43 protein-coding genes, 1 tRNA gene and 1 pseudogene (1 of these 45 running past the window's edge) are annotated in these 43,868 nt (G+C 39.6%); 19 read left to right on the forward strand and 26 right to left on the reverse strand.

What is annotated here, in order from left to right; translation table 11 throughout:
- The 3 genes in view from F3G76_RS03575 to F3G76_RS03585 are tightly spaced (at most 48 nt apart) and all read left to right on the forward strand, a layout consistent with a single transcriptional unit that may run on beyond the window.
- Positions 1-85, forward strand: partial view of a copper resistance protein NlpE gene (locus F3G76_RS03575; RefSeq protein ID WP_087581100.1) — the 3' end only. 344 nt of this gene lie to the left of the window's left edge; the window shows 85 of its 429 coding nt (coding positions 345-429); its start codon lies off the left edge, out of view; its stop codon occupies positions 83-85.
- A gap of 48 nt (positions 86-133) precedes the next feature.
- Positions 134-1,339: a copper resistance protein NlpE gene (locus F3G76_RS03580; RefSeq protein WP_103567666.1), complete on the forward strand. Its 1,206-nt coding sequence runs from the start codon at positions 134-136 to the stop codon at positions 1,337-1,339.
- 1 nt (position 1,340) lies between these two features.
- Complete coding sequence (locus F3G76_RS03585; RefSeq protein WP_149705944.1) at positions 1,341-2,537, forward strand: MFS transporter; 1,197 nt, start codon at positions 1,341-1,343, stop codon at positions 2,535-2,537.
- 40 nt (positions 2,538-2,577) lie between these two features.
- Here F3G76_RS03585 and F3G76_RS11090 read toward each other — a convergent pair whose 3' ends face one another.
- The 3 genes and pseudogenes from F3G76_RS11090 to argH all read right to left on the reverse strand — a co-directional run bounded on the left by F3G76_RS11090 (position 2,578) and on the right by argH (position 5,106).
- Positions 2,578-2,886 carry a CZB domain-containing protein gene (locus tag F3G76_RS11090; protein WP_223227402.1) on the reverse strand — a complete coding sequence of 103 codons (309 nt, stop codon included), beginning with the start codon at positions 2,884-2,886 and terminating at the stop codon, positions 2,578-2,580.
- Between the two features lie 62 nt (positions 2,887-2,948).
- A pseudogene (locus F3G76_RS11095) lies at positions 2,949-3,248 on the reverse strand (methyl-accepting chemotaxis protein); the annotation flags it as partial.
- A gap of 457 nt (positions 3,249-3,705) precedes the next feature.
- Positions 3,706-5,106 carry an argininosuccinate lyase gene (gene argH, locus F3G76_RS03595; protein ID WP_149705945.1) on the reverse strand — a complete coding sequence of 467 codons (1,401 nt, stop codon included), beginning with the start codon at positions 5,104-5,106 and terminating at the stop codon, positions 3,706-3,708.
- Positions 5,107-5,376: 270 nt separating this feature from the next.
- Between argH and F3G76_RS03600 the strand changes: the two genes are divergently transcribed.
- Complete coding sequence (locus tag F3G76_RS03600) at positions 5,377-5,766, forward strand: hypothetical protein (RefSeq protein ID WP_149705946.1); 390 nt, start codon at positions 5,377-5,379, stop codon at positions 5,764-5,766.
- Positions 5,767-5,768: 2 nt separating this feature from the next.
- Here F3G76_RS03600 and F3G76_RS03605 read toward each other — a convergent pair whose 3' ends face one another.
- From F3G76_RS03605 to F3G76_RS03620, 4 genes are read right to left on the reverse strand one after another with little or no spacing between them, the layout of a single operon-like run.
- Positions 5,769-6,308, reverse strand: a complete 540-nt coding sequence (locus F3G76_RS03605) for an oxidoreductase (RefSeq protein ID WP_149705947.1) — start codon at positions 6,306-6,308, stop codon at positions 5,769-5,771.
- A 2-nt stretch (positions 6,309-6,310) separates the two neighbouring features.
- Positions 6,311-8,488 (reverse strand): heavy metal translocating P-type ATPase, encoded by a 2,178-nt coding sequence (locus F3G76_RS03610; protein ID WP_149705948.1) that lies wholly within the window; start codon positions 8,486-8,488, stop codon positions 6,311-6,313.
- 1 nt (position 8,489) lies between these two features.
- The gene (locus F3G76_RS03615) at positions 8,490-8,693 is read right to left on the reverse strand and encodes a heavy-metal-associated domain-containing protein (protein ID WP_004317198.1); all 204 of its coding nucleotides are present in this window, start codon (positions 8,691-8,693) and stop codon (positions 8,490-8,492) included.
- The gene (locus F3G76_RS03620) at positions 8,690-9,244 is read right to left on the reverse strand and encodes a GNAT family N-acetyltransferase (protein WP_149705949.1); all 555 of its coding nucleotides are present in this window, start codon (positions 9,242-9,244) and stop codon (positions 8,690-8,692) included. Before F3G76_RS03620 ends, F3G76_RS03615 begins: the two co-directional genes overlap by 4 nt.
- A gap of 151 nt (positions 9,245-9,395) precedes the next feature.
- On the opposite strand from F3G76_RS03620, the gene F3G76_RS03625 reads away from it, so the two are divergent.
- The 4 genes from F3G76_RS03625 (at position 9,396) to cuyB (ending at position 12,834) form a co-directional block, all read left to right on the forward strand.
- Positions 9,396-10,103, forward strand: a complete 708-nt coding sequence (locus tag F3G76_RS03625) for a YebC/PmpR family DNA-binding transcriptional regulator (RefSeq protein ID WP_012001371.1) — start codon at positions 9,396-9,398, stop codon at positions 10,101-10,103.
- Positions 10,104-10,114: 11 nt separating this feature from the next.
- Positions 10,115-10,609: a peptidylprolyl isomerase gene (locus F3G76_RS03630; RefSeq protein WP_012001370.1), complete on the forward strand. Its 495-nt coding sequence runs from the start codon at positions 10,115-10,117 to the stop codon at positions 10,607-10,609.
- A gap of 11 nt (positions 10,610-10,620) precedes the next feature.
- Positions 10,621-11,976: a cation:dicarboxylate symporter family transporter gene (locus F3G76_RS03635; RefSeq protein WP_149705950.1), complete on the forward strand. Its 1,356-nt coding sequence runs from the start codon at positions 10,621-10,623 to the stop codon at positions 11,974-11,976.
- Between the two features lie 165 nt (positions 11,977-12,141).
- Entirely contained in the window at positions 12,142-12,834 is a 693-nt protein-coding gene (gene cuyB, locus F3G76_RS03640; RefSeq protein WP_012001368.1) for a cysteate racemase, read from the forward strand.
- 446 nt (positions 12,835-13,280) lie between these two features.
- On the opposite strand, the gene pckA is transcribed toward cuyB, so the two are convergent.
- The 7 genes from pckA to F3G76_RS03675 all read right to left on the reverse strand — a co-directional run bounded on the left by pckA (position 13,281) and on the right by F3G76_RS03675 (position 22,807).
- Entirely contained in the window at positions 13,281-14,855 is a 1,575-nt protein-coding gene (gene pckA, locus F3G76_RS03645) for a phosphoenolpyruvate carboxykinase (ATP) (RefSeq protein ID WP_188116300.1), read from the reverse strand.
- Positions 14,856-14,960: 105 nt separating this feature from the next.
- On the reverse strand, positions 14,961-16,763 hold the full coding sequence (locus tag F3G76_RS03650) for a biotin/lipoyl-containing protein (RefSeq protein ID WP_149705952.1): 1,803 nt from the start codon (positions 16,761-16,763) through the stop codon (positions 14,961-14,963).
- A 122-nt stretch (positions 16,764-16,885) separates the two neighbouring features.
- Entirely contained in the window at positions 16,886-18,274 is a 1,389-nt protein-coding gene (locus F3G76_RS03655) for a TRAP transporter large permease (protein WP_149705953.1), read from the reverse strand.
- A complete protein-coding gene (locus F3G76_RS03660) occupies positions 18,262-18,783 on the reverse strand; it encodes a TRAP transporter small permease subunit (RefSeq protein ID WP_103632533.1) in 522 nt (173 codons plus the stop codon). Before F3G76_RS03660 ends, F3G76_RS03655 begins: the two co-directional genes overlap by 13 nt.
- Positions 18,776-20,128, reverse strand: coding sequence for a sodium-dependent transporter (locus F3G76_RS03665; RefSeq protein ID WP_021089637.1), 1,353 nt, complete (start codon positions 20,126-20,128; stop codon positions 18,776-18,778). Before F3G76_RS03665 ends, F3G76_RS03660 begins: the two co-directional genes overlap by 8 nt.
- Before the next feature lies 1 nt (position 20,129).
- The gene (locus F3G76_RS03670; RefSeq protein ID WP_149705954.1) at positions 20,130-21,461 is read right to left on the reverse strand and encodes a sodium-dependent transporter; all 1,332 of its coding nucleotides are present in this window, start codon (positions 21,459-21,461) and stop codon (positions 20,130-20,132) included.
- Positions 21,461-22,807: a sodium-dependent transporter gene (locus F3G76_RS03675; RefSeq protein WP_149705955.1), complete on the reverse strand. Its 1,347-nt coding sequence runs from the start codon at positions 22,805-22,807 to the stop codon at positions 21,461-21,463. The genes F3G76_RS03670 and F3G76_RS03675 overlap by 1 nt, the downstream gene beginning before the upstream one ends.
- A gap of 206 nt (positions 22,808-23,013) precedes the next feature.
- On the opposite strand from F3G76_RS03675, the gene F3G76_RS03680 reads away from it, so the two are divergent.
- From F3G76_RS03680 to F3G76_RS03690, 3 genes are all read left to right on the forward strand, one after another.
- Entirely contained in the window at positions 23,014-23,316 is a 303-nt protein-coding gene (locus F3G76_RS03680) for a F0F1 ATP synthase subunit C (RefSeq protein ID WP_004317263.1), read from the forward strand.
- Positions 23,317-23,362: 46 nt separating this feature from the next.
- A tRNA-Leu gene (locus tag F3G76_RS03685) sits at positions 23,363-23,447 on the forward strand.
- 61 nt (positions 23,448-23,508) lie between these two features.
- Entirely contained in the window at positions 23,509-24,372 is an 864-nt protein-coding gene (locus tag F3G76_RS03690) for a VIT1/CCC1 transporter family protein (protein WP_103607570.1), read from the forward strand.
- Here F3G76_RS03690 and ribD read toward each other — a convergent pair.
- The 11 genes from ribD to F3G76_RS03745 form a co-directional block, all read right to left on the reverse strand.
- Positions 24,369-25,430: a bifunctional diaminohydroxyphosphoribosylaminopyrimidine deaminase/5-amino-6-(5-phosphoribosylamino)uracil reductase RibD gene (gene ribD, locus F3G76_RS03695; RefSeq protein ID WP_103609157.1), complete on the reverse strand. Its 1,062-nt coding sequence runs from the start codon at positions 25,428-25,430 to the stop codon at positions 24,369-24,371. The genes F3G76_RS03690 and ribD overlap by 4 nt on opposite strands.
- Before the next feature lie 51 nt (positions 25,431-25,481).
- Positions 25,482-27,131, reverse strand: a complete 1,650-nt coding sequence (locus F3G76_RS03700) for a formate--tetrahydrofolate ligase (RefSeq protein WP_149705956.1) — start codon at positions 27,129-27,131, stop codon at positions 25,482-25,484.
- A 1-nt stretch (position 27,132) separates the two neighbouring features.
- A complete protein-coding gene (rimP, locus tag F3G76_RS03705) occupies positions 27,133-27,549 on the reverse strand; it encodes a ribosome maturation factor RimP (protein WP_149705957.1) in 417 nt (138 codons plus the stop codon).
- Positions 27,542-27,907: a 30S ribosome-binding factor RbfA gene (rbfA, locus tag F3G76_RS03710; RefSeq protein ID WP_004317240.1), complete on the reverse strand. Its 366-nt coding sequence runs from the start codon at positions 27,905-27,907 to the stop codon at positions 27,542-27,544. The genes rimP and rbfA overlap by 8 nt, the downstream gene beginning before the upstream one ends.
- Positions 27,904-30,561 carry a translation initiation factor IF-2 gene (gene infB, locus F3G76_RS03715; protein WP_149705958.1) on the reverse strand — a complete coding sequence of 886 codons (2,658 nt, stop codon included), beginning with the start codon at positions 30,559-30,561 and terminating at the stop codon, positions 27,904-27,906. Before infB ends, rbfA begins: the two co-directional genes overlap by 4 nt.
- Positions 30,548-30,802 carry a YlxR family protein gene (locus F3G76_RS03720; RefSeq protein WP_021085774.1) on the reverse strand — a complete coding sequence of 85 codons (255 nt, stop codon included), beginning with the start codon at positions 30,800-30,802 and terminating at the stop codon, positions 30,548-30,550. The genes infB and F3G76_RS03720 overlap by 14 nt, the downstream gene beginning before the upstream one ends.
- A gap of 21 nt (positions 30,803-30,823) precedes the next feature.
- Entirely contained in the window at positions 30,824-31,708 is an 885-nt protein-coding gene (thrB, locus tag F3G76_RS03725) for a homoserine kinase (RefSeq protein ID WP_148823872.1), read from the reverse strand.
- An 8-nt stretch (positions 31,709-31,716) separates the two neighbouring features.
- The gene (locus F3G76_RS03730; RefSeq protein WP_087582679.1) at positions 31,717-32,079 is read right to left on the reverse strand and encodes a glycoprotease; all 363 of its coding nucleotides are present in this window, start codon (positions 32,077-32,079) and stop codon (positions 31,717-31,719) included.
- Positions 32,080-32,159: 80 nt separating this feature from the next.
- Positions 32,160-33,044: a UDP-3-O-acyl-N-acetylglucosamine deacetylase gene (lpxC, locus tag F3G76_RS03735; protein ID WP_103636471.1), complete on the reverse strand. Its 885-nt coding sequence runs from the start codon at positions 33,042-33,044 to the stop codon at positions 32,160-32,162.
- A gap of 60 nt (positions 33,045-33,104) precedes the next feature.
- Positions 33,105-34,475, reverse strand: a complete 1,371-nt coding sequence (gene pgp6 / locus F3G76_RS03740; protein ID WP_103567586.1) for a peptidoglycan metallopeptidase Pgp6 — start codon at positions 34,473-34,475, stop codon at positions 33,105-33,107.
- 61 nt (positions 34,476-34,536) lie between these two features.
- The gene (locus tag F3G76_RS03745) at positions 34,537-35,367 is read right to left on the reverse strand and encodes a prephenate dehydrogenase (RefSeq protein ID WP_149705959.1); all 831 of its coding nucleotides are present in this window, start codon (positions 35,365-35,367) and stop codon (positions 34,537-34,539) included.
- Positions 35,368-35,456: 89 nt separating this feature from the next.
- Between F3G76_RS03745 and bamA the strand changes: the two genes are divergently transcribed.
- From bamA to recO, 7 genes are all read left to right on the forward strand, one after another.
- Positions 35,457-37,712, forward strand: coding sequence for an outer membrane protein assembly factor BamA (gene bamA, locus F3G76_RS03750; RefSeq protein ID WP_103636470.1), 2,256 nt, complete (start codon positions 35,457-35,459; stop codon positions 37,710-37,712).
- Between the two features lie 129 nt (positions 37,713-37,841).
- Entirely contained in the window at positions 37,842-38,759 is a 918-nt protein-coding gene (gene accD / locus F3G76_RS03755) for an acetyl-CoA carboxylase, carboxyltransferase subunit beta (RefSeq protein ID WP_149705960.1), read from the forward strand.
- A 2-nt stretch (positions 38,760-38,761) separates the two neighbouring features.
- Entirely contained in the window at positions 38,762-39,217 is a 456-nt protein-coding gene (locus tag F3G76_RS03760; RefSeq protein ID WP_009294328.1) for a 23S rRNA (pseudouridine(1915)-N(3))-methyltransferase RlmH, read from the forward strand.
- A gap of 11 nt (positions 39,218-39,228) precedes the next feature.
- Positions 39,229-39,585 (forward strand): RNA polymerase-binding protein DksA, encoded by a 357-nt coding sequence (dksA, locus tag F3G76_RS03765; RefSeq protein WP_009294329.1) that lies wholly within the window; start codon positions 39,229-39,231, stop codon positions 39,583-39,585.
- 9 nt (positions 39,586-39,594) lie between these two features.
- Positions 39,595-40,593 (forward strand): uroporphyrinogen III synthase HEM4, encoded by a 999-nt coding sequence (locus F3G76_RS03770; protein ID WP_149705347.1) that lies wholly within the window; start codon positions 39,595-39,597, stop codon positions 40,591-40,593.
- Positions 40,590-41,513 carry a tRNA dihydrouridine synthase gene (locus F3G76_RS03775; protein WP_149705961.1) on the forward strand — a complete coding sequence of 308 codons (924 nt, stop codon included), beginning with the start codon at positions 40,590-40,592 and terminating at the stop codon, positions 41,511-41,513. Before F3G76_RS03770 ends, F3G76_RS03775 begins: the two co-directional genes overlap by 4 nt.
- On the forward strand, positions 41,514-42,128 hold the full coding sequence (gene recO / locus F3G76_RS03780) for a recombination protein RecO (RefSeq protein ID WP_021085792.1): 615 nt from the start codon (positions 41,514-41,516) through the stop codon (positions 42,126-42,128).
- On the opposite strand, the gene F3G76_RS03785 is transcribed toward recO, so the two are convergent.
- Positions 42,125-43,273 (reverse strand): Cj0814 family flagellar-dependent secreted protein, encoded by a 1,149-nt coding sequence (locus F3G76_RS03785; protein ID WP_149705962.1) that lies wholly within the window; start codon positions 43,271-43,273, stop codon positions 42,125-42,127. The genes recO and F3G76_RS03785 overlap by 4 nt on opposite strands.
- A gap of 201 nt (positions 43,274-43,474) precedes the next feature.
- Here F3G76_RS03785 and F3G76_RS03790 point away from each other — a divergent pair.
- A partial coding sequence (locus F3G76_RS03790; protein ID WP_188116562.1) for a hypothetical protein occupies positions 43,475-43,868 on the forward strand: 394 nt, incomplete at its 3' end.

The following is a 43,868-nucleotide window of genomic DNA, read 5'->3' on the forward strand; positions in this document are numbered from 1 at the left end:
AGAGAGCCTAAAGATGCTTGACATGGATCAAAAAGAGGTCACTGGCGAGCTAAAAGACAAATACATCTTCAAACGCGTAAAATAAATTTTAAAGGCAAAATGATATAATTTTGCAATTTTTAAGGAGTTGCAAATGAAATATCTTTTTGCCATACTTATCTCATTTTTCATCATTGGCTGCGCGAAAAATGAAAATTTAAAGCCACAAAACCAAGAGCAAACACAAAAATCAAAAGAAGAAAAACCACTTCTTAGAGACGAAAAACCCAAAAAACCAGAAAAACTAATACTTTCAAACTCTATCTACACGAGCTACTACACGACCTTGCCATGCTCAAACTGCGAGGGCGTGAAGACTATCTTAACTCTAAATAAAGACAAAACCTACACAAAAACTATGCTTACGATGGATAAGGCTGCTACCTTGGTAGAAAAAGGCGGCACTTTCGATGTCGATGAGAGCGCTATCGTGCTAAAAGATGAAAGTGGCGCACTAAGCTACTTTGTGCCAAACAAAAACTCACTTCTTCAGCTTGATGATAAGAAAAATAAGCGAGTTGGCGTGCTAGCTCAAATTTATAACTACGAGCCAGTAAATAAGGCTTATAAAGATAGTTTTTTTGCTAGATTTTCTAAATTTAAAGACAAAAATGGCTTTTTAGAGCTTGTGCTTGTGCCTAGCAAAAACGGCGCAAAGATAAGCTTTTACTCATCGCTAAAAGATGGCTCACCACTTTGTAAATTTAACTCAGAGCTGCTTTACGACAAGGGCATTTTTTACCTTTTGGACGAAAAAGGCGTGGCTTTAAGCGTGCATAAAACTGCTAACGACATCTTCGTAATCGCAAACGATAAAATTTGCAAAAACGCTCACATAAGCGGACACTACAAAAGAGAAAAAGGCAGATCTAGCCTCTTTGGCAAGGGCTTTTTTGCAAAACTTACAAACGAGTCAGCAAATGCTGATGTGATGAAATTTTACGGCGCAAAAAACATAAAAAGAGACAATACTAAAAAAGAAAATAGCTACATCGTCACGAGTAAAAACGAGAGAATTTTTGAATACACCTTACTAAATGGCATCATTACAAGCATCGAAATTTACTCAAATGAGTTTAAAACTCCAGAAAACATCAGCCTAAAGTCAAATTTTAAAGATATAAAAAACGCACTTGTTATCTCTAAATTTCAAAGCGACGCAAACAATATCTATCTAAAAATAGACAGCCACGACATGCTCATAAAGCTTAAAAATCCGCTCGCACAAGAGATAACAAACTTAAGCCAGATACCAGACGAGGCGCAAATAGAGCAGATAACTCTGATGTGGAACCAGTAGTTTGAAAGAGTATCTTAAGCTTTTAAAGGATGAGAGAAATTTCCGCCTTTTAAGCACCATCCAGCTCATGTGCTACTTTGGTGTGTGGTTCTCGCACACAGGCATCTTTACGTTACTTATCTCGCTTGACGCTCCTGTTTGGGCGCTCACGCTAAGTGCGGCGATGGCATTTATCCCAGGTGTTGTCATCGCTCCATTTAGTGGCATTTTGGTGGATAAATTTAGCCCAAAACCTATGCTTGTGATCATGATGGCGGTTGAGACAGTAAGTGTTTTTATGCTGCTTTTTATAAATTCGCTTGAATATTTATGGCTGCTTTTGCTCATAATTTTTATTAGAAACGGCGTTGGCGGGATGTATTTTCAAGTTGAAATGAGCGTGCTGCCAAAAATTTTAAGCAAAGAGAACCTAAAGCTTGCAAACGAGATCCACTCTATCATCTGGGCAGTCTCATACACCGCTGGCATGGGGCTTGCAGGCGTCTATATACACTTTTTTGGCATCAAAAGCGCCTTTTTGCTCGACGGAGCTCTTTATCTTTGCAGTTTTGGCTTTTTATATCTTTTAAAGCTAGACGAACTAAAGCCAGAATTTATAGAAAAACCTCTAAAAATGCTAAAAAATGGGCTTAAATATCTAAAAGAAAATAGGCTCATCGTGCATCTTATATTTTTGCACGCCTTTGTTGGTATCACAGCTTATGACGCACTGATCGCGCTTTTGGCCGACTATAAATACGCAAATTTACTCTCAACCTCGCTAGTTATTGGGCTATTAAACGCCTCAAGGTCGATCTCGCTTATGTTTGCGCCAGCATTGCTTAGTAAATTTATGAATAAAAAAACGCTCATCTACATCTATATCGGTCAAGGAGTTGGCATCATCATCTGGGCGCTCTCTTTGCAAAATTTTTATCTCTCGCTAATTGGTATCATCTTTGCTGGATTTTGCACGTCAAGCCTTTGGAGCTACACCTACACGCTACTTCAGCAAAACTGCCAAAAAGAGTTTTACGGCAGAGTGATCGCGTATAATGATATGGTTTTTCTTGGATTTAGCGCGCTTATCTCATTTGCGATCGGCTTTTTATACGAGCTTGGACTAAGCGTGGAGATGATCGCAGCCTTTATGGGAAGCCTCTTTTTCATTGGAGCCTTTTACTACCACGTAGTTTCAAAAAGGTATGAGATAAGGTAGTTGCGTCTAAATGGCTAGAAATCCAGCCATTTATATTTGTTTATTTCCTAGCAGCTTTTACCGCTTCAAGTAGCTCTTCAAAGCCTGCTTTGCTTGAGTACTCAACATCTTTTAGTATCTCGACACCTGCTAAATGTCCCTTATCTTTGTCAGCAAAAATCGCCATAGCCTTATCTAGTCCGTGATGGACATTTTCATGGTGCGCAGCTATGCTTGAGAGGGTTCTTGGATCTTTGATGATGGTATTTTTCACATCCTTTTCATACCACTTGCCAAATCTACACTCATGCACGTCTTGAATTTTATTTATCTCGCCAAGAAGCACGCCTCGGTAGCCATTTAGCTTCATGTTGATGTGATCTATCTTGCCGTTACTTACATTTACTTCGTTTGTGACGTTTAGGGCTTGATTTAGATGTTTTGTGTGTTGGCATTTACGCTTGAGATGTTGCCCTCAAAACCGCCTAAAATTTGCATCGCATTTGCTGAAATTTTAGAGAAATTCTCGCTCATTTCGATCATTGTGTTTGCACTTTGCTTAAGGCCATTTATATTTACTTCAACCTCAAGTGTAGCCTTTTGCGTGCGCTCAGCAAGCTTTCTAACCTCATCAGCCACAACAGCAAAGCCTCGTCCATGCTCGCCAGCACGAGCTGCCTCGATAGCAGCATTTAGCGCTAGCAAATTTGTCTGATCTGAGATATCTTTTATGAGATTTATGATCTCAACGATAAAATTTACGCTTCCATCAAGCGAAGAGGCGTCATTTGAGAGATCGCCGCTCATCTGGCTTACTTGCTCGATCGAGCTTAAAATTTCAGCCGTTTGAGACTTTAGCTCGCCTGTTTCTTTGAAGGTTTTTTCATTTAAATGGTTTATATTTTCAAGCATTTTTAGGTTTTCTTCGATGGTTGATTGTAAGAAATTCATACCATCTTGATAGCTAGTAAGCAGCAAATTTACAGCCTCTTGCTTATCCTTAGCTTGCTCTTTTGGCTCGCAAGTTTTGGCATTTTTTAGCTCATTTTTAAGTGCTAAAATCTCAGCCTTTAAAGCTTCATTTTCTCTTTCTAAAGCTTCATTTTTACTACCAAGCTCTTTGCTTTTGCTGTCAAAAAACATTTTTCATCCTTTAAAATTTGTAAATTTTACGTAATTATAACTCTTTTTACTTAAGCCAGTCGTCTAAAATTTGAATTTGCTCTTCAACACTTCTATTTGCCGTGCCGCCTTTTGAAGTGCGAGCCTCTTTTGAAGCGTGCAGATCTAGAAATTTAATGGCATTTTCATCTAAATTTTCATCGACACTTTTTAGCTGCTCTTTATTAAGCTCGCTTAGATCAAGTCCCAAACTTTCAGCCTTAGCCACAGCTTTGCCAGTGATAAAATGTGCCGTTCTAAATGGGATATTTTTCTCACGCACTAGATAGTCCGCTAGATCAGTGGCACTTAGATGCCCTGTTTTTGTCGCTTTTAGCATATTTTTTTCATTAAATTTAGCCGTTTTTATCATCTCATTTAGGATAGTAGCCGAGCTTAAAATGGTCGCAACGCTATCAAAAACACCCTCTTTATCTTCTTGCATATCTTTATTGTAAGCAAGCGGCAAGCCCTTCATCGTAGTTAGCAGCGCTACTAAATTTCCATTTACACGCCCAGTTTTGCCGCGTATGAGCTCAGCGACGTCTGGATTTTTCTTTTGTGGCATGATGGAGCTACCCGTGCTGTAAGCGTCACTAATGCTTACAAAACCAAATTCTTGCGAGCTCCAGAGTATGAGCTCCTCGCAAAGCCTAGAAGCGTGCGTCATAAAAACACTAATGTTAAATAAAATCTCCAGCGCATAGTCACGGTCGCTCACGCTATCCATCGCATTTTGCGTGCAGCCTGCAAAGCCAAGCTCGCTAGCCACTATACTCCTATCTATCTTATGAGGCGTGCCTGCAAGGGCTGCTGAGCCAAGCGGACTTAGGTTGTTTCGCTCATACGAGCTAACAAATCGCTCAAAATCCCTCTTAAACATAAAAGCATACGCTAGCAAATGGTAGCTAAGGCTTACTGGCTGGGCGTGCTGAAGGTGCGTGTAGCCTGGCATTAGCGTATCTTTGTGGTTTTTGGCCAAATTTGTAAGCGTGGCGATGAGCTCTTTTATAAGAGATGAAATTTCTAAATTTTTCTTTAATACATAAAATTTAAAGTCAAGTGCGACTTGATCATTTCTACTTCTAGCTGTGTGTAGTCTGCCGCCAAGCTCGGCGCCGATGATCTCACTAAGTCGCTTTTCAACGGCCATATGGATATCCTCGTCCTCTATCTTGAAAGCAAATTTACCTGCTCTGATCTCAGCCAAAACCTCATCAAGCCCTTTTATAATCGCCTCTGACTCATCTTTTTTCAAAATTCCACAAATTCCAAGCATTTTAGCGTGCGCCTTACTGCCAGCAATATCCTCTTCAAAAAGATTTTTATCAAAATTTATAGAAGCGTTAAATTCCTCGAGCAAATTCGAGCTAGCCTCGCTAAATCTGCCCTCCCACATCTTTTTATGCGCGTTTTCATCTTTTTTCATAGCTTTGCCTTTGATTAATTTTGCGTGATTTTAACAAAATGGTGCTTAACTAGGCTTTTTAAGAGCTTTTTATAAAATAAATTTTTGCTTTAAAAATAGAAATGTAATATAAAAATTATGCTAGAGTAGTAAAAAAGTTATATATATAATTTACATTTAAGGTTATTAAAATATAATTCGCCCAGCAACTTTTTAAAAACTATTTCAAGTTTTTTGATTTATTGCCGATATAGTTTTAAATGAAGAAATAAACTAAAAAGGAAGGACGATATGCAAATAGATGCAAATATGAACTCAAATGTTTTCTATCATAACGGCTACACATCTATATCATCAAGTAGCGCTAAAACCAGCATATTAGTATCTTCTGGCTATGGTACAAAAGATATCGTTAGAAGTAATGATGTGCATGTCGAACAAAGAGAAGAAGTTAGACAAAAACCTACAATTATTAGAAAAAAAGATGTCACAGAGTTACAAAAAAATTTAGAAAAATTACAAGATCAAAGAAGCGATATAGCTGATCAAATTTCAAGCATCCAGCACTTGAAAGATCGTGATTCTATGCAGATGCTTCATCATCTAAATTTAGAACAATCAAGCATTCAGAATAACATTTTAAGTATTAAAACTCAGATGACAGAAATGGTACAGGCTTAAGACTAAGCCTTACCGATAATAGTTTTTAAAACCAAACAAAAATCCTCTAAAAAATATCCCATTGACCTATAGAAGTTACTGCTAGCGTTTTGCTCAAGCTCTTTTACGAGAAGCTCAGCATAAGGTAAGAAAAAAGAGAGGCTAAAAGCAGCAAGAAGTTGCATAGACTCTTTTGTCGCCTCTTTTTTTAGGATATTTGCTATCAAAATGAGCTGATTTGAGATGCTATCAATCTCGCCCATTTTTGGCTCAAAATTTATAGCCTTGTAAAATTGCGCCAAATCATCTTTTGCACTTGAAAAATAGTAGCTTGCTTCAAATTTTGCCTTCAAAATGACAAAATCATCACACAGAGCCGCACTACTCTCATCTTTGATAAATTTAGCGTAAAGCTCATTTCCTTTTATGTTCGCATCGCTCTTTGTCTGAGTTATCCACGCATTTGTCTTTTTGATGCGCATAAAAGATGAGACACCCAAGATACCATCAAAATTTGTAGCAAGTGCAGCCGCTACGACGCTGTAAAGCTCTCCAAGTCTCAAATTTAATCCTTAAGCTTCAAATATCTAAGTCTAAGTGCATTTAGCACGACAGTAACCGAGCTTAGGCACATCGCCATCGAGCCATAAACTGGGCTTAAAAGCAGTCCAAATACCGGATACAGCACGCCAGCAGCCACTGGTATGCAAATGGCGTTATACATAAATGCCCAAAACAAATTCTCTTTTATGTTAGCAATAGTCGCATTTGCAAGCTTTACAAGCCCACTTACGCCGCGTAAGTCATTTTTTACAAGCACGATATCGCCAGCGCCTTTAGCGATGTCTGAGCCTGAGTTCATAGCGATGCCAACGCTTGCTTCTTTAAGTGATGGCGAGTCGTTTATGCCATCTCCCACAAAGATCACGCCACCTCGGCTCATGAGCTCTTTTACCTTGTTAAATTTATCCTCAGGCAGCATATTTGCGTAGTATTCGCTCACATTTAGCTTGCTAGCGATATTTGCCACTACTTTTTTATCATCGCCTGATAGGATCACACTTTGTAAATTTAGCCTTGAAAGCTCGTTTATAACGTCATTTGCTTCATTTTTTAGCTCATCACTTAGTGTTAAAAAGCCGCTAAATTTTTGATTTAGCGCACAAAGTATGACGCCGCTTCCATCATTTGCAGCCTCTTTTATCGCTTCACTATCTGCTTCATTTAGCAAGATATCGTTTGCTGCGAGCAGCTTTTCGTTACCTATTATTATCTTGTTACTCTCGTCTTCATAGACGATGCCTTGACCAACTACGTTTTGGAATTTGCCATTTAGCTTTTGTAAATTTATGTAATTTTGTTTTGCGTATCTTACGATCGCTTTTGAGATCGGATGCTCGCTTAAATTTTCAGCAGATGCCACTAGTTCTAACTCTTTTTCGCTTAAATTTGAACTCTTGACGCTAATTAGCCCTTTACTTAGCGTGCCAGTTTTATCAAATGCTACAAATTTAGCATCTTTTATAAGCTCCAAAACCTCTGGATTTTTCACCAAAATCCCAGCCTTAGCGCCACGCGAGAGGGAGCTTACGATTGCTATTGGCGTGGCAAGTCCTAGTGCGCATGGGCATGAGATGATAAGCACGCAGATCGCGCTAGAGATCGCATAGGCGAAATTTCCACTAAAAATTATCCATATTAAAAATGTAAGAACTGAGATCGCCACGACGCTTGGCACAAAGATGTTTGCTATCTTATCAGCCAGCCGTCCGATAGGCATCTTTTTAGAGCTAGCGTCGCTTAACAAGCTTAAAATTTGAGATAGCAAGCTCTCAAAAGAACTCTTTGTCACCTTGACGCTTATATAGCCATTTGTGTTTAAAGTGCCGGCAAATACGCTATCTCCCACCTCTTTATAAACTGGCAAGCTCTCTCCTGTAAGCATAGAAGCATCTATCTCAGCGCCACCTTGAACTATCACGCCATCACTTGGGATGTTGTAGCCATTTTTTACGATGACGATGTCGCCTACTTTTAGCTCATTTACATTTACCTCTTTGCTCTGTCCATCTGGCATGACCAAAAAGGCGGTCTTTGGTGAAATTTTAAGTAGCGTCTTTAGGTAGTCGCCTGCCTTTGCCTTTGAGCGCTCTTCAAGGTACTTGCCAAGCAAAACAAAGGCTATGATCATCGCTGCGCCCGAGACATAGACGTTTTTTAGATCATCTGGGATGAAATTTGAAAAGATCACAACAAAAAGCGAGTATAAAAACGCACTGCCACTTCCAAGAGCTACAAGCACGTTCATATCGTAGTTTTTGTTTTTAACAGCCTCTATGGCGTGAGCAAAGAAGTCTTTGCCACTAAAAGCTAGCACCAAAAATGCTAAAACTAGCATGAGTAAATTTACTAGCAAGCTCTGAGGTGCGAACATCTCAAGCGCCATTATCACGATGCTTGCTATAAATGCAAATATAAATTTATTTCTGATCGCAGTTATGTGCTCGTCTCTTTTGGCCTCATACTCATCGATGTCGGCTGCCACGAAGTAGCCAAGCTTCTTTATCTTTTGCTCTAAAGCTTCACGCACGCTGGCGTCTTTTAGGACAAACTCACCGCTTGCGTTTGCGAAATTTACATTTGCTTCAAGCACCCCATCTATCTTTTTGGAAACTTTCTCGATAGCGTTTGAGCAATTTACGCAGCTCATTCCCGCTATATTTAGCTTGACTTTTAAAGGCATATTAAAGCTCCTTTATAACGTCAAATCCCAGATCAGCCATTTCTGATTTAAATTTCTCAACATCGCCATCTTTTATATCAAGGCTTACTTGCCTTGGCTCTTTGCTAAGATCGACTTTTATCTCGCCAAAGTCATCCTCAAGTGCGTTTTTTATAGTATTTGCGCAGTTTTGGCAATGCACATTATTTACCTCAAACGTTTTCATATTATCTCCTTTATCATGTGGTCGTATTCGTGTAAATTTATGATCTTTTTGGTGTTAAATTTAAAGCCAAGGCTCTCGTAAAATTTACGAACTTTTGGCTTATTTACATCAACTATCAGCGAGACCTTTTTATGTCCTAGCTCTTTTGCTTTGGCAAATGAGTGCAAGATAAGCTCTTTTGCAAGCCCTTGCCTTCTAAATTTCTCATTTACAGCGATGCTATCTATATAAAACTCATCATCAAAGCACTCTTTTTCTACCTTGGCATCTTTGCCAAGCGCCTTTAGATGCTGAGAAATTTCTCTATCAAGCTGCTCTACGTCGCCACCAAAATAAGCGCACATCGCAGCGATGATCACGTCGTCACGCTTATAGACATAGACATTTTTATGGCTAAGCCTGTTTGTCTCGCTTTGAAAAAATTTCTCTAAAATTTCGTTGCTTTTTGCAGGATCGTCGTAGCCACTTAGCTTGTAGGCGATGTCCTCCATCGCTAAATTTAGTAGTTTTATGCAGATTTTTGCATCTTGTTTTTGAGCATTTTTTATCATGAGTATGATTATATGCCTTTAGCTTAAATTTTTACCAAATATTATTTTCAAATTTGCAAATCAGGCGCTTTAGCAGGCAAACTAAAAATGTTTTAAAAAAGTATAAAATTTTTTTAGTTATAATCCGTAAAAAATTTATTTAAGGATATTTATGGGACGAGCATTTGAGTACCGAAGAGCAGCAAAAGAAGCTAGATGGGATAAGATGAGCAAGGTATTTCCAAAACTTGCAAAGGCTATAACAGTAGCGGCAAAAGATGGCGGATGTGATCCAGATATGAACCCAAAACTTCGTGCAGCCATCGCAGCAGCAAAAGCTGAAAATATGCCAAAAGATAACATTGATGCGGCTATAAAAAGAGCAAATGGCAAAGATAGCGCAGATATCAAGACTATCTTTTATGACGGCAAAGCAGCTCACGGCGTGCAAATCATCGTTGAGTGCGCTACTGACAACCCAACAAGAACGGTTGCAAATGTAAAAGCGATATTTAGCAAAAATGGCGGAGAAATTTTACCAAGCGGCAGCCTTAGCTTTATGTTTACAAGAAAGAGCGTTTTTGAGCTTGAAAAACCAAGTGCTAATATCGAAGAGATCGAGCTTGAGCTGATTGATTATGGACTAAGTGACATCGAAGAAGATGAAAACGCGCTATTTGTTTATGGCGATTACGCAAATTTTGGCACACTTCATGAAGGCATAGAGAAGCTAAATTTAGTAGTTAAAAAAGCTTCACTTCAGTACTTGCCAAATCAAACCGTGAGCCTAGATGAAGAGCAAATGCTTGAGGTTGAGAGGCTTCTTGACAAGCTAGAAGACGACGATGACGTCCAAGCAGTTTATACAAATATCGAGTAAAAAGGAGCAACATGCGTTTTGATGAGTTAAAAGTTTATGATATAAATTTAGACGAGCTAAAAAAAGATAAATTTGCGGTTTTAAAGACAGAAAAAGGCGATATCAAACTTGAGCTTTTTGCCGAGGATGCACCGCAAGCTGTTGCAAATTTTGTCCATTTGATAAAAACAGGCTTTTATAATGGTCTAAATTTCCACAGAGTTATACCAAATTTCGTCATCCAAGGCGGCTGCCCAAATGGCACAGGCACAGGCGGTCCTGGCTGGAGGATAAAGTGCGAATGCGACAACCAAAAGGTAAAACACGAGCGTGGTAGCCTTAGCATGGCTCACGCAGGTCGCGACACTGGCGGATCGCAGTTTTTCATCTGCCACAGCAAGCAACCTCATCTTGACGGCGTGCATACAGTCTTTGGAAAGTGCGCTGATGATGAGAGCTTAAAGGTGCTTGATGCTATCAGACAAGGCGACAAGATCCTCTCTGCAGAGATCAAAGAGAGCCTATAAAAGGGGAATTTATGGAGAGTGCAAAATCGCAAAAAAGTCTCTTTGTGAGACTATTTACCAATCTCGCCATTTGGGTTGTGATAGGTATAGTTGGCGGTGTTATCGTCGGTATGGTGGCACCTGAGCTTGGCATAGCGAGCAAGCCAGGCATTGATTATTTTATAAAAGCCCTTAAAATTTTAATCGGCCCTATCATCTTTTTAACGATCGTCTCAGGCATCGTCGGACTTGAGAGCTTAAAAGATCTTGGCACCATCGGACTTAAGGCGTTTATCTACTTTGAGATAGTTAGTACGCTCGCTCTTGCTGTTGGTATCATCTTTGGCGAGACGCTTCGTCCAGGACATGGCATGAACCTTGACTACACTCAGCTTGACGCCTCAAGCGTGGCTAAATTTACATCTCAAGCTGGAAATATGGACGCAAATAGTGGCTTTTTAGCACACACACTTCATCTTTTAAGAGGCGCTGTGCCAGTAGATGACATCTTCCCTTACGTGCATATACTTGATCCATTTATAAAGTCAAACACACTTCAAGTGCTTTTCATGGCGATAGTCGTTGCCATCGTGCTTTCACTACTTGCTCATGACAAAAAGCAAGCTTGCCTAAAACCGCTTGAATTTATCCAGCACTACGTCTTAAAGCTACTTACTTGGCTTATGTTATTTAGCCCAGTGGCGGCCTTTTCAGCGATGGCTTACTTGATCGGTAAATTTGGTATCGGAACGCTTCTTGGTATGATGGAGCTTCTTGTCGTTATGGCGCTTGCAAGCTGCTTTTTTATCTTTGTCGTGCTTGGCGTCATTTGCTACTTTGCCAAAGTCAATGTCTTTAAATTTATGCGCTTTATATCAAAAGAGGTCTTGGTCGTTTTTGCGACAAGCTCGAGCGAGACAGCCCTTGCACCACTTATGCAAAAGCTAGAAGCAGCTGGCATAAATAGAGGCGCAGTTGGCCTTATCATCCCAACTGGCTACTCATTTAACCTTGACTGCACAAACATCTATCTAAGCTTAAGCGTTATCTTCTTAGCGCAAGCATTTAATATCCCGCTAACTTTTGAGCACCTAATAAGCATACTAATCGTGCTAATGATCACAAGCAAAGGCGCTGTTGGCGTTACGGGATCTGGCTTTGTCGTCCTTGCTGGCACACTAAGCGCACTTCCAAGCACTGGCATACCAGTCGTCACCGTGGCTGTGCTACTTGGCGTTGATAAATTTATGTCAGAGATGCGTGCTGTTGGTAACCTTTGCGGTAATGCCGTTGGCTGCATGATCGTATCTATCTGGGATAAAAAGGTCGATATGGAGAAATTTAGATATGCACTAGATCATCCAGACGAATTTCACTTCCACTCATAATAGAATTTTTTAAGGGGCAAATCGCCCCTTTTTATCTTAAAATTTACTTCAAAACTTAAAGTGCTTATCCCCTATTTTTACAATACCCAATGAAAATTTAGAAATTTTATTTTTAAATATAGAAACTAATATTATAATTATTGAAAATTTTAATTTGGAGGAGTTATGAAGACATTAGGCATCATAGGCGGCATGGGACCACTTGCCACGGCTGATTTATACAAGAAGATCATCGATATAACCCCAGCAACTTGCGATCAAGAGCACCTACACATCGTTATCGACTCATACGCACAGATAGAAGATAGGACAAAATTTATCATGGGTGAGGGAGAAAGTCCGCTTCCAAAGCTAATTCAAAGTGCTAAACTTTTAAAAAATGCTGGCTGCGAGGCGATGTTAATGGCTTGTAATACAGCTCACTACTTTGCCCCAAGTATCGAAAAAGAGGCTGGAGTGAAAATTTTACACATTGCAAAAGTTACCATAGATGCCTTGCAAAAGAAATATCCGCACGCTAAAAATATCGCTGTCATCGCAACAAGTGGCACAAAAAAGGCTGGCGTTTATGATCAAATTTTAAAAGAGCGCGGGCTAAAAAGCGTGGATTTTAGCAAAGAGACGCAAGATGTCATCATGGAGTGCATCTACAAAGGTGTCAAAGCTGGCAAGCTAGAAGAGTATGTGCCAGTGTTTTACGAAGTGCTTTCAAACATTGAAGCTGACGTTTATATCGCAGGCTGCACCGAGATACCGATGTTTTTACCATTTATTAGCAGCGAGTATAAATTTATAGATGCGACATTTGAGCTAGCAAAAGCTGGCGTAGAATTTGGACTAGAAAAGAGAGTATTTTGATTAAATTTAGCCAGATACCTGGCTAAATTTTAGCTCTAACTACAAAGATCGCTTGTATTAAATTTTTTGATATCTGATGGGTGATTTTTAGAGATTAATAAGTGTGGTTTTATAGCGAGAAGTTTTAGAAAGTCTAGTGGCATTTAGTATTTTGATTTAAATTTAGCTGGTGCGTTTTGGCTAAATTTTAAATTTTAACTACAAAGATTACTTATATTAAAATTTCTGATGTCAGGCGATTAAATTTTTCAGGCTTATAAAGAGTGGCTTTTGGTTAGAAATTTTAGAAAGTCTATTTAAATTTGACCGAGCTATTTCGCAAAATGTTTTAAATTTTATATTAGAAATTTGAAAAAGAGCTATATTTTATAGCTCTAAAATTTTTACTATTTGATAGTTTAAATTTTAAAAAGCCTTGCGGGGATTTACCTACAAGGCTATAAATTTTAAGCTTTTGGACCAGCTTTGGCGTACTCAACGCCCTCTTTTACATCTTCGTAGCGTTTGAAATTTTCAACAAACATTTTAGCCAGCTTGTCGCGTGAAATATTGTACTCAGCTGGGTGTGTCCATGTATTTATTGGATTTAGCAGTTTTGTCTCTACACCATCAAGCTCTTTTGGGATAGCGAAGTTAAATTTATCAAAATTTTCAAATTCGCATTTTGTGATGCTACCATCAAGGATCGCATTTATGCAAGCACGTGTTGCTTTTATGCTCATGCGCTTGCCAACGCCGTAAGCACCGCCGCTCCAGCCTGTATTTACTAGATAGACATTAACGCCGTGTTTATCGATCTTCTCACCAAGCAGTTTTGCATAAACAGTTGGGTGAAGTGGCATAAATGGCTCGCCAAAGCAAGCGCTAAATGTTGCTACTGGCTCAGTGATACCGCGCTCTGTGCCAGCAACTTTTGCTGTATAGCCACTTAAGAAATAATACATCGCCTGCTCTTTTGTGAGCTTCGCAACTGGAGGAAGCACGCCAAAAGCGTCAGCACTTAAAAAGATGATATTTTTTGGATGACCAGCACTTGAGCTTGGTTCGTAGTTATCGATGTGATAGATCGGATAGCTCACGCGTGTGTTTTCAGTCTTTGAGCCATCTTTATAATCAACCACGCCCTTTTCATCAGCCACGACGTTTTCAAGTAGCGCATCACGCCTGATCGCTGCGTAAATTTCTGGCTCGCTGCTTGGATCAAGGTTGATACATTTTGCGTAGCAACCACCCTCAAAGTTAAACACGCCATCATCGTCCCAGCCGTGCTCGTCATCGCCTATTAGTTTGCGTTTTGGATCGGTTGAAAGTGTCGTTTTACCGGTACCAGATAGTCCAAAAAATAGCGCCGTATCGCCATTCTCGCCTACGTTTGCAGAGCAGTGCATGCTTAGTTTGCCCTCAAGTGGCAACCAGTAGTTCATCATAGAAAAAATACCCTTTTTCATCTCGCCGCCATACCATGTGCCACCGATCACTGCGACATTTTCCTCGACGTTAAAGATAACAAATACCTCTGAGTGTAGCCCATCAGCCTTATAGTCCTCATTTTTTGTCTTGCAGGCGTTATATACTACAAAATCAGGCTCAAATTTAGCCAGCTCTGCTTCACTTGGGCGGATGAACATATTTTTTACAAAGTGCGCTTGCCACGCTACTTCAGTGACGAAGCGGACTGATTTTTGGCTCTTTTTGCTAGCTCCACAAAATGCGTCTTGGATGAAAATTTCCTTGCCGCTAAGCTGATCTTTTGCTTTTTTAAGAAGCTTGTCAAATAGCTCCTTTGTGATAGGCTGATTTATCTTGCCCCAAGCGATGTATTTTTGGCTTGGATCTTGCTTGACAAAGTACTTGTCTTTTGGGCTTCTTCCTGTAAAAATTCCAGTATCAACCATAAATGTGCCGTTATTTGAGACTCTGCCCTCGTTATTTGCTTTTTCAAGCTCAAAAAGCTCGTCGTAGCTTAGATTGTGATTTATCTTTTTGATCTCTTTTAGACCTAGCTCGTCTAGCTTATTTATCATGTTGTTTCCTTTTAAATTTTCGTTTCTTTATAAATTTGACCTAAAAGTCATCAAAATGTTAATCAAATTTCGCTTAACACTATCTTTTTAAAAGTGGCAAAATTATTTAAATCTAGCCACCACTTGATTGTTCGCGACACTTTGACCTTTGCTAACCTCGATAGAGCCTATGATGCCTTCTTTTGGGGCTTTAACCTCTATCTCCATCTTCATCGCTTCAAGCACGACTATGGCCTGACCTTTTTTGACATGATCTCCTGCGCTTACTAAAATTTTATGCACAGCGCCTGGCAAGCTTGCAACGATATCATTTTCTGTTGCGCCTGCTGCTGCGCTTTTGGCATTTTTTACACTCTTGCCTTCAACTTCGGTGATTGATTTTACTTGGATGCTGTCGTTAAAACCTTCGCTTACTTCGACATTGTAGCGGCTACCATTTACGACGACGCTATATCTACCGCTTTGAGTTTGTCTGCCATCATTTGCTTTAGCATTTGGATCGATTTTTCTTACATTTACTTTGGCTTCGCCTTTTAAGAACGCGATGCCCTTTTCTTTACAAGCTGCTGCTATAAAGACGTTTTCTTCGGTAACTTTGATCTTATTTTGTTTTAAAATTTCTTTTACATGCGCAAGTGACTTGCTCTCATCTTTATCAGCTATATCAACTGCGTGTTTTGTAGTTGGTTTTAAGCCTAGCTGCTCGCTAGCAAGCTTAATAATCTCTTTATCAGGCGTAACTGGGGTCTTGCCAAAGTAGCCAAGCACCATTTTGCCGTATCCCTCAGCGATCTTTTTCCACTTGCCAAACATTACATTATTAAAGGCTTGTTGGAAGTAAAACTGGCTAACAGGGGTTACTGAAGTGCCGTATCCGCCCTTTTGCACCACTTCGCGCATAGCAAGGATGACCTCTGGGAATTTATCTAAGATATTGTTATCTCTCATCATCTGGGTATTTGCAGTGAGTGCACCACCTGGCATCGGTGAAAATGGTATTAGAGGGCTTACTTGCACAGCTTCAGGCGGTAAGAAATACTCTTTTAAACAATCATTCAAAACGCTTTCGTATTTTAAAATTTTCTCCACGTCAAGGCCGCCAAGATCGTAGTCTTTGCCTTTTACTGCGTGAAGCATGGTTAAGATATCTGGCTGACTTGTACCACCACTTACTGGGCTTGCGGCTAGATCTATGCCATCGACACCAGCCTCAAGCGCTGCAAGATAGCAAGCCACACTTACGCCTGCGGTTTCATGCGTGTGAAGTCTGATATGAGTTTTTTCTGGTAACAATTTTCTAGCCATTTTTATGGTTTCATAGACCTTTTGTGGGCTGCTTGTGCCACTTGCATCTTTAAAGCAAACGCTGTGATAAGGGATATTTGCATCTAAAATTTCTCTTAAAATTTTCTCATAAAATTTAACGTCATGAGCTCCCACACAGCCACTAGGCAGATCCATCATAGTAACGACGACTTCGTGTTTTAGCCCATGATGAGCGATCCTCTCGCCTGAATATTTTAAATTTTCAACATCATTTAGCGCGTCAAAATTTCTAATGGTAGTGGTTCCATGTTTTTTGAAAAGTTTTGCGTGAAGGTCGATTAGCTCGCGGCTACCAGTATCAAGTGTAACGGTATTTACGCCCCTGCTTAGGGTTTGAAGGTTTGCTTTTGGTCCTACGATGCTTCTAAATTTATCCATCATCGCAAAAGCGTCTTCATTTAGGTAAAAATAAAGGCTTTGAAATCTCGCTCCTCCGCCAAATTCAAAATGCTCTATGCCAGCCTCTTTGGCTGCTTCAAGCGCGGGCAAAAAGTCGTTCATAAGCACTCTAGCGCCATAAACCGACTGAAAGCCATCTCTAAAGGTCGTATCCATAACATCGATAAATTTCTTTGCCATATTTCACCTCATTAAATTTATAAATTTACTAAAAAGCGGTCATAAAAAATGGCTAAGTTGGGCAGAAACTCAAATTAGCCATTTTGCTTGCTTTTGGTATTTTACAACCAAAAACTTTTATATCATTTAAAAAGTGAGAGTAAGAAGTTAAATAATCCGCCGTGGCTCGCATCAAGCATCGGCTTTATCTCCATTAAAAATACGCAGAAAAAGATCAAAACTGCCACTTGGATGATGATGTAAGGCACCACGCCTTTATAAATAGCAGCTGTTTTTATCTCAGCAGGTGCGACTGATCTTAAGAAAAATAAGCTAAATCCAAATGGCGGCGTTAGGAATGAAGTTTGTAAATTCATAGCAACCAAGATCGCTAGATAGACTGGGTTTATGCCAAGTTTTGCGGCGATTGGCACCAAGATAGGAAGCACAATATATGAAATTTCGACAAAATCGATAAAAAAGCCAAGCACAAAGATAACAGCCATACTAAAGATGATAAAGCCCCACTTCTCGCCTGGTAAATTTGTCATGAAATTTTCAACTATCTCATCGCCTCCAGTGTAGCTAAAGACCATAGAAAAGGCAGTCGCACCAACAAGTATGGCAAAGACTAGAGCTGTAGTTTTTACGCTCTCAGCCAAGGCCTCTTTCATCATAGAAAATGAAAACGTCCTATAAAATATTGCTAGGATAATAGCACCAACGCAGCCAAATGCTGAACTTTCAGTCGGCGTAGCGATACCTGCAAAGATAGAGCCAAGCACACAAATAACTAGCAAAAGTGGCGGGAAGATCGCGGTTAGCGCTCTAATGATCTGCTTAAATTTACTAACACCACTCTCATCTTTTACGATAGGAGCGACCTCTGGTTTAAGATAAGCAACTATCAAAATATAAACTATATAAACACCAACTAGCGTAAGTCCTGGCACAACAGCTTGGTGAAAAAGCTCGCCAACTGGCACCGAAAAGATATCGCCCAAGATGATAAGCACGATAGAAGGAGGGATGATCTGACCAAGCGTACCAGCAGCGCATATCGTACCGCAACCTAGGGATTGATCATATTTATACTTTAGCATAACAGGCAGGCTTATAACGCCCATAGCAACGACGCTAGCTCCTACGACGCCAGTTGATGCTGCAAGAAGCGCACCAACCAAAATGGTGCTTATCGCGATACCGCCTCTGATTTCTCCAAAGAGCATACCCATACTCTCAAGCAGTCTCTCAGCTAGTTTTGACTTTTGAAGCACGACGCCCATAAAGACAAAGAGTGGAACTGCTATAAAAATTCTACTATCCATGATAGAGAAAATTCTATAAGGCATGAAGTTAAACATATCTTTAAAAACTTCTATACTGCCAAGCAGTCCATCGCCATCGCTAAGGCTCTCTACAACGCTGCCAACCATGCCAAATATCATCGCAACCGCACCAAAGGTAAATGCCACTGGAAAGCCAATGCCAAGCATCAATAGCGCGGCTATAAACATTATTAATCCCGCCATATTTTCTCCTTACTAGCTTTCTTATAGCGATTTAAATTTTTTATAAAAAAGCCGATCGCAAAAAACACAAGCACATAAAATGAAACAGGGATCATCGCTTTTATGATCCATCTGTGAGTAAGACCGCCTGGATCCGCGCTAGCTTCTGCTGAGCTATAAGCATCTCCTACAAATCCAAATGATAAATTTGAAACCAAAAGCGCAAATGGTATGACAAAAAATACAGTGCCAAGCATATTTACAAGGGCTTTTTGTCTTTCTGAAAATTTAGCATAAAAGATATCAACTCTGACGTGCGCGTCCTCTTTTAGAGCATAGCTCATGCCAAGTAGAAATATCACGGCAAAAAAGTGCCACTCAAGCTCCTGAAATGCAACATTGCCGTAAGAGAAAAAGTATCTTGCCACAACGTTAAAAAATACGTCTATTATCATCAAAGCCATAATAAACATACAAATATAGCCGACTATATCGCCAGCCTTGTCAAAAAATCTCTCAATCTTATCCATTAAAAACCTTTAATAGTTCATTTATCATGATGATAAGCACGCAAACTGGTGCTACATATCTTAGTAAAAAATACCAAGCATTAAATACAAAATCGCTCATATATGGGCTAAATAGCACATATAAAGCATCTCTTTTCATAAAATATCCAACAAATATCGCTCCGCCGATGCCGCTAATTGGTAGCAAGATATTTGAAGCGGTAAAATCAAGAAAATCAAAGAAATTTTTACCAAAGAGCATAAATTTATCGCCAACATTTTCTATATTTGATAAAAGGCATAAAAATCCCACTATGAAAATCCCAGCTCCAACTATGCTAAGAGCCTTTCTTCTACTCATACCATACTCTCTGATCAAGAAAAATGCAAATGGCTCAACTATAGAGATCGCTGATGTGATACCAGCAAAGATGAGCGCAGCAAAAAACGCTACAGCTAAAATTTGACCTATCACACCAAGCTTAGCAAATAGCGTTGGTAGCGAGATAAAGACAAGACCTGGTCCTTGAGACGGAGTAGCTCCAAATTCAAATATAAAGGTAAAAATAACAAGACCTATCATAATAGCAAGCGCGATGTTTATAAAAACGATACTAAGCGTTGAAGTGGCTAAATTTGTATCATCGCTTAGGCTGGCTGAATAGGTAATGATCGCTGCCATACCAAGAGAAAGCGTCCAAAATGCAAGTCCAAGAGCTAGCAAGAGCGAGTTAAATGAAATTTTACTAAAGTCAGGGATGAGCAAAAACTCGGCTGATTTAGAAAAGCCATCCATCGTCATAGAAAATATAAGCATGATCAAAACCATGATAAATAGGCTTGGCATCATCCAAACATTTAGCTTTTCTATGCCACTTTTTACGCCTTTTGAAAGGATGTAAAAGCAAGCTGCAAATGCTATAACAAAATAAAGCGTCTGCTCGCCAAGACCATGCGTCAAAAGATCGTTAAATATCACTTTTGAGCTATCTATATCACTTGGCAAGCCAGAGAAAGATAGGACAAAATACTTAAAGACCCAGCCGATGATCACGATGTAATATGACGAGATGATAGCTGCTGTGACCATGGCTAAAATTCCAACCAGCTGCCATAAATTTTTATTTTTAGCTGCTAGCTTTCTAAAAGCATTGACGCTGTCGCTCTCGCTAAGCTTGCCGATACTAAGCTCTGCCATAAAGATAGGCACGCCGACTAGAAAAGTTATCAAAAGATATAGGATAATAAACGCCGAACCGCCGTTTTCACCAACCATGTATGGAAATTTCCATGCATTGCCAAGTCCGACAGCCGATCCAGCGACTGCTAGGACATAGCCTATTTTAGAAAATTGTTCTTTTGCCATATTATGAGATCTCCCTTATTAACACCACCAGAACTAAAAGTGGAGCCACAAATCTAATTAAAAAATACCAAATTTTAAATACAACCTTGCCCATATAAGGCACAAATAGCTCTTTTAAAAGCTCAAATTTCATAAAGTAGCCAACAAAGATCGCAAGCAAGATGCCACCAAGTGGGAGCATGATATTTGAGCTGAGATAATCAAGCAGGTCAAAAAAGCTTTTACCAAAAAATGTAAGCGCATCTTTAAATTCGTTTGTGCCACTTAATGCACATAAAATTCCTAAAACATAAACCACGCAAGCAACGATTAGGATCGATTTGTTTCTACTAAATTTTAGGCTTTTGCTTAAGAAAAATATAAATGGCTCAACCATCGAGATAACCGAGGTGATGCCAGCAAAAAAAAGTGATATAAAAAATGTAAATGCCAAGAAATTTCCAAGCAAGCCAAGCTTTGCAAATAGCGTTGGTAGCGAGATGAAAGCAAGCCCTGCGCCTTTTGATGGCTCTGAGCCAAACTCAAATGTAAATGTAAAGACGATAAGGCCGATGATGACGCTTATTATTATGTTTGCAAAGACGACGTAGAGCGAAGAGGTAAATAAATTTGTATCATCACTTAGACTTGATGAGTAAGTAAGGATGCAGCCGATACCAACGCACATCGTAAAAAAGGCAAGTCCAAGAGCATTTAAAACAGCTGCTTGATCTATCTTTGAAAAATCAGGCACTAGTAGAAATTTAGCCGCTTTATCAAAGCCCTCCATGCCAAAAGAGTAGCCAAGCATAAGCAAAAGCAGGATAAAAAGAGCTGGTATGAGATAGACATTTATGCGCTCGATGCCACTTTTTACGCCTTTTGTAAGGATGAAAAAGTAGGCAAAGAATGCGATACTAAAGTATAAAATTTGCTCACCTATGCCATTTGAAGTGAAATTTACAAAAAGCGTCTCTGAGCTTGCCATATCTTTAGGCAGCTCGCCAAAGCTTAAAATGACGTATTTTAAAACCCAGCCAATGATGAGCGTGTAAAACGAAGCGATAAATAGCCCAGTCACCATGATAACGCCGGCAAATTTCCAAGAGCTTGCCCCTTTTGTAGCTAGACTTTTAAACGCTCCAACCGTATCAAGACGTGAAATTTTACCCATCGCCATCTCAGCAAAAAATATGCTAAGACCAACAGCAAAGGCAAAAAATAGATATATAAGGATAAATGCCGAACCGCCGTTGCTGCCGACCATGTATGGGAATTTCCATGCGTTGCCAAGGCCGATAGCCGCTCCAATTATCGATAAGACAAAGCCAATTTTACTAAATCTCTCTGCCATTATTTACCTGCCATCTGGTAGATCATTATCGCACAAATGGCAACTGGCACGACATATCTTAAGAAAAAGTACCAAATTTCAAAAAATGCTCTTCCCATAAAATCGCCAAAGAGCAGATATAAACTCTCTTTTTTAAGCTTATAGCCAACAAAAAAGCTAAACACGATAGCGCCTATTGGCATCATGATATTTGATGTGAGAAAGTCAAGCGCGTCAAAAAATGGCTTACCGCAAACGCTAAAAGCACTTGATGTGTCTGAATAATATGAAAGTATGCAAAAGATGCCCAAGATATAGACAAAGGCACCTATGTAAAGAAGCGCCATTTTTCTTGAAATTTCAAATTTCCTAACCAAATAATAAGCAAAAGGCTCGATCATCGAAACCGCGCTCGTAATGCCAGCAAACAAGAGCGATATGAAAAATGCTACCGCCATAACGTTGCCAACGATGCCAAGCTTTGCAAAAAGTGTGACAAGTGAGATAAAGATAAGGCCTGGGCCACTTGCCGTGCTGTCAGCCCCATAAGCAAATATAAAGGTAAATACAACAAGCCCCATCATAATGCCTATTAAGATGTTTATAAAGATGATAGAGAGCGTTGATTTTATTAAATTTGTGCGCTCTGGTAAATTTGCAGCGTATGTTGGTATGACGCCAACGCCCATAGATAGCGAGAAAAACGCAAGGCCTAGAGCTTGCAAGACAACATCTGGCGTGATCGCACTAAAATTTGGCACAAATAAAAATTTAGCCGCCTTCACAAAGCCATCTCCCATGCTAAGTGCGTAAAAAAGCATGCAAACTAGCAAGACAAAAAGGCTTGGCATCATCCATATATTTAGCTTTTCTATGCCACTTTTTACGCCTTTTGAAACGGCAAAAAAGACTATCAAAAAGACTAAGCTAAAGCAAAGCACGGCACTCATTAGATCATTTGCTAAAAGCGTATTAAACTGCTCGCCTGCCGCTTTTGTGTCAGATAAAAGCGGCGAAAAACTAAGATAAATGTATTTTAAAATCCAGCCAATAACAACCATATAAAATGAAGCTATAAGTATCGCTCCGATCATGAAAAAGCCAGAGAGCGACCAAGCTTTTTTATTTTTTGGAGCAAGCTTATAAAGAGAGCTTACGATGTCGCTTTCGCCAAGTTTTCCGATGCTAAGCTCCGCTAAAAACGCCACAAACGCGATAGCAAATGTAAGAAGCAAATATAAAATAATAAATGCCGAACCGCCGTTATTTCCCACCATTGTAGGAAATTTCCAGGCATTGCCAAGACCAACAGCAGAACCAGCCATCGCAAGAACAAAGCCTATCTTTGAAAATTTCTCGTTTATCATTGAAAACCTAAGATTAAGAATAAATTAAATTCTTTCAAAGATAGCATAAAAAAACTTTCATTTTTCTAAGCCAAGAATTTTTTATAGGCAATTTAAATTTTTAGTGTTTTTATTTGAAACAAAGTTTTGTTTTTGTAATATTACGGCTCATAAAGTTTAAGTAGGGGACAGATCCGAAAGAGCTTTAAAATTTTAAAGGAGCAACGATGAAAAAGATCGTGTTTTTAATTCTTGGTCTTGCTGCATTCGCATTTGGCGCTGATGGCGAGATGATCAGATCATATTCAGTTATCGCTGGCGGTATCGGCCTTGGCCTTGCAGCTCTTGGCGGTGCTATTGGTATGGGTAACACAGCTGCTGCAACTATCAGCGGAACAGCTAGAAACCCAGGTGTAGGTAGCAAACTTATGACTACAATGTTTATCGCTCTTGCGATGATCGAAGCACAAGTTATCTACGCACTTGTTATTACACTTATCGTTCTTTACGCAAACCCAATGCTTGGCTAAGCGTAAAGCTTAAATTTAGCCCCTCTTTTGGGGCTTTTGTTCTTCTGCGATCATGGTGGAATTGGTAGACACGCTATCTTGAGGGGGTAGTGCCGCTAGGTGTGCGAGTTCGAGTCTCGCTGATCGCACCATCTTATCTCTCTTTCTAAATCAAAATCTTAAAATTTCTAAGCTATAAAAAAGGAAAATTTTATGTTAGATAAAAAACGTGCTTTAAAACAATTACAAAATGAAGCAGATGATGCTGCTATATACTCTCTTCTTGAAGCTAGCGAAAAAGTCGAAGAGAATAAAAAAATACTTCGCAAATTAATCACCGAAGAGAGACGCCACTATGCTTTTTGTCAAAAGATAACTGGTGAAAGCAGAAGTGCAAATTTATTTAAAGTCATTTTCTATACGATACTTGTTAAAATTTTTGGCACATCTTTTACCCTAAAATTTATGGAGTCACGCGAAGAAAATGCGGAAAAATTTTATCTTGACATCGTAGATGAATATCCTGAAGCTCGTGATATTTATGAAGAGGAGATGAACCATGAAAATAGTCTAATCTCCATGTTAAAAGACACAAAACTCGTAAATGCTGGTGGTATCGTGCTTGGCATGAATGATGCGTTAGTTGAGCTAACAGGCACACTTAGTGGCATCGCGCTTGCATTTTCGAATACAAAATCAGTTGGTGCAACAGGCCTTATCATGGGCGTAGCAGCTGCACTCTCTATGGCTGGCTCAGCATATCTTGAGTCAAAAGAAAATCCAAGTGATGAGATCAAACCGCTTACCTATTCGCTCTACACGGGCGGCTCATACATCATAACAACGGCATTTTTGATACTTCCATTTTTCATCTTTACAAGCGGTCTTTACGCCGTTTTATCGATGTTTTTCTTTGCTTTAGTTGCCATCATCACTTACAACTTTTATATAAGCGTGGCAAAGGAGCTTAAATTTTTACCAAGAGTGGTTGAGATGTGCGTGATAACTTTTGGCGTTGCGATAATATCTTTTGGCATCGGCTTTTTGGTTAAACACTATTTTGGACTAGATATTTAATCCAAAATTTCATACCAAGTGTAACTATCGTCCCCAAAATTCCCACTAAAAAGTGGTTTTAAATTTAGATCAAGGCTCAAATTTTCACCAATTTTGAAATTTGAGCTTTGATAGATAAGTAGCCACTTTACATTTGCTAGCTTGCCCTCTTTTGCAAGTTTTAAAAACTCGCCAGCTCCTTCAAACATGCAAAGTCCTTTTAAATTTAGCTCTTTTTGAATGCTAACTTTGCGATTTGGCACACTAAAAAGTGGCAATGTTTTATCAAATTTATCGCCTCTTGAGTAGATTATGACGTCTGGGTTTTTGCCATTTTTTATAAGTCTGGTATCGAGCCTTGGTCGGTCTGTCCGCACTGTGTTGCCACCGATCACCAATGTATCTATTACGCTTCTTAGTTTATGCACATGTGTGCGACTAAGCTCATTTGTGATGATGCCACCACTTGCCACGCCGTTTTTACTAATGGCGATTTTTAAAAAGCTAAATCCACCATTTTGATATGCTAAAAATGGCTTAAGTAGCTTATCGCAGCGCTCTTTTAAAATGCCAAATTTAACTTTCACTCCAGCGCTTTTAAGTAAATTAGCGCCGCCACTTGCTATTTTATTTTCATCGTGGCTGCCAATTATAACCTCACCAAAACCAAGCTCTTTTAGTAAATTTGCACAAGGTGGCGTTTTACCGTGATGTGAGCAAGGCTCAAGAGTGACATAGGCTTTTGCATTTTTTAGTAAATTTGAGTGGTTGTTTAGTATAAATTCGTAGGTAAATTTTGGCTCTAAAAGGCCAAATTCGCCCTCTTTTATATTAGAGCTAAATTTAGCGTTATACGCTTTTATAAAATCATCTTTAAATTTTTCACTTTTTTTGCAAAGCGCAAAGAGTATCGCTGTCGGTTCAGCGTGTAAATATCCAGCCTTTTCATGAGCCTTGCAAGATAAAATTTGCCCATTTTCATCAAGGACAAGGCATCCAACGGCTGGATTTGGATAGGTCAGGATCTGAAATTTCCAAGCCTCACTTAAAGCAAGGCCCATGTAAAATTCGTCGTTCATCCATGCCTCTTTAAAAAACACACCAGCCTTTGCCAGTGTGTTTTCTTAAATTTACGACAAGCCGTCGATCTTACCTTCTGCGTCTATCTTCATATTGACCGCAGCTGGCACTTTTGGAAGTCCAGGCATAAGCATGATCTTACCGCAAACAGCGACGATAAAGCCAGCTCCCGTTCTAATGTCAAGGTCTTTTACACTAAATGTAAAGCCCTTTGCTCTGCCCAAAAGCTTCGCATCGTCGCTAAATGAGTACTGTGTTTTGGCGATACAAACTGGCAAATGGCTCAAATTTAGCTCTTTTATCATCTCAAGCTTTTTAAGAGCGGCCTCTTCAAAGACCACCTCGCCAGCTCCATAAATTTCCTTAGCGACCTTTTCGATTTTAGTTTTTGTATCATCGCTCATCTCGTAGGTGAAATTTATCTTGCTTGGCTTGTCGCACGCTTTTAAAACTAGCTCAGCTAGCTCAAGCGCACCTTTGCCACCTTTTAAGAAATTCTCACAAACTGCCACTTCTACGCCAAGCTCACGGCAGTACTCTTTTACGAAATTTATCTCTTCATCAGTATCAAAGCCAAATTTATTAAGCGCCACAACCACGTTTTGACCAAATTTGACTTTTAAATTTTCGATGTGCCCGCCAAGGTTTTCGATACCTTTTTTAAGGGCGTTCATATCTGGTTTTGTGATCTCGTCTTTGTTTGCTTCGCCGTTATATTTTAGCGACCTGATCGTGCTTACAAGCACCACAGCGCTTGGTTTAATCTCAGCAACCCTGCATTTTATATCTAAAAATTTCTCCGCGCCAAGCTCCGAGCCAAAGCCAGCTTCAGTGATGACGTAGTCGGCTAAATTTAGAGCTGTCTTTGTTGCGATAACTGAGTTGCAGCCGTGTGCGATGTTTGCAAATGGACCGCCATGCACAAGCGTAGGTGTGTGTTCTAGTGTTTGAAATAAATTTGGCTTGATCGCATCTTTTAATAGTATGCAAACAGCGTCCTCGCAGCCTAGATCACGCACGTAGATAGGCTTTTTATCGCTATCATAAGCAACCATGATGTTTGCCACGCGCTCTTTTAGATCTGATAAGCTTGTAGCCAAGCAAAGCACAGCCATGATCTCGCTTGCGGCGGTGATGTTAAAGCCATCTTCTCTTGGCACGCCATCAGTCCTGCCGCCCTGACCCACAGTGATAAATCTAAGTGCGCGGTCATTCATATCCATACAGCGCTTCCATAAAATTTTCTCTATTTTTAGTGGGTTTTCTTGATAGAGGCTGTTATCTATCATGGCAGAAATTAGGTTATTTGCCGATGTTATCGCGTGAAAATCGCCAGTGAAGTGTAAATTTAGATCCTCCATCGGCGCAAGCTGCGAGTAGCCACCACCTGCTGCTCCACCTTTTATGCCAAAAACTGGTCCCAAAGATGGCTCGCGAAGTGCTAGACAGACCTTTTTACCAAGTGAATTTAGTGCGTCAGCTAGACCGATCGACATAGTCGTTTTGCCCTCGCCGTATGGGGTTGGATTAGTCGCGGTGACTAAGATGAGCTTTGAGTTTGATGGCTCAAGCCTTGGAGAAATTTTTGCCTTATATTTGCCGTAAAGCTCGAGCTCGTCTTCGTTTAAGCCTAATTTTGCGGCAACTTTACTGATGTGTTCAAGTTTCGTTTGGTGAGTTATCTCGATGTCGCTTAGCATTTTACCACTCCAAATATGTTTTTGCTTTTTTTATCTCACTGATGTTGATCTCAAAAATTCCCTCTTCGTTTTCTACTGCGATGCTCTCTTCGTCCGCTTTTACAAGCCTTCCTGCAAATTTCTCAGCCTCTGTTTGAACTTTAACTAGCTCACCGATGCTTGATTTAAAATGAGATTGCTTACTAAGCTTTCTCTCAAGACCAGGCGAGCTAACCTCAAGGTTATAATCCCCACTAACTGGCGGTGTCACGTCAAAGATAGGCGAGAGCAGACGGCTCACTTTTTCGCAGTCATCAAGGCTCACTCCGCCATCTTTTGTGATATAAACTCTAAAAATAGCCCTGCCGTTTTCATTTGCGATCTCGCTGTCGTAAAGCTCGACGCCACATTCGCGTACTAGTTTGTCTAAATTATCCATTTTTGTTTAAATCCTTTGAAATTTTATCAAACAACTTATCCATATGGTTTTGATACTCTAATCTATCGTCAAATTTAAAGTGAAAATTTGGACATCTATACCAGCCCTCAGCCGCCATGCAGTGGTTTTGCAAGTGCCTGCAAACTCGCTTTAAATGCCCCAAAATGTACTCTTGCTCGCGCTCATCAAACATCATCTTGTCAAGATAGACAAAGGCGTCGTATCTGCCCTTTTTGCACTCGACGTCAGTGACGCAAAGCCCCTTTAAAATGCTATCTTCAAGAGTGGCTAGAGCCTCTGGTATGAGCTCTTTTAGTACGCTCTCTGTTCTCATACGCTTTATTTCGTTAGCGTTCATAGAGTAGCTTTCTCCTTGACTTCTTTGAAGCTTTCGATGTAGTCATTTTCTCTGATGTCGTTGAAATTCTCGATACCAACGCCACACTCGTAGCCTTTAGCAACTTCTTTAACGTCATCTTTAAAGCGTTTTAGTGAGCTAACTAAGCCCTCATAAACGACCACACCTTCTCTAATAAGGCGAATTTTTGCCCCTCTGTTTATCGTGCCCTCAGTGACGATACATCCAGCAATAGTGCCAACTTTTGGCACATGGATCACTTGGCGAACCTGAGCTTGGCCAAGCTGCTCTTCTCTGATGATTGGTGACATTAGTCCGCCTAAAATCGCCTTCACGTCGTCGATTAGATTATAAATAACGTTGTAAGTTTTTATCTCGACACCGCTCTCTTTTGCCTTTTCTTTGATCTCGCCAGTTGGTCTTATATTAAAGCCAAGGATGATACAGTCGTTGCTTGCACTTGCAAGCGCAACGTCGCTTTGCGTGATACCGCCAACGCCTGAGTGGATCACATTTACTCTGATCTCGTCGTTTGCTAGTTTTTCTAGGCTCGCTTTTAGCGCTTCAAGTGAGCCACCAACGTCAGCTTTGATGATGACTGGAAGTGTCTTTAGCTCGCCCTCAGCGATCTTAGCGCTAAGCTCATCGATACTAACTTTCGTGCTCTTGCTAAGCTCTTTTTGGCGGATATATTCAGCCTTTTTCTGTGCGTATTCGCGAGCCTCTTTATCAGTTTTTACGCCTATTAATGTCTCGCCAGCCTCTGCTATCTCGCTAAGGCCTACTATCACGCCACATTCGCCTGGCTTTATCTCTTTTAGTGGCCTACCTTGATCATCAAGCAAGCTTCTTATCTTACCGTATGCAACGCCAGCTACGACAGTGTCTCCGACATGAAGCGTGCCGTTTTCAACGATGATGGTAGCTACTGGACCACGGCCTTTTTGAAGTGAGCTCTCGATGACAGTAGCCTTTGCGTTTGCCTTTGGATTTGCCTTTAGCTCCAAAAGATCAGCTTGCAAAAGCACGATCTCAAGTAGATCATCTATGCCCATGCCTGTTTTTGCAGAGATCGGTACAAATTCATACTTGCCACCCCACTCTGTTGGCATGATGTCAAGCTCAGCAAGACCGGTTTTTACTAGATCAGGATTTGCTGACTCTTTATCCATTTTATTTATTGCGATGATTATTGGCACGCCAGCGGCTTTTGCGTGGCTAACTGCCTCTTTTGTCTGTGGTTTTACGCCGTCATCTGCTGCAACAACGATGATAACTATGTCAGTTACGCCAGCGCCCCTTGCACGCATAGCCGTAAATGCCTCGTGGCCTGGAGTGTCGATAAATGTGATGTTTCTGCCATTTTTATTTACCATATAAGCGCCCACGTGCTGAGTTATGCCGCCAGCCTCGCCAGCTGCTACGCGAGACTTTCTTATGTAGTCAAGTAGCGAGGTTTTACCGTGGTCTACGTGACCCATGATGGTTATAACTGGCGCTCTTGGCTGGAGATTTTCATCATCTTTTATCTCCTCTTCATAGGCTGCTACGTAGTCAAATTCTTTTTGATCGTCGATGATATTTACCTCGACGTTAAACTCATCAGCTAAAATTTCTATCGCATCTTCATCCAAAAAATCGTTTTTAGTTGTCATCATGCCAAGCATAAATAGCTTACCTATAACCTCACTTGGCTGCTTATTTAGCTTTTCAGCAAATTCGTAAACGCGAATTTCTTTTGGGATATTTATCGAAGTTACAGCTTCGCTATTTTGTTTATTTTCAGGCTTTTTGTGTTTTTTTCTAGCTCTTCTTTGTATGCCACCCTCGCCAAACGAATTTATCGTGTTACTAACAGTTGTCTTCATCGCACTTGGCTGTTTTGTCCTTTGCATCGGAGCTGGAGCTGGGGTTTTAAAGCTAAAATCAGGCAACACCACCACATCTTCATCTTCAAGCACGATGTCACCAAAGTCGCTTCCGCCAAGCAAGTCCATCTTTTCAGCACTGTCTTTTTTGCTTACAACTGTTGCTTTTTTCTCTTTTTTCTTTTTTCTAGCCAAATTTTCATCGCTAGCAGAGAACATACTCTTAAAATCACTAATGTTAGTAACAGCCACCTCAGCCTTTTTCTCCTCTTTTACAGGAGCTGGCGCCTCGTAATCTTTTTTCTTTTTAACTATCACAAGGCCACGTCTTTTTTGAGTCACGTCAGCCAAGCTCTCTTTTGGCTTTGGTGCTTCAGCTGGCTTTTGCTCGACCTTTACAGGCTCTTCTTTTTTAGGCTCAGCTTTAGGTTTTTCCTCTGAAATTTGAACCTCTTTTTTAGGCTCAGTCTTTGCCTTTTCAGGTTTTGGCTCAGCCTTAGTAGCTGCCTTTTTAGGCTCAGTTTTAGGCTTTTCTTCTTTCTTTGCTGGCTCTTTTTCTGCCTCTTTTTTAGGCTCTTTTTTTGCCTTTGGCTCGCTCTTTTTCTTTTTAAATTTATCTGGTATTACGCCAGTTTGAACGTATTCATATATTGCTTCAGCCTCTTCAAGGCTCACAGCATTTGAGTGAGTTTTGACCTTTAGGCCTAGTTCTTGAGCTTTTTCGACTATCTCTTTACTTGGGTAGCCAAGCTCATTTGCGATCTCTGAAATCCTAACATTGCTCATTTAAGAGTATCTCCTTTAACTTCGGTGCGTCAAGTCCGAGGGCACCTTTAGTTTGTTTATCAATTATTTTTTTTAAAATTTTGTCGTCTTTTTGCAAACAGCCATCACATAGATAAAAACTGCGGCCGTTTCCTTTGCCGCACTCTAAATTCTTGCCTACCAAGCGGTATCTTTTTAGCAAGTTTTGAGAAAATTTAACTTTGCAAGCGACGCATGTCCTTACTGGATTATTTTTATTCATTATACCTTTTTAAACTTGTTTTTAGCTTTGCGTAATTTCGTATCCATCGTTATCAAATGAAAAAATTTCCACTCTAAAATCATTAAATTTACTCTTTAAAACATCTTGTAAATTTTTAGCGTCATCTTTGTAAGCGATGTTTAAAAAGCTTGAGCCTGAGCCTGAAAGTGTGCTCATTAGCGCGCCATTTTCATAAGCCACCTTTCGCACCTCAAAAAGCTCTTTTAAAGCGCTCATTCTGCGCTCTTCGTGCATCATATCCTCACTTGCTATCCTTAAAAGATCATACCTTTTTTCATAAAAGCAAGATGTCAAAAATGCAGCGTGCGAGAGGTTATTTACACACTCTTTCATAGTGTAGTTTTTTGGCAAAATTTGTCTTGATGATGCCGTGCTCATCGGCTTATTTGGGATGACAACGACTGCTTTTATATCATCGCTTAAATTTATTTTATTCGCATAAACATTGCCGTTTTTTACGATAGCACTAATAAATCCGCCGTGAACTGCTGGCGAGATATTGTCTGGATGGGTTTCATAGATGATAGCTTTATTTAAAACGACGCTTTTGCTAGCCTTAAATCCAGCCATCTCGTAAGCTGAAGCTATGGCTCCAACGATCACTGCAGAGCTGCTACCAAGTCCTCTTGAAAATGGGATATTGTTTTCAAAAACTATTCTGAAGTTTTCATTTTTGCCGGTTAGCTCTAAAAAAATTTCATTAAAAATGCTTAGAAAAATGTTGTTTCTTTTTAAATTTGTGCTATCACTTCCCTCGCCATTTATAGAGACTGAGCTAAATTTAGATGGTTCGATCTTTACGCTATTAAAAAGCTTTAAACTAAGTCCTAAAGCGTCAAAACCAGGTCCTAAATTTGCACTTGTGGCAGGGATTAAGATATTCAAATTTTCTCCTAAACAGCTTGGATGATATAATTTGGAAGTGTATCTGAATTTAGTTTTAATTCATCTAAATTTAAAGGCAACACAAATCTCACTGGCTCAACTTTTTCAAGTGAAATTTCGCCATTTTTCAAGACAAAGCTTAAATTTTTATTTGCCCTGATCGCTTGGCCGCCATTTAGACTAAAGCCACTAACTGCGTAAAACTCGCAGCCCTTTGCCAAAGAAAAAGTTTTCAAGATGACGTAGGCCACCTTTAGCCCCATGAAGCTGCCTGGCGTGTTTGCATAGATGATCTTTGTGATGTTAAATTTAGAGGATAAATTTTCTAGGATTTTTATCAGAGCTTCACTGACATGCTCGTCAGTTGTGATCTCATCAAATTTTACGCCATCTTTATAGACTCCAACTAAAAGCGGAGTCGATAAAGAGACTACTAAAATTTCAATATTTTTTATGCAAATACCTTTTGATACTCTTTTAAAAGCTCGCCACTAAGCGTTGCGATCTCGTAATTTTTCTCATCTGCCATTAAAGCAAGTGTTAGTTTGTGGTTTAGATCGTGGCTGCCCGCAAATGCTGTGTAGTCACCTAGTAAAGGTGCTCCAAGCAAGCTCAAATCGCCAACTGCATCTAAAATTTTATGCCTTACAAACTCATTTTCAAATCTCAAACCCTCTGGGTTTAAAATATGCGTATCATCGATAGCCACGGCATTATCAAGCGATGCACCAAGGGCTAAATTTTGAGCTTGAAGGCGTTGCAAGTCTTTTAAAAAGCCAAAAGTTCTAGCACGAGCGATATTTTTTACAAATGAGCTCTTGCTAAATTCAAAAAGATATCTTTGCTCGCCGATAACTGGGTGGTCAAATTTGATCGTATAGTCAAATTTTGGATTTCTTGAAGGCGAAGTTCGCACAAATTTTGACCCCTCAACCACCTCGACCTCGCGGCGGACAAGGATGACTTTTTTACCAGCGTCAAGATGTCTTATACCAGCTTCATCAAGCAACATACAAAAGCTTATCGCACTGCCGTCCATGACAGGAATTTCATTTGCATCAACTGAAATTCTAATATTATCAATGCCGTATCCATTTACAGCTGCCATTAGGTGCTCTATCGTGCTGATAAAGCCCTTTTCGTTGCCAACGACGGTTGCCATTTGCGTATTTATAACGTTTTTAGGCTCAGCTTTAAAACTAATACCAAGATCTTCGCGGTGCAAAATAATACCTGAATTTGCATCAAGAGGTTCTAGTATAAGTCTTATCGGCTCACCCTTATGAAGCCCTATACCAACGGTCTCAACGCGTCTTGCGATAGTAGTTTGTTTCAAAAATTTTCCTTATATTTTTTTGTTCGCTTATGATAGCACTAAAAAATCAAATTTGCAAATTTAATTCTTATCTATCATCGCCTTTGCGGCGTCTAGCACACTTGTCACGTTGTCTTTTATCCACTTTTTATCCATCCACTGCTGAGGCCTCACCTCTTCGCCTTGGACCAAAATTCCAAAGTGAAGGTGATCTCCAAGTGCAAGGCCACTCGTTCCAGTTGTGCCTATTTGATCGCCAGCAGCAACCATGTCGCCCTCTTTTACCTTCGCACTTGAGCAGTGTCCGTAAAGTGAATAAAGTCCAAATCCATGATCGATCACGATGTTCAAGCCATAAATTCCATTCTCAGATGCTAGCACAACGCGACCTGCATTGCTAGCTATTATCGGAGCTGATGCCACGCTTGCAAAATCTATACCCATGTGCCACGACTCACTTACTTGCTCATTATTATATGTATAGAAACGGTGGTCGGCAAAATCAGCCACTTTCTTGCCATTTCTAAGTGGGTAAAATGGGATGATATTAAAGCCATTAGTGATGTCAGTATCGACGTTTGAAGTAAGTGCTGTTATCTTCTCTTCATTTGAGTTTCTTAGTGTTTCATTGACAAATTTCATCTTATCAAGCCTAGAAAGAGCGTTTGGATCTTTGGCGTATTGATCTGTTAGATCAACGATCTTTCCGTCTAAAAATCTATCATTTAAAGCAATGGTTGAAGTTTTGTATTTTACATTTTCATAAAAATATCTCACGTGAGATTTGCTCTCATTGCCCGCAAAGTCTCTTGCGATGACCTCTGCGCTAAAGTTTTCAACCTGTACTGGCCAAGCAACAAGTGCTGCATAAAAGCCCTCTTTGTAAAATGGCACAGCCTTAAATTTCTTACCAAAATTTGTCTGGACATAGACCTCTTTTAGCTGATTGTCAGTCGCTCTAAAGACGACAACTGCGCTACCGCCTTTTGAGATAGAGTAAGACTGAGAAAGCACGTAAAGATCGGGCTTAGAGGTATCAAGCACGACTTCAACTTTTTTACTTGCTTTATTGCCCGTAAAAAAGCCCCATTTGCTAGTATCAACCGCTTCTATGCTCATCTCATAAGTATCTTTTTGAGCGAAAAAGCCAGTTTTTGGGAAGGTTAAATTTACATCAAGCTCAGTGCTTGGATTTTGTATGATTTGATTTAGTAAATTTAGGTCATTTTTGCCATCATTTATGCTGATACGTACAAATTTTATACCGCTGTCATCTTTAAATTTGATATTCATAGGCGAGCGAAGGTTCCAATAAACCTTATCAGCAACGCCGATAATTGGCTCGTTTCGCTCAAAGTCTTTCGACATCAAAGCATATCCAAAGCCACCAGCTAATATCAAAACAAGTAAAACTACAACAATACCAAAACCGCCTATTCCACGTCTATACATATATTATTACCTTAAATTTTATTTGCGAAATTTTACATTTAATCAATAAATTTTTAGTTAATTACAAAATTTCTCTTACAGCTCTAGCTTCGCTCATCCAATCAAAAAGCTCATCCCAGCGCTCATCTTTTATGAGATCTTTGCATAAATTTAGCTCTTTTTCAAACATATTTATCGCGGCAACGACGTTATTTTTATTTTGCTTAAAGATATCGCTCCACATAAATGGCGAACTCTTTGCGACACGTATCATGCCCTTAAATGTCGGTCCTCCAAGTGCTACGATGTGCCTTTTATCCTCTTCTTTTAAGATACCGCTAGCAAGCGAAAATGCAATAGCGTGAGGCAGATGCGAGATGAGACCCACGTGATGATCATGCTCTTTTGCACTCATGAAAATGATCTTCATGCCAAGGTGAGAAAATAGTTCAACGCTTCTTTTTACGTGCTTTTCTGCGCTCTCAGCAAAGTCGCAAACTATGACAGTTGCGCCTGTGTAAAGTGACTTAAAGGCAGCTTCTGGACCAGAGTACTCAGTACCTGCCATCGGGTGAGCTGGGATGAAATTTTTACGAATTTTCTCTGGCACGGCTTCTATTATCTTTTGCTTTGTCGAGCCAAAGTCGATGATCGTCGTATCTTCACTAATGTCAGTTAAATTTTGCACGATGCTTACGATGGCCTCAACTGGAACAGCCAAAAAGATGATGTCACACTTCTTTTTCATCTCATCAATGCTTAAAATTTCATGCACCAGTCCAAGCTCGAGTGCTTTTTTACTGTGATTTTCATCTTTATCATATCCGCTGACACACGAGATCAATTTTTCATCTTTTAATGCAAGACCAAGCGAGCCACCCATAAGACCAAGTCCGATGATACCTATTTTCATAAAAAACCTTTAAAATTATAAAATTTAAATTTTTTAAAAATAAAATATGATATTATACGCACTTATACTAAAACTCTAGGTTAAATTTAATGAAAAAGAAATTATTTTTACTAGCACTAGCTTTAAGCGGTCTAAATGCGCAAACGATTCAGTCAATAAATTTCAAAGGTCTAATCCACCTTTCACCTGATGTAGCCACTCAAATAATGGGGCTAAAAGTCGGTCAAGAGCTAACTCCAAAGCTTAGCGATAAGGCCATCACAAATTTATACAAGCAAAATTATTTTGATGATATCTACATAGAAGATACAGGTAGTGGCAATCTTTTAGTAAAAGTAAAAGAGAAGCCAAGCGTAGCTAGAGTCGATCTAAAGGGCGTTGTGACAAACGACAAAACTGCGATCGAATCGCTAATCAACATAAAACCTGGCAATATGTATGATGAGCTAACTATAGAAAAAACAAAAGAGAGAATTCGCCAGTATTACGAGTCAAAAGGCTACTTTGACACGGTTGTCGACGTAGAAAAACAGCCAGTTGCAGATAACGATAGCTCACTTTTCATCACTCTAAACATAAACCGCGGTGAAAATATGATAATCAAAAAGGTAAATTTAGTCGGCGCAAAAGAATTTGACTATGATGATATCGAGCCAGTTGTTGCAAACAAAAGTAGAGAATTTATGGGCTGGCTTTGGGGTAGAAACGACGGAAAAGTTAAACTTTTCGAGCTTGAAAACGACCCAGCAAGGATTCAAGATAAATATTTTCAAAAAGGTTATCTAGATGCGACAGTTTCGTCACCTTACCTAAATGCGTCATTTGATAACTACACAGCTGATCTTACATACTACATCCACGAGGGCGAGCCTTATAAGGTTTCAAATGTAAGCATCACAGCGCCTGAAGAGCTAGGACTTGATACTAAAAAGATCATAGATGACTTTAGACTTGAGGCTGGCGATACGATGAACTCAGCAAGACTTCGCCAAGATATGAAAAAGCTTGACGATATGGTCGCTGACAAGGGCTATGCATTTGTTAAGGTCTATCCAAAGACTGATAAATTTGATGAAAATAAAACAGTTGATATCGACTACGAAGTTGATCCTGGCGAAAAAGTATATATAAGAAATGTTCAAATTTCAGGAAACGACAGAACAGTTGATCGTGTCGTAAGACGTGAGCTATACCTAACTGAGGGAAATTTATATAGCAGAACCGACCTTCAAGACTCAAAAGATGCATTAAAAAGAACAAGTTACTTTGACGATGTCGAGATAGAAGAGGACCCAGTTGATAAAAATACAGTCGATCTAAAAGTAAAAGTAAAAGAGGCTTCAACTGGCTCGATAAGCGGTGGTATCGGATACGGAAGTAGCGATGGCTTGCTACTTAACGCTGCACTTTCTGACACAAACATCTTTGGCTCTGGTCTTCAAGGACAAGTAAGCGTGGATAAGAGTGATAGAGAGCTTTCAGGTCAGATAAGTCTTACAAATCCAAGAATTTTTGACTCAGAGTATAGCCTTGGCGGAACACTCTATGCAAACGACTATGACTGGAGAACATACAAAGAGAGAAGCTACGGCTTTAGCACAACGCTTGGTAGAAAATTAACTAGAAATTTAAGCGCATCACTTACTTATAATATCGAGCAAAGTAAAGTTACTCTAAAAGATGATGAGCTAAGAGATATTAATAGATACACAGGCAAAGAAATTTATAGAGAAGGCAAGGCTATAAAAAGCGCTATCACACCAGCTTTAACATATAATAGCACTGATGATTACTACTTGCCAAGACGCGGTATCATAGCTAGTACATCATTTGAGATAGCAGGACTTGGTGGTGATATGGATTTTGTTAAAAACCGCACAAATTTCAACTACTATCTAGGTCTTAGAGAGTACATAGACTACGATCTTATCTTAAGATATAAAGCAAGCTTTGGCAAAATTTGGGAGAGAGGCTATACTCCTATCAACGAAAGACTTTACCTTGGTGGTATAAGAAGCTTACGTGGTTACGAGAGCAGAACTGTATCTCCAAAGGTAAAATATAATGGCGATTACTATGAATACGGCGGTGAAACATCATTTAACAACTCAGTTGAGATGAGCTTCCCTATAATAGAGCGTGTCAAAATGCGTGGCGTTGTATTTTACGACTATGGTATGATCGGCGAAAATAGCCTAAATGAGATAAAAAGATCATCAGTTGGTACAGGTATCGAGTGGATAACTCCAATCGGACCACTTCAACTAATCTTCGCAAAAGCTCTTAAACCTAAAGAGGGCGATGATACAAATACATTTGAATTTACTATCGGAAGACGCTTCTAATAAGATACTTTTAAGGGGCTAGTATGCCCCTTAAATCCCCTGCAAACAAACAAACTTTAAGTCATATAAGAAAAAGCAAGGCTAACATTAGATATAATCCTACAATTTTTAATATAAGTGGGTAAAAAGATGAATTTCTCAGACATTTTTTCAAAGATAAGAAAAGCTCAACCTCGTCCAGAAGAAGCACCTACACACTGGGTAAAATGCGACAACTGTCACTCACTGATGTATTACAAAGAAGTTGAAGCTTGTTTTAATGTATGCCCAAAATGCGGCTACCACATGAGATTAAAAGCTGATGATCGCATAAATTTGATCTGCGATGAAGGTAGCTTTGTAGAATTTGACGCAAATTTAAAGCCAGTAGATCCTTTAAATTTTGTCGATAAAAAATCATACAAAAAAAGAATCACAGAAAATAAAGAAAAAACAGGACGCACAAGCTCAGTGATATGTGGCGAAGGCAAATGCAACGGACAAGAGATCCAGCTAGTTGTTTTTGACTTTGGCTTCATGGGCGGCTCACTAGCTTCAGTCGAGGGCGAAAAGATCGTAAGAGCGATAAAACGTGCGATCGAAAAACGCCAAGCCTTAATCATCGTAAGCGCATCTGGCGGCGCTAGAATGCAAGAGAGCACATTTTCTTTGATGCAGATGTCAAAGACTTCAGCGGCTCTAAAACTTCTTGATGAAGCAAGGCTACCATACATTTCTATCCTTACAGATCCTACGATGGGTGGCGTTAGTGCATCATTTGCATGGCTTGGAGATCTAATAATCGCTGAACCTGGCGCGCTAATAGGCTTTGCAGGACAAAGGGTTATCAAACAAACCATAGGCGCTGATCTCCCAGAGGGCTTTCAAAGGGCTGAATTTTTGCTTGAGCATGGCCTTATAGATGATATCGTGCCAAGAAGCGAGCACAAAAAATATCTAAGCGATATGGTTAAATTTCTTACAAATAGCAAAGCTATGATCTCTAAAAGCGAAGTGACAACTGGAAACGAAGCTGGCTTTGAGCTAAAGCTAAAAACCAAAGGGTAAGTTTGGAAATTTCGGTTTTTAGCATTCAAAAATCATCGCGTGACAACTTTGAAAACGAGATACAAGAATATATAAAAATGAGTGCAAAATTTGCCAAGATAAACGACAAAATCATATTTAATGAAAAGATAGCAAAGGCTCAAAGCAGCGGTAGAAGCGATGCGCTAAGAGCTTATGATGAAATTTACGAGCCAAATTTAAAAGGCTTTTGCGTGATGCTTGATGAAAATGGCTCACAGCTTGACAGCCAAGAATTTGCTCAAATTTTAAACTCAAATTCACAGATCAATTTTTTCATAGGTGGAGCTTATGGGCTTAGCCAAAATCTAAAAAATAAGGCACAAAAAGTCGTAAGCTTAAGCAAGATGACTATGGCGCACAAAGTCGCCAAGCTCGTACTTTTTGAGCAAATTTTTAGAGGACTTTGCATAAATGCAAACCACCCATATCACAAATAAAGGAATATAAAATGACTCAAAACGAGCTAAATTTTTTCAAAAAGCTACTTGAAGAGCGAAAATTACAAATCAAAAAAAATATTTATGACTCATCAGTTGAAGTAAGCGGTTTAAGAGATAGTGGCGTAAGCGATGAATTTGACATCGCTTCAGTAAATACCGACCAGCTTATAGAGCAGTCTATCTCAACCCAACAACGAGCCGAGCTTCACGAGATCGACGAGGCGCTTGAAAAGATAGCAAACAAGACTTATGGAATTTGTGACATGTGCGAAGAGGAGATCGGCATCCCTCGCCTAAAAGTAAAACCGCATGCAAAATACTGCATAGCTTGTCGTGAGATAATAGAAAAAACAGCAAAAAACTAAGGAGAAAATATGAAAACTAGAAAATTTCTCGTCTACTGCATCATCTACACAGCAGTTGTTGCAGGACTTACCTATTCTCTTAATAGTTCAGACTTCACCTTTGAGCTCTTAGGTCAAGCCATAACCTTGCCAGTAGCTGTCTGGGTGGCACTTCCAGTAGCTCTTTTGGCGCTCCTTGCCCTACTTCACATCGCATATCACGGATACGCCTTTTATAGATATAAAAAATGGATAAAAAAAGATAGCCAACTCTACAAAGACCTTGCAAAAGAGACGCTTCTTGGCTTTGAGAGCAACAAAGACTTTAAAACCGATACTTACAAGATCGCCTCACAGCTCACACGCTCTATCTCACCAGTAGGCGAGCTTAAAGATGTTGGTGTTGATGACGGCGAGATAAACAATATCTTACAAACCATAAAAAGCATAAAAAACAAAGAGATCGTCGATCTAAAGAAATTTAGACTAGCAAAAGATAGCAAGCTAAACATCCTAAACGAGCTAAACAAGATCGAGCAGCTTCCTACTTACTATCTTGATGTGCTTAAAAATCAAGAGCAAAACGATAGCCTTAAAAAGGCAGCCTTCGATAAGCTCATAAAAACAGCTTCATTTAGCGAGATTAAAAAAATCGATCCAGAGCTAGCAAGCGAAGATATAATGACCATTATTACGCGTTTTGTAAATGATGAGATCGACCTAAGTAGCGATGAAATTTTTGGTCTTCTAAACAATGCAAAAGTAACAAAAGCACAATACGACAAAGCAGCCATAATGCTTAAAAATAAGCTAAAACCAGATGCGTTTATCGGTATCTTTGAAAAGCTAAAAAGCATCCATGCTGATGCTGATGAGGCCTACGTATATGCGCTATTTGAGCTTCAGATGCTTGATAAAGTAAGAGAGGCTATCGAGGGTAGCGACCCTGATGAGTTTAAAGAGATAAAGGTTTTACTATTTTTACGAGATAACGGCAAAATGGTTCCTAGCTCGCTATTTTTTAAATGATAGACTTTAGTAAAAAGCCACTTTTCTTAGCGCCACTTGCTGGCTTTTCTGACCTGCCGTTACGAAGCGTCGTCAAGAAATTTGGCTGCGATGTCACTGTTAGCGAGATGATCAGCGCAAATGCCCTGGTCTATGAGAGCAGTGACAAAACTCTTGAAATGCTTAAAAAATCCCCAAACGAAGAGCCCTACGTAGTCCAGATAGCTGGTAGCGACATAGAAAATTTAAAAAAAGCTGTGCAGATAATCAATAAATTTGATGGAATTTACGGGCTCGATCTAAACTGCGGCTGTCCTGTGCCAAAGGTCGTTAGACAAGGCGCGGGATCGGCTTTACTAAACAATCTTGACAAACTTCAAAGCATCATCTCAGCTATAAAAAGCGTCTCAAACAAGAAGAGCCTAAGCGTTAAATTTAGACTTGGCTTTAACGACAAAAACGAAGAACGGATAGCAAAAGCCTGCGAAGAAGCCGGCGCAGACTACATCGCAGTGCATGGGCGCACCAGAGCTGGCGGATACAGCGCAAAGGTTGATTACGAAGCGATCGCTAGAGTAAAGGCAAGCGTAAAAATCCCAGTCGTTGCAAATGGCGATATAAACGCACAAAATGCAGATGAAATTTTAAATCTCACAAAATGTGACGCCCTTATGATCGGCAGAGCAAGCATCGGTAGCCCTTGGATATTTCACGAGATAAAGACCAAAAGTAACGTAGATAAGGCGTTAAAACAAAAGATCATCCTAGCTCACTTTGATGCTATGATCGAGCACTACGGCGAGCACGGACTTTGCATATTTAGAAAGCACCTCCACCAATACAGCAAGGGCATAGACGGCGCAACAACCTTTAGAAACGATGTAAATTTTATCAAAGATATGGCAGCGATGAGAGAGCGCATAAGGGAGTTTTTTGCCTAGATGCAAGGCTACATCCTGCGCGTGCAAAAGGTCAGAGACGAGGACCTTTTAGTCTTTGTGCTAACGCCAAATTTGCTCGTAAAGTCGTATAGATTTTTTGGTGCACGCCACTCAAACATCATGACTGGCTACAAGATCGACTTTGAACTCGAGCAAGAGGCGAAATTTCTACCAAAGCTTAGAAGCATACTTCACCTTGGCTTTAAGTGGCTGCTAGAGCGCGACAAACTCATCATTTGGCAGCAGTTTATGCGCCTACTTTATGATCATCTAAAAGAGGTCGAGCAGCTTGATGAAATTTACTTTTTTGAGCTTGATCGCTGCGCCAAACAGATGCAGCTACAAAACCCAAAACGCCTTATCATCGAAAGCTACGTCAAAATTTTAGAGTATGAAGGCAGGCTTCACAGCGAGCTTGAGTGCTTTATCTGCGACGAGGAGATAGAAAGCGAGCTTTGCCTAACTCGTGGCTTTTTGCCCTCTCACAAGCACTGCCTTGATAGAAGCGAATTTGACGCTAGCAAGATCAAAAATTTGTTTGATACAAAAAGCACGATCGAGCTAAATGACGATGAGATAAACCGCCTTTATAAAATTTTACTTGACGGACTTTAGGCTTTTACCTTCATCCTCTCATCAAATTCTTTTAAAACATCCATTATTTTATTTGCTAGCCCCTCGAGCGTGTGATCTTTTTTAAGCTCTAAATTTCTAAGCTTTAAAATCCTAGCTAGTATATCTTTTAGATCTTTCTTACCAGATAGTATCTCATCATAATAAGCCTTTGGTATGCCTATCTCGCTTCTATCTTGCTTTGTAAGTATGAGTGTGTCTCTATATACATTAAGAGCTTCGTCGGTTATCCTTGTTGTGCCACCTTGCAGCACAAGACCTTGCTCGTTTTTTAAAAATGCTACAAAGATTTGCTCCTTTGTATAGCCTTGTTCGTTATCATATACGGACATATCAGGTTTAAAGTCATATCCAGCACTACTAACCCACATATAAGGGATAGTATGCTCAGTTGTCATCACTTCTGGAGAAAAGTCAAGGAAATTTCCATTAACTTCTACATTTATATCGCTTAGATCATTTATTAGCTTGCGTGCATTCTCTACGTCTTGAGTCGTTCTAAAGATATGAGTTATCTTTTCATTGCTTCTATCGGTTAGTCCATCTAGCTCATCGCTCGACATCCTACCCATTAGGTATTCGTAATGCTCTATTTTTTTATCTTTTGAAAAGTAGCCCTTTGGCATCTTTGCCAGATCTTCATTTGAGTAAAACTCTTTACCCTTACTAATAACTCCAGCTGAAATTTGATCAAAAATTTTATAGTATTGCTTTATAGTGTCTGCTAGATCGATATTTGCAAAGCTATCCTCTCCAAAGAGTTGGTTATCTTTTTTTGTTTCCATTATAGAATTTGTATAGTTTGGGTGTTTTTGATTATGCAGCACTATCGCATCAAGTGTGCTTTTGTGGATTTTAAAATCTTGTGGCAAACCTGCTGCTTTGTTAAAATCAGCTCCCATAAATCCTTTAGCATCTACGCTATATCCATAACCCTCTTGTGAAATAAATTTGGCCTGATAAAGAGAGTCGATAGCGCTAGATGAAACAAAGTCATTTTTAGGAGTAGTGACTTGGCTGATCAAATTTATATTTGGAGTGCTAGGCAAGAAATTTGCAAAGCCTTCGTTTTTTGTCTGTTTTTGGTAGTGCTGTTTTGTTAAGATGGAGTTATAAGAGACTTTCATAGCTTACTCCTTGAAAATTTAGCTTCAAAGAGTAAGCAAAAGTTGTGCCGAAAAATTTTTATCAACAGGAGAGCATTTTGTGTAGGGATAAGTCATATATAAACTAAATCGCTAAAAGGTCGATTTAAATCAAAGAAAAACCTTACTCAAACAAATTTTGAAAAATCATTGAGTAATTTAAAATTTACTAAGGATAGTAAAATGCAAATTTCTAGCTCGCCATATCCTTATCTGTCTAGAGAGCACATAGCTAGTGAGATGGAGTTTAAATTTAACGATATAAACGAGATACTTAGTAACGATATGGGATATGGTATGAGCTTTCCTAAATACGCAAGGCTTGATAGAAAAGCTCAAGCTGCGGCTTATGATAGGCACATATATCCGCTATCTGGCTTTACAAAAGGTGATGAAGCAAAAGTCACTATCATAGGAAAGCTTAGAGGCTATGATCCTGATTTTACAAGCGAGCAGTTGTCAGATCTTAAAAATTTCATAAATGAAAGCAAGGGTTTGTTTGTTGAATACATACAAGGTCAGCAAGCAAAACCAGACAATGATAAGCCAAAAATTTTAAGAGATACCCCATACACTG

This window comes from Campylobacter concisus (assembly GCF_902460575.1).
GTDB lineage: Bacteria > Campylobacterota > Campylobacteria > Campylobacterales > Campylobacteraceae > Campylobacter_A > Campylobacter_A concisus_AW.

Coding starts and splice junctions, on each gene's coding strand:
- dksA (WP_009294329.1), top strand. CDS start 39,229: ATGACTCAAAACGAGCTAAATTTTTTCAAAAAGCTACTTGAAGAGCGA.
- rimP (WP_149705957.1), bottom strand. CDS start 27,549: ATGGATAATTTAGACAAACTAGTACGCGAATGTGGCGTCGAGCTTTAC.
- F3G76_RS03680 (WP_004317263.1), top strand. CDS start 23,014: ATGAAAAAGATCGTGTTTTTAATTCTTGGTCTTGCTGCATTCGCATTT.
- F3G76_RS03745 (WP_149705959.1), bottom strand. CDS start 35,367: ATGAAAATAGGTATCATCGGACTTGGTCTTATGGGTGGCTCGCTTGGT.
- F3G76_RS03615 (WP_004317198.1), bottom strand. CDS start 8,693: ATGAAAACGTTTGAGGTAAATAATGTGCATTGCCAAAACTGCGCAAAT.
- F3G76_RS03620 (WP_149705949.1), bottom strand. CDS start 9,244: ATGATAAAAAATGCTCAAAAACAAGATGCAAAAATCTGCATAAAACTA.
- F3G76_RS03690 (WP_103607570.1), top strand. CDS start 23,509: ATGTTAGATAAAAAACGTGCTTTAAAACAATTACAAAATGAAGCAGAT.
- argH (WP_149705945.1), bottom strand. CDS start 5,106: ATGAAAAAAGATGAAAACGCGCATAAAAAGATGTGGGAGGGCAGATTT.
- F3G76_RS03635 (WP_149705950.1), top strand. CDS start 10,621: ATGGAGAGTGCAAAATCGCAAAAAAGTCTCTTTGTGAGACTATTTACC.
- F3G76_RS03770 (WP_149705347.1), top strand. CDS start 39,595: ATGAAAACTAGAAAATTTCTCGTCTACTGCATCATCTACACAGCAGTT.
- rbfA (WP_004317240.1), bottom strand. CDS start 27,907: ATGAACGCTAACGAAATAAAGCGTATGAGAACAGAGAGCGTACTAAAA.
- F3G76_RS03630 (WP_012001370.1), top strand. CDS start 10,115: ATGCGTTTTGATGAGTTAAAAGTTTATGATATAAATTTAGACGAGCTA.
- F3G76_RS03650 (WP_149705952.1), bottom strand. CDS start 16,763: ATGGCAAAGAAATTTATCGATGTTATGGATACGACCTTTAGAGATGGC.
- accD (WP_149705960.1), top strand. CDS start 37,842: ATGAATTTCTCAGACATTTTTTCAAAGATAAGAAAAGCTCAACCTCGT.
- F3G76_RS03655 (WP_149705953.1), bottom strand. CDS start 18,274: ATGGCGGGATTAATAATGTTTATAGCCGCGCTATTGATGCTTGGCATT.
- F3G76_RS03700 (WP_149705956.1), bottom strand. CDS start 27,131: ATGCTAAGCGACATCGAGATAACTCACCAAACGAAACTTGAACACATC.
- infB (WP_149705958.1), bottom strand. CDS start 30,561: ATGAGCAATGTTAGGATTTCAGAGATCGCAAATGAGCTTGGCTACCCA.
- F3G76_RS03775 (WP_149705961.1), top strand. CDS start 40,590: ATGATAGACTTTAGTAAAAAGCCACTTTTCTTAGCGCCACTTGCTGGC.
- recO (WP_021085792.1), top strand. CDS start 41,514: ATGCAAGGCTACATCCTGCGCGTGCAAAAGGTCAGAGACGAGGACCTT.
- F3G76_RS03720 (WP_021085774.1), bottom strand. CDS start 30,802: ATGAATAAAAATAATCCAGTAAGGACATGCGTCGCTTGCAAAGTTAAA.
- F3G76_RS03675 (WP_149705955.1), bottom strand. CDS start 22,807: ATGATAAACGAGAAATTTTCAAAGATAGGCTTTGTTCTTGCGATGGCT.
- F3G76_RS03665 (WP_021089637.1), bottom strand. CDS start 20,128: ATGGCAAAAGAACAATTTTCTAAAATAGGCTATGTCCTAGCAGTCGCT.
- F3G76_RS03625 (WP_012001371.1), top strand. CDS start 9,396: ATGGGACGAGCATTTGAGTACCGAAGAGCAGCAAAAGAAGCTAGATGG.
- bamA (WP_103636470.1), top strand. CDS start 35,457: ATGAAAAAGAAATTATTTTTACTAGCACTAGCTTTAAGCGGTCTAAAT.
- ribD (WP_103609157.1), bottom strand. CDS start 25,430: ATGAACGACGAATTTTACATGGGCCTTGCTTTAAGTGAGGCTTGGAAA.
- pgp6 (WP_103567586.1), bottom strand. CDS start 34,475: ATGTATAGACGTGGAATAGGCGGTTTTGGTATTGTTGTAGTTTTACTT.
- F3G76_RS03785 (WP_149705962.1), bottom strand. CDS start 43,273: ATGAAAGTCTCTTATAACTCCATCTTAACAAAACAGCACTACCAAAAA.
- F3G76_RS03610 (WP_149705948.1), bottom strand. CDS start 8,488: ATGCCTTTAAAAGTCAAGCTAAATATAGCGGGAATGAGCTGCGTAAAT.
- F3G76_RS03600 (WP_149705946.1), top strand. CDS start 5,377: ATGCAAATAGATGCAAATATGAACTCAAATGTTTTCTATCATAACGGC.
- F3G76_RS03670 (WP_149705954.1), bottom strand. CDS start 21,461: ATGGCAGAGAGATTTAGTAAAATTGGCTTTGTCTTATCGATAATTGGA.
- F3G76_RS03580 (WP_103567666.1), top strand. CDS start 134: ATGAAATATCTTTTTGCCATACTTATCTCATTTTTCATCATTGGCTGC.
- F3G76_RS03660 (WP_103632533.1), bottom strand. CDS start 18,783: ATGGATAAGATTGAGAGATTTTTTGACAAGGCTGGCGATATAGTCGGC.
- cuyB (WP_012001368.1), top strand. CDS start 12,142: ATGAAGACATTAGGCATCATAGGCGGCATGGGACCACTTGCCACGGCT.
- F3G76_RS11090 (WP_223227402.1), bottom strand. CDS start 2,886: ATGAAGCTAAATGGCTACCGAGGCGTGCTTCTTGGCGAGATAAATAAA.